This window comes from Duganella sp. Dugasp78 (assembly GCF_059491455.1).
In genome coordinates this window covers 1,988,553-2,045,774 of record NZ_CP168506.1, presented here as the reverse complement: position 1 = coordinate 2,045,774, position 57,222 = coordinate 1,988,553, and the positions used below count along the sequence as shown (strand labels likewise).

General features: G+C 63.8%; 49 protein-coding genes (2 of these 49 running past the window's edge). 34 read left to right on the top strand and 15 right to left on the bottom strand.

The window, feature by feature from the left end; translation table 11 throughout:
• Both ACEN9O_RS09130 and ACEN9O_RS09125 read left to right on the top strand, forming a co-directional pair.
• Nucleotides 1–815, top strand: the 3' portion of a protein-coding gene (locus tag ACEN9O_RS09130) for a DUF808 domain-containing protein (RefSeq protein WP_495617250.1). Its footprint begins 118 nt before the window's first position; the window shows 815 of its 933 coding nt (coding positions 119–933); its start codon lies beyond the left edge, outside the window; its stop codon occupies nt 813–815.
• A gap of 63 nt (nt 816–878) precedes the next feature.
• Nucleotides 879–2,957, top strand: coding sequence for an EAL domain-containing protein (locus ACEN9O_RS09125; protein WP_495617249.1), 2,079 nt, complete (start codon nt 879–881; stop codon nt 2,955–2,957).
• Here the strand turns inward: ACEN9O_RS09125 and ACEN9O_RS09120 are convergent.
• Nucleotides 2,954–3,739: a glutamate racemase gene (locus ACEN9O_RS09120; protein WP_495617248.1), complete on the bottom strand. Its 786-nt coding sequence runs from the start codon at nt 3,737–3,739 to the stop codon at nt 2,954–2,956. The genes ACEN9O_RS09125 and ACEN9O_RS09120 overlap by 4 nt on opposite strands.
• Nucleotides 3,740–3,858: 119 nt before the next feature.
• Between ACEN9O_RS09120 and ACEN9O_RS09115 the strand changes: the two genes are divergently transcribed.
• The 11 genes from ACEN9O_RS09115 (at nt 3,859) to ACEN9O_RS09065 (ending at nt 15,532) form a co-directional block, all read left to right on the top strand.
• The gene (locus tag ACEN9O_RS09115) at nt 3,859–5,499 is read left to right on the top strand and encodes a methyl-accepting chemotaxis protein (RefSeq protein WP_495617247.1); all 1,641 of its coding nucleotides are present in this window, start codon (nt 3,859–3,861) and stop codon (nt 5,497–5,499) included.
• A 2-nt stretch (nt 5,500–5,501) separates the two neighbouring features.
• Nucleotides 5,502–6,935: an oxygen-independent coproporphyrinogen III oxidase gene (gene hemN, locus ACEN9O_RS09110; RefSeq protein ID WP_495618449.1), complete on the top strand. Its 1,434-nt coding sequence runs from the start codon at nt 5,502–5,504 to the stop codon at nt 6,933–6,935.
• The gene (locus tag ACEN9O_RS09105) at nt 6,932–7,693 is read left to right on the top strand and encodes a sulfite exporter TauE/SafE family protein (RefSeq protein ID WP_495617246.1); all 762 of its coding nucleotides are present in this window, start codon (nt 6,932–6,934) and stop codon (nt 7,691–7,693) included. The genes hemN and ACEN9O_RS09105 overlap by 4 nt, the downstream gene beginning before the upstream one ends.
• Nucleotides 7,672–10,182 carry a heavy metal translocating P-type ATPase gene (locus ACEN9O_RS09100; protein ID WP_495617245.1) on the top strand — a complete coding sequence of 837 codons (2,511 nt, stop codon included), beginning with the start codon at nt 7,672–7,674 and terminating at the stop codon, nt 10,180–10,182. Before ACEN9O_RS09105 ends, ACEN9O_RS09100 begins: the two co-directional genes overlap by 22 nt.
• Complete coding sequence (gene ccoS, locus ACEN9O_RS09095; RefSeq protein WP_495618448.1) at nt 10,182–10,337, top strand: cbb3-type cytochrome oxidase assembly protein CcoS; 156 nt, start codon at nt 10,182–10,184, stop codon at nt 10,335–10,337. Before ACEN9O_RS09100 ends, ccoS begins: the two co-directional genes overlap by 1 nt.
• Before the next feature lie 97 nt (nt 10,338–10,434).
• Entirely contained in the window at nt 10,435–11,862 is a 1,428-nt protein-coding gene (gene ccoN / locus ACEN9O_RS09090) for a cytochrome-c oxidase, cbb3-type subunit I (RefSeq protein WP_495617244.1), read from the top strand.
• Between the two features lie 14 nt (nt 11,863–11,876).
• Nucleotides 11,877–12,491 (top strand): cytochrome-c oxidase, cbb3-type subunit II, encoded by a 615-nt coding sequence (ccoO, locus tag ACEN9O_RS09085; RefSeq protein ID WP_495617243.1) that lies wholly within the window; start codon nt 11,877–11,879, stop codon nt 12,489–12,491.
• Between the two features lies 1 nt (nt 12,492).
• Complete coding sequence (locus tag ACEN9O_RS09080; protein WP_495617242.1) at nt 12,493–12,657, top strand: cbb3-type cytochrome oxidase subunit 3; 165 nt, start codon at nt 12,493–12,495, stop codon at nt 12,655–12,657.
• Nucleotides 12,650–13,603 carry a cytochrome-c oxidase, cbb3-type subunit III gene (gene ccoP, locus ACEN9O_RS09075; protein ID WP_495617241.1) on the top strand — a complete coding sequence of 318 codons (954 nt, stop codon included), beginning with the start codon at nt 12,650–12,652 and terminating at the stop codon, nt 13,601–13,603. The genes ACEN9O_RS09080 and ccoP overlap by 8 nt, the downstream gene beginning before the upstream one ends.
• Nucleotides 13,600–14,985 carry a cytochrome c oxidase accessory protein CcoG gene (gene ccoG, locus ACEN9O_RS09070; protein WP_495617240.1) on the top strand — a complete coding sequence of 462 codons (1,386 nt, stop codon included), beginning with the start codon at nt 13,600–13,602 and terminating at the stop codon, nt 14,983–14,985. The genes ccoP and ccoG overlap by 4 nt, the downstream gene beginning before the upstream one ends.
• A 10-nt stretch (nt 14,986–14,995) precedes the next feature.
• The gene (locus ACEN9O_RS09065; RefSeq protein WP_495617239.1) at nt 14,996–15,532 is read left to right on the top strand and encodes a FixH family protein; all 537 of its coding nucleotides are present in this window, start codon (nt 14,996–14,998) and stop codon (nt 15,530–15,532) included.
• Between the two features lie 86 nt (nt 15,533–15,618).
• Here the strand turns inward: ACEN9O_RS09065 and fnr are convergent, their stop codons facing one another.
• The 3 genes from fnr to ACEN9O_RS09050 are packed head-to-tail and all read right to left on the bottom strand — an operon-like array spanning nt 15,619 to nt 17,163.
• Nucleotides 15,619–16,377, bottom strand: a complete 759-nt coding sequence (gene fnr / locus ACEN9O_RS09060; RefSeq protein ID WP_495617238.1) for a fumarate/nitrate reduction transcriptional regulator Fnr — start codon at nt 16,375–16,377, stop codon at nt 15,619–15,621.
• A 46-nt stretch (nt 16,378–16,423) separates the two neighbouring features.
• The gene (locus tag ACEN9O_RS09055) at nt 16,424–16,942 is read right to left on the bottom strand and encodes an RNA polymerase sigma factor (protein ID WP_495617237.1); all 519 of its coding nucleotides are present in this window, start codon (nt 16,940–16,942) and stop codon (nt 16,424–16,426) included.
• Nucleotides 16,939–17,163 carry a YgaP family membrane protein gene (locus ACEN9O_RS09050; RefSeq protein WP_495617236.1) on the bottom strand — a complete coding sequence of 75 codons (225 nt, stop codon included), beginning with the start codon at nt 17,161–17,163 and terminating at the stop codon, nt 16,939–16,941. The genes ACEN9O_RS09055 and ACEN9O_RS09050 overlap by 4 nt, the downstream gene beginning before the upstream one ends.
• A 199-nt stretch (nt 17,164–17,362) precedes the next feature.
• Between ACEN9O_RS09050 and ACEN9O_RS09045 the strand changes: the two genes are divergently transcribed.
• From ACEN9O_RS09045 to ACEN9O_RS09030, 4 genes are all read left to right on the top strand, one after another.
• Nucleotides 17,363–18,109 carry an alpha/beta fold hydrolase gene (locus tag ACEN9O_RS09045; RefSeq protein WP_495617235.1) on the top strand — a complete coding sequence of 249 codons (747 nt, stop codon included), beginning with the start codon at nt 17,363–17,365 and terminating at the stop codon, nt 18,107–18,109.
• Nucleotides 18,110–18,143: 34 nt separating this feature from the next.
• On the top strand, nt 18,144–21,725 hold the full coding sequence (locus ACEN9O_RS09040; protein WP_495617234.1) for a response regulator: 3,582 nt from the start codon (nt 18,144–18,146) through the stop codon (nt 21,723–21,725).
• Between the two features lie 391 nt (nt 21,726–22,116).
• Entirely contained in the window at nt 22,117–24,429 is a 2,313-nt protein-coding gene (locus ACEN9O_RS09035) for a catecholate siderophore receptor Fiu (RefSeq protein ID WP_495617233.1), read from the top strand.
• A 68-nt stretch (nt 24,430–24,497) separates the two neighbouring features.
• Nucleotides 24,498–25,178 carry a Fe2+-dependent dioxygenase gene (locus ACEN9O_RS09030; protein ID WP_495617232.1) on the top strand — a complete coding sequence of 227 codons (681 nt, stop codon included), beginning with the start codon at nt 24,498–24,500 and terminating at the stop codon, nt 25,176–25,178.
• Between the two features lie 7 nt (nt 25,179–25,185).
• On the opposite strand, the gene ACEN9O_RS09025 is transcribed toward ACEN9O_RS09030, so the two are convergent.
• Together ACEN9O_RS09025 and ACEN9O_RS09020 are read right to left on the bottom strand one after the other, a co-directional pair.
• A complete protein-coding gene (locus ACEN9O_RS09025; protein WP_495617231.1) occupies nt 25,186–25,827 on the bottom strand; it encodes a TMEM175 family protein in 642 nt (213 codons plus the stop codon).
• A 63-nt stretch (nt 25,828–25,890) separates the two neighbouring features.
• Nucleotides 25,891–26,280 (bottom strand): nuclear transport factor 2 family protein, encoded by a 390-nt coding sequence (locus ACEN9O_RS09020; RefSeq protein WP_495617230.1) that lies wholly within the window; start codon nt 26,278–26,280, stop codon nt 25,891–25,893.
• Nucleotides 26,281–26,387: 107 nt separating this feature from the next.
• Between ACEN9O_RS09020 and ACEN9O_RS09015 the strand changes: the two genes are divergently transcribed.
• Nucleotides 26,388–26,888 carry a hypothetical protein gene (locus ACEN9O_RS09015; RefSeq protein WP_495617229.1) on the top strand — a complete coding sequence of 167 codons (501 nt, stop codon included), beginning with the start codon at nt 26,388–26,390 and terminating at the stop codon, nt 26,886–26,888.
• A 66-nt stretch (nt 26,889–26,954) separates the two neighbouring features.
• On the opposite strand, the gene ACEN9O_RS09010 is transcribed toward ACEN9O_RS09015, so the two are convergent.
• The 3 genes from ACEN9O_RS09010 to glmS form a co-directional block, all read right to left on the bottom strand.
• On the bottom strand, nt 26,955–28,007 hold the full coding sequence (locus ACEN9O_RS09010; protein ID WP_495617228.1) for a DUF5694 domain-containing protein: 1,053 nt from the start codon (nt 28,005–28,007) through the stop codon (nt 26,955–26,957).
• Nucleotides 28,008–28,157: 150 nt separating this feature from the next.
• Entirely contained in the window at nt 28,158–28,859 is a 702-nt protein-coding gene (locus tag ACEN9O_RS09005; protein WP_495617227.1) for a DUF6683 family protein, read from the bottom strand.
• 56 nt (nt 28,860–28,915) lie between these two features.
• Nucleotides 28,916–30,745 carry a glutamine--fructose-6-phosphate transaminase (isomerizing) gene (glmS, locus tag ACEN9O_RS09000; RefSeq protein WP_495617226.1) on the bottom strand — a complete coding sequence of 610 codons (1,830 nt, stop codon included), beginning with the start codon at nt 30,743–30,745 and terminating at the stop codon, nt 28,916–28,918.
• Nucleotides 30,746–30,884: 139 nt separating this feature from the next.
• Here glmS and ACEN9O_RS08995 point away from each other — a divergent pair, with 139 nt between their 5' ends.
• On the top strand, nt 30,885–31,337 hold the full coding sequence (locus tag ACEN9O_RS08995; RefSeq protein WP_495617225.1) for an Lrp/AsnC family transcriptional regulator: 453 nt from the start codon (nt 30,885–30,887) through the stop codon (nt 31,335–31,337).
• Between the two features lie 369 nt (nt 31,338–31,706).
• On the opposite strand, the gene glmU is transcribed toward ACEN9O_RS08995, so the two are convergent.
• A complete protein-coding gene (gene glmU, locus ACEN9O_RS08990; protein WP_495617224.1) occupies nt 31,707–33,071 on the bottom strand; it encodes a bifunctional UDP-N-acetylglucosamine diphosphorylase/glucosamine-1-phosphate N-acetyltransferase GlmU in 1,365 nt (454 codons plus the stop codon).
• Between the two features lie 41 nt (nt 33,072–33,112).
• Here glmU and ACEN9O_RS08985 point away from each other — a divergent pair, with 41 nt between their 5' ends.
• The 5 genes from ACEN9O_RS08985 to ACEN9O_RS08965 all read left to right on the top strand — a co-directional run bounded on the left by ACEN9O_RS08985 (nt 33,113) and on the right by ACEN9O_RS08965 (nt 36,306).
• Nucleotides 33,113–33,994: a DUF6279 family lipoprotein gene (locus ACEN9O_RS08985; RefSeq protein WP_495617223.1), complete on the top strand. Its 882-nt coding sequence runs from the start codon at nt 33,113–33,115 to the stop codon at nt 33,992–33,994.
• 53 nt (nt 33,995–34,047) lie between these two features.
• Nucleotides 34,048–34,704, top strand: a complete 657-nt coding sequence (rsmD, locus tag ACEN9O_RS08980) for a 16S rRNA (guanine(966)-N(2))-methyltransferase RsmD (RefSeq protein ID WP_495617222.1) — start codon at nt 34,048–34,050, stop codon at nt 34,702–34,704.
• 108 nt (nt 34,705–34,812) lie between these two features.
• Nucleotides 34,813–35,310 carry a pantetheine-phosphate adenylyltransferase gene (gene coaD, locus ACEN9O_RS08975; protein ID WP_026334762.1) on the top strand — a complete coding sequence of 166 codons (498 nt, stop codon included), beginning with the start codon at nt 34,813–34,815 and terminating at the stop codon, nt 35,308–35,310.
• Between the two features lie 12 nt (nt 35,311–35,322).
• Nucleotides 35,323–35,580 (top strand): YfhL family 4Fe-4S dicluster ferredoxin, encoded by a 258-nt coding sequence (locus ACEN9O_RS08970; protein WP_116991290.1) that lies wholly within the window; start codon nt 35,323–35,325, stop codon nt 35,578–35,580.
• 132 nt (nt 35,581–35,712) lie between these two features.
• The gene (locus ACEN9O_RS08965) at nt 35,713–36,306 is read left to right on the top strand and encodes a chalcone isomerase family protein (RefSeq protein WP_495617221.1); all 594 of its coding nucleotides are present in this window, start codon (nt 35,713–35,715) and stop codon (nt 36,304–36,306) included.
• A gap of 58 nt (nt 36,307–36,364) precedes the next feature.
• On the opposite strand, the gene ACEN9O_RS08960 is transcribed toward ACEN9O_RS08965, so the two are convergent.
• Nucleotides 36,365–36,646 (bottom strand): hypothetical protein, encoded by a 282-nt coding sequence (locus ACEN9O_RS08960; protein WP_495617220.1) that lies wholly within the window; start codon nt 36,644–36,646, stop codon nt 36,365–36,367.
• Nucleotides 36,647–36,816: 170 nt separating this feature from the next.
• Between ACEN9O_RS08960 and ACEN9O_RS08955 the strand changes: the two genes are divergently transcribed.
• Complete coding sequence (locus tag ACEN9O_RS08955; RefSeq protein WP_495617219.1) at nt 36,817–37,785, top strand: LysR family transcriptional regulator; 969 nt, start codon at nt 36,817–36,819, stop codon at nt 37,783–37,785.
• A gap of 85 nt (nt 37,786–37,870) precedes the next feature.
• On the opposite strand, the gene ACEN9O_RS08950 is transcribed toward ACEN9O_RS08955, so the two are convergent.
• Nucleotides 37,871–39,436 (bottom strand): methyl-accepting chemotaxis protein, encoded by a 1,566-nt coding sequence (locus ACEN9O_RS08950; protein WP_495617218.1) that lies wholly within the window; start codon nt 39,434–39,436, stop codon nt 37,871–37,873.
• Between the two features lie 55 nt (nt 39,437–39,491).
• Nucleotides 39,492–39,947: an Lrp/AsnC ligand binding domain-containing protein gene (locus ACEN9O_RS08945; protein WP_008443393.1), complete on the bottom strand. Its 456-nt coding sequence runs from the start codon at nt 39,945–39,947 to the stop codon at nt 39,492–39,494.
• Between the two features lie 212 nt (nt 39,948–40,159).
• Here ACEN9O_RS08945 and putA point away from each other — a divergent pair, with 212 nt between their 5' ends.
• A complete protein-coding gene (gene putA / locus ACEN9O_RS08940) occupies nt 40,160–43,816 on the top strand; it encodes a trifunctional transcriptional regulator/proline dehydrogenase/L-glutamate gamma-semialdehyde dehydrogenase (RefSeq protein WP_495617217.1) in 3,657 nt (1,218 codons plus the stop codon).
• A 54-nt stretch (nt 43,817–43,870) separates the two neighbouring features.
• On the opposite strand, the gene ACEN9O_RS08935 is transcribed toward putA, so the two are convergent.
• Nucleotides 43,871–44,557, bottom strand: a complete 687-nt coding sequence (locus ACEN9O_RS08935; RefSeq protein WP_495617216.1) for a 5'-methylthioadenosine/adenosylhomocysteine nucleosidase — start codon at nt 44,555–44,557, stop codon at nt 43,871–43,873.
• 332 nt (nt 44,558–44,889) lie between these two features.
• Entirely contained in the window at nt 44,890–47,682 is a 2,793-nt protein-coding gene (locus ACEN9O_RS08930; protein WP_495617215.1) for a bifunctional diguanylate cyclase/phosphodiesterase, read from the bottom strand.
• A 389-nt stretch (nt 47,683–48,071) separates the two neighbouring features.
• Between ACEN9O_RS08930 and ACEN9O_RS08925 the strand changes: the two genes are divergently transcribed.
• From ACEN9O_RS08925 to ACEN9O_RS08890, 8 genes are all read left to right on the top strand, one after another.
• On the top strand, nt 48,072–49,109 hold the full coding sequence (locus ACEN9O_RS08925; RefSeq protein WP_495617214.1) for an NAD(P)H-dependent flavin oxidoreductase: 1,038 nt from the start codon (nt 48,072–48,074) through the stop codon (nt 49,107–49,109).
• Between the two features lie 27 nt (nt 49,110–49,136).
• Nucleotides 49,137–50,765 carry a GMC family oxidoreductase gene (locus ACEN9O_RS08920; protein WP_495618447.1) on the top strand — a complete coding sequence of 543 codons (1,629 nt, stop codon included), beginning with the start codon at nt 49,137–49,139 and terminating at the stop codon, nt 50,763–50,765.
• A 123-nt stretch (nt 50,766–50,888) separates the two neighbouring features.
• Nucleotides 50,889–51,659, top strand: coding sequence for an ABC transporter ATP-binding protein (locus ACEN9O_RS08915; RefSeq protein WP_495617213.1), 771 nt, complete (start codon nt 50,889–50,891; stop codon nt 51,657–51,659).
• Complete coding sequence (locus ACEN9O_RS08910) at nt 51,659–52,366, top strand: ABC transporter ATP-binding protein (RefSeq protein WP_495617212.1); 708 nt, start codon at nt 51,659–51,661, stop codon at nt 52,364–52,366. Before ACEN9O_RS08915 ends, ACEN9O_RS08910 begins: the two co-directional genes overlap by 1 nt.
• Before the next feature lie 62 nt (nt 52,367–52,428).
• Nucleotides 52,429–53,637: an ABC transporter substrate-binding protein gene (locus ACEN9O_RS08905; RefSeq protein WP_495617211.1), complete on the top strand. Its 1,209-nt coding sequence runs from the start codon at nt 52,429–52,431 to the stop codon at nt 53,635–53,637.
• Nucleotides 53,638–53,729: 92 nt separating this feature from the next.
• Nucleotides 53,730–54,614: a branched-chain amino acid ABC transporter permease gene (locus ACEN9O_RS08900; RefSeq protein WP_495617210.1), complete on the top strand. Its 885-nt coding sequence runs from the start codon at nt 53,730–53,732 to the stop codon at nt 54,612–54,614.
• A 10-nt stretch (nt 54,615–54,624) separates the two neighbouring features.
• Entirely contained in the window at nt 54,625–55,608 is a 984-nt protein-coding gene (locus ACEN9O_RS08895; protein ID WP_495617209.1) for a branched-chain amino acid ABC transporter permease, read from the top strand.
• 122 nt (nt 55,609–55,730) lie between these two features.
• Nucleotides 55,731–57,222, top strand: the 5' portion of a protein-coding gene (locus tag ACEN9O_RS08890) for a 3-hydroxybutyrate oligomer hydrolase family protein (RefSeq protein ID WP_495617208.1). 566 nt of this gene lie beyond the right edge of the window; only the first 1,492 of its 2,058 coding nucleotides appear in the window; it begins with the start codon at nt 55,731–55,733; the stop codon falls past the right edge of the window.

Genomic DNA, 57,222 nt, shown 5'->3' with positions numbered 1-57,222 from the left:
CCCTGAACGCCCAGCAGGTGGCCGGCGTGCGCGCCGAGCGCGAGCTGCCGGTGGTGTGGGCGGTGGCGCTGGGCTCGCTGAAGAACAAGGCCATCCTGGTGCCGGCCGCGCTGGCGATCAGCGCCTTCGCTCCGTGGGGCATCACGCCGCTGCTGATGGTCGGCGGCCTGTACCTGTGCTTCGAGGGCTTCGAGAAAATCGCCCACGGCGTGCTGCACCGGGACGAGCAAGACCAGCACCTGGGCGAGCTGGCCGACGCCGTCAGCGACCCCGACGTCGACCTGGTGGCGCTGGAAAAGGACAAGATCGCCGGCGCGGTGCGCACCGACTTCATCCTCTCGGCCGAGATCATCGTCATCGCCCTGGGCACGGTGGCCGAGGCCAGCTTCCTGCAGCAGGTGACGGTGGTGGTCGGCATCGCGCTGGTGATGACGGTGGGCGTGTACGGCATCGTGGCCGCCATCGTCAAGCTGGACGACGCCGGGCTCTACCTGAGCCAGCGCGGCGGCCGCGCGGTGCGCGCGCTGGGCCGGGTGCTGCTGGCGGCCGCGCCCAGGCTGATGAAGCTGTTGTCGGTGGTGGGCACGGCGGCCATGTTCATGGTCGGCGGCGGCATCCTGACCCACGGCCTGCCCGGCGCGCACGACCTGATCCACCATGCCGCCGAGGCGGCCGCGACGGTACCGGCGGCCGGGCCGCTGCTGGCCTGGGCCACGCCGCTGGCGCTCGATGCGCTGGCCGGCGTGGTGGCCGGCGCACTGGCTCTGGCGCTGGTGACGCTGGGCGGAAAACTCTTGCGTATGGTCAAACAGTAAAAAAAATCCGCAAACCGCGGAACTCGTTGCGGCCTTTTCGCTCAAAACGCGATGGAGGCAAATATGGAACAAGCGCAGCGACATCTGCGTATGGCGCTCGATGCGGCACGCATGATGATTTGGGATTCCGAGCTGTCGGACGGCAAGGTCATCGACAGCACGGTCAAGTGGATGGGGAACAGCGCCAGCCTGCTGGGCTTGCCGGCCGGCGACCAGGCGCAGCCGTTCTCGGTTTTTTTGCAATCCGTCGATCCGGCGGACCGCGACCAGCTGCTCGACACCATGCAGGCCGCGGTCGACCGCTGCACCGGCTATGAGGTCGAGTACCGGGTGTTGTGGCCGGACGGCAGCCGCCACTGGCTGGCCGCCAAGGCCAATGTGTTCTGCGACGACCAGCAGCAGCCGGTCGGCACGCTGGGCATCGTCTGGGACATCACCGAGCGCAAGGAAGTCGAGCAGGCCACGGCGCGCCAGCGCGAACTGGCCGCGGTCACGCTGCGCTCGATCGGCGAGGGCGTGATCACCACCAACGCCGACGGCCGCACCGACTACCTGAACTACGTCGCCGAGCAGCTGACCGGCTGGACGCTGGAGCAGGCGCGCGGCCTGCACATCTCCACCACGCTCAACCTGATCGACGACGCCGGCGCGCCCATCCCGGAACACGCGGCGCTGCAATGCCTGCGGCTGCGGCAGGCGATCGGCATGTCGTCGCAAAACCAGCTGGTCACGCGCGAGGGGCGCCACATCGCGGTGGAGGAATCGGCCGCGCCGATCTGGACCGACAACGGCGAACTGCTGGGCGCCGTGGTGGTGTTCCGCGACGTCAGCCACGAGCGCAAGCTCAGCAAGCAGCTGTCGTGGAACGCCAGCCACGACACGCTCACCGGCCTGATCAACCGGCGCGAATTCGAGGTGCAGATCGCCGCCGCGCTGCACAGCGCCAAGCAGGACGACCACGTGCACGCCCTGCTGTACATGGACCTGGACCAGTTCAAGATCGTCAACGACACCTGCGGCCACAGCGCCGGCGACCTGCTGCTGCAGCTGCTGGCCAAGATGCTGCAGGCGCAGATGCGCGACAGCGACATCCTGGCCCGCCTCGGCGGCGACGAGCTGGGCGTGCTGCTGCCGCACTGCCCGCCCGACCAGGCGCTGCTGATCTCCGACGAGCTGCGGCAGTCGATCAAGAATTTCCGCTTCGTGTGGGACCACCACACCTTCGAGCTGGGTGTGAGCATCGGCCTGGTGGAAATCAACCGCCACAGCAAATCCATGACCGGGCTGCTGATCGCCGCCGACCAGGCCTGCTACTTGGCCAAGGAGGGCGGCCGCAACCGCGTGCACCTGTACCAGGATTCGGATGTGCGGCTGGCGCGCCGGCAGGGCGAGATGCAATGGGTGTCGCGCCTGAACGAAGCCTTCGACCGCCAGCTGTTCCGTCTGCACGCCCAGCCCATCGTCAGCCTCGACCCGCAAACCCAGATGCACTACGAAGTGCTGATCCGCATCCAGCCGGCCAAGGGCGAGCTGATACTGCCGGGCGCCTTCATCCCGGCCGCCGAGCGCTACGACCTGATGTCCGCGATCGACCGCTGGGTGATACGCGCCGTCTGCCGCCACGTGCACAGCCAGCGCAACAGCCATGGCGCGGCCCCGCAGGTCCCGGTCCAATATTCCGTCAACCTGTCCGGCAGCTCGCTGAGCGACGAGGGCCTGCACGACTACATCGTCCAGCAGTTCGCCGAGTACCACGTCGCCCCCGAGCAGATCTGCTTTGAAATCACCGAGACCGCCGTGATCTCCAACCTGATCAAGGCGCAGGACTTCATGGCCGGACTGAAAAAGCTGGGCTGCCGCTTCTCGCTGGACGACTTCGGCAGCGGCCTGTCGTCGTTTGCCTACCTGAGGGCGCTGCCGGTGGACTTCCTCAAGATCGACGGCGTGTTCATCCGCGATATCGCCAACAACGCCATCAACCGCGCCATGGTCAAGGCCATCAACGAGGTCGGCCACGTGATGGGCATCAGCACCGTGGCCGAGTATGTCGAGGACGAGCCGACGCTGGCCGTGGTGCGCGAGCTGGGCCTCGATTATGCCCAGGGCTACGCGGTCGGCTCGCTGCGGCCGCTGAGTATCTAGGCCGCCAGCTCGGCCTGCAAGGGCGTGCCCAGCGCGCGCAGCGCGGTGTTGAAGTCATCCAGGCTCAGTTCGGCGCTGGCGGTGGCCACGCAGCGCGTGAGCCCGCCGCCGGCGCTGGTGTGCGGCGCCAGTTCCGCCAGCACGCTGTCGGCCGGATCGAGGAAGTGCACATCCGGCGCGGCCGCCACGAAGAAGGGCTGGAGCCACGGCAGGTGGGTGGACGACATCGTCATCACATCGACCCGCGGATGGGCGGCGCGCAGCTCGCCGATGAAGCCGCTGATGGCGGCCTGGGTTTCCTGCGGCTTGTGGACAAAGGCGAAGTTTTCCACAAGCTCCACCAGCGCCGAGGCGTTCACCAGCAGCACCTCGCCATCGCCGCGGTGGGCGTCGGCATAGGCCCGCATGGCGGCGCTGTCCACCATCGAGCGCACGCCCAGCACCGCCACCTGGCCGCTGGCCGAGCGCCGCACCGCCTCCGCCACCGGCGGGAAGATGCCGATCACCGGCACCGGCACCGCCGCCCGCAGCGGCTCCAGCACCACCACGCTGGGCGCGTTGGAGGCCAGCACCACCGCCACGCAGCCCTGCGCCTGCAGATATTCGGTAGCACTTTGCACGACGTTCAGCAACTGCTGCGGCGTTTTGGCGCCGTAGGGGAAACTGGCGCGGTCGGCGAAATACACGATGTCCTGCGCCGGAAACGCCGCCCGCACCCGTTCGACGATGGCGTAGCTGCCGATGCCGGCATCAAAAATCCCTATGGGGCGATGAAGTTCCATGATTTCCTTAGCTATCCCAATCCGGGGAATTTTGATCCACATCAATAAAATTGCGCGTTGGACTACGTAAACTGATCGGGTCAAATTGCGATAGAGCAATAAATCGATCGGAGTCCCCCATGCGTAACAACCAGCCCGTCAGCAACCGTGAAGTGGAAGTCCTTGACGACCAGGCCATCGTCTCAAAAACTGACTTAAATGGCAATATTGTCTATGTAAATCCTTATTTTACGCACATCAGCGGTTTCAGCGAAGCCGAGCTGCTGGGGGCGCCGCAAAACATCGTGCGCCATCCCGACATGCCGCCCGAAGCCTTCGCCGACCTGTGGGACTCGATCAAGGGCGGCACGCCGTGGACCGGCATTGTCAAGAACCGCTGCAAGAACGGCGACCACTACTGGGTGCGCGCCAACGTCACGCCTATCCGCGAAAACGGCAAGACCACCGGCTTCATGTCGGTGCGGGTCAAGGCCACGCGCGAGCAGATCGACAGCGCCGAACAGGCCTACCGCGCCATCCGCGAAGGCGGCAAGCACGGCATCCGCATCAAGAACGGCCAGGTGATCCGCTCCGGCGCCGGCACGCTGCTGTCGCGCCTGAGCCATGTGTCGCTGGCGATGCGCATCTGGCTGGCCACCAGCGTGGTCAACGTGCTGCAGGTGATCGTCTGCGCGGCCGCGCTGATGGGCGGCGGCGGCCACAGCTACGCCATCTTCGGCACCACCTTTGCCGGCCTGCTGATCAACGTCTTCCTGTGGTACACCATGCGCTCGTCGGTGCTGCAGCCGCTGGAACGCGCCCTGCACGGCGCCCGCTCGATCGCGGCCGGCGACCTGTCCTGCACCTTCGACACCGAAGCCACCGACGAAGTGGGCCAGCTGCTGCGCGCCCTGCAGCAAATGAACAGCAACCTGATCGCCACCATCCGCGACGTCCGCACCAACGTCGAGACCATGGCCGTGGCCACCCGCCAGATCGCCGCCGGCAACGCCGACCTGTCCGGCCGCACCGAGGCCCAGGCCGCCAGTCTGGAGGAAACCGCGTCCAGCGTCGAGCAGTTCTCGGCCACCGTCAAGCAGAACGCCGACAGCTCGGCGCAGGCCAACCAGCTGGCGCAGAACGCCTCCAAGGTCGCGGTGCAGGGCGGCGAGATCGTCGCCGACGTCATCGCCACCATGGACGAGATCAACACCTCCTCGCGCAAGATCGTCGACATCATCGGCCTGATCGAGGGCATCGCCTTCCAGACCAACATCCTGGCGCTGAACGCCGCCGTCGAGGCAGCCCGCGCCGGCGAACAGGGCCGCGGTTTCGCGGTGGTGGCCGGCGAGGTGCGCAACCTGGCCCAGCGCAGCGCCACCGCCGCCAAGGACATCAAGAACCTGATCAGCGTGTCGGTCGGCAAGGTCAGCGACGGCATGGCGCAGGTCGACCGCGCCGGCGCCACCATGAAGGAAGTGGTGGCCTCGGTGCAGCAGGTGACGACCATCATGCACGACATCTCGGTGGCCTCGCACGAGCAGAGCATCGGCGTCGACCAGGTCAACGCCGCCATCGCCCACCTGGACCAGGTGACGCAGCAAAACGCCGCGCTGGTCGAGGAAGCGGCGGCCGCCACCGCCAGCATGGCGCTGGAGGCGGGCGGCCTGACGCAGGCGGTCAGCCTGTTCAAATTCGGCGGCGCCGGCAAGCCAAGCAACGTCACCGGCCTGCGCCCCCCCACCCGCCCATCCCAGCCCCTGAAACGACTTGCAGCATAATGATGAACACCACTGAACAAAGTGCCGGCGGCGCCTTCCCCGCCGTTGAATTCGACGCCGCCATCATCGGCAAGCTGAGCCAGTCCGGCCCGCGCTACACCTCGTACCCGACGGCCGACCGCTTCCAGCAGGACTTCGGCTACGGCCAGTTCCTGGAGGCGGTGGCCGGCCTGCGCATGCGCCGCAGCCAGCGGCCGCTGTCCCTGTACATCCACATTCCGTTCTGCGACACCATCTGCTACTACTGCGGCTGCAACAAGATCGTCACCAAGGACCACAGCAAGGCCGCCACCTACCTGGGCTACCTGAAGCAGGAAATCGACATGCAGGGCCGCCTGTTCGCCGGCATGGGCCAGATCGAGCAACTGCACTTCGGCGGCGGCACACCGACCTACCTGAGCGACCGCCAGATGGCCGACCTGATGGCCCACCTGCACGCCAACTTCCAGTTCGCGCCGGATGCGCAGGGCGAGTACTCGATCGAGATCGATCCGCGCACCGTCAGCGTCGCGCGCGTGCACGCGCTGCGCGCGCAGGGCTTCAACCGCATCAGCCTGGGCGTGCAGGATTTCGATCCCGAAGTGCAGAAGGCCGTCAACCGCATCCAGCCGGAGGCCGAAACCCGCGCCGTGATGGACGCCGCGCGCGACGCCGGCTTCCGCTCCATCAGCATCGACCTGATCTACGGCCTGCCGAAGCAGAGCATGGCCAGCATGGAGCAGACGCTGGACAAGGTGATCGCCGCCAACCCCGACCGCATCGCCCTGTACAACTATGCGCACATGCCGCACCTGTTCAAGCCGCAGCGCCGCATCGCCGACGACGACCTGCCGACGCCGGCCGTCAAGCTGGACTTGCTGGCGCTGTGCATCCGCCGCCTGTGCGCGGCCGGCTATGTCTACATCGGCATGGACCATTTCGCCAAGCCGGAGGACGAGCTGGCGGTGGCGCAACGCCAGGGCCGCCTGCAGCGCAACTTCCAGGGTTACTCGACGCGCGCCGAGGCCGAGCTGATCTCGTGCGGCGTGTCGGCCATCAGCGCGGTCGGCGCCACCTACAGCCAGAACGAGAAGACGCTGGAGGCGTACTACGAAAAACTCGACGAGGGCAAGCTGCCGGTCGCGCGCGGCATCAAGCTCGACACCGACGACCTGCTGCGCCGCATCGTGATCCAAAAGCTGATGTGCAATTTCGAGCTGTCGATCTCGTCGATCGAGCAAGCCTATCCCATCCGCTTCCAGCAATACTTCGCGGCCGAGCTGGAAAAGCTGCAAGCCTTCGCGGACGACGGCCTGCTGCAGACCGACGCCGAATGGATCACCGTGACACCCAAGGGCCGCCTGCTGATACGCAATATCTGCATGGTGTTCGACCGCTACCTGAACCTGCCGCGCAGCGAAGGCCCGCAGCCTCTGCGCTACTCGAAGACCATATGAACGCCTTGCAGCTATTGCCGGTGATGGTGGTGGGGCTGGCGGGCAGCGTCCACTGCATCGGCATGTGCGGCGGCATCGTCGGCGCGCTGTCGGTGAGCACCGCGCCGCCGCTGCGCAAGGTGATACCGATCAACGCCGCCACGCACAACAGCGCCTTACCGCGCGTGCTCTCGTACAACGCCGGCCGCATCGCCAGCTACATGGCCGCCGGTGCGCTGGCGGGCGGCCTGGCCGGCGGCGCGCGCAGCGTCGCCACGCTGGCCGGCCTGCAACTGGGCTTCTACTGGCTGGCCAACCTGATGCTGGTGGCGCTGGGCCTGTACCTGATGGACGCCTGGCGCGGCCTGGCCTTGCTGGAGCAGGGCGGGCGCGTGCTGTGGCAGCGCGCACAACCGGCGATCATGCCGATGACGAAATCGCTGATGCCGGCCAGCCGCCCGCACCAGGCCTTCGCGCTGGGCCTGCTGTGGGGCTGGCTGCCGTGCGGCATGGTCTACAGCGTGCTGCTGACCGCGATGCTGAGCGGCTCGGCCAGCGACGGCGCCGCCGTGATGCTGGCCTTCGGCCTGGGCACGCTGCCGATGCTCACCAGCCTGGGCCTGATCGGCGCCCGCCTGCAACGCGCGCTGCAACAGCGCCGCGTGCGCATCGCCTGCGGCCTGCTGGTGCTGGCCTTCGGCGTGCTGGGGCTGGCGCGCGCGGCAGGCGGCCTCACGCCAGAATGGATGGACACCTTATGCCTGACACCACATCAATAAACAGCCTCGCGCCCGATGCGATCACAAGCACGAGCGCAAGCGCGAACGCGAGCGCCAGCGTCTGCTACCACTGCGGCCTGCCGCTGCCGGCCGCCGTCAACCCGGCATGGACCGTGCGCATCGCCGGCACCGCGCACGCCATGTGCTGCCCGGGCTGCGCGGCGGTGGCACAGGCCATCGTCGACCTCGGCCAGGAATCCTATTACCGCGAACGCTCGGCCTTTGCCGCCAGCGCCGGGGGCGCGGAACTGCTGCCGCCGGAACTGCGCCTGTACGACAATGCCGACCCGCGCTTCGCCCTCGACGAGGACAGCCGCGAAACCACGCTGGCGGTCGAGGGCATCCGCTGCGCGGCCTGCGTGTGGCTGATCGAACAGCGGCTGGCCAAGCTGCCCGGGGTCGACAGCGCCCAGCTCAACGTCGCCACCGAGCGCCTGTACGTACGCTGGCGCCAGGACGCCTGCCAGCCCGGCGACATCCTGGCCGCGCTGCACGCGATCGGCTACGCCGCCTATCCCTACGACGCCGAGCGCCACGGCGCGCAGCAGCGCCAGGCCGCCAAGACGCTGGGCCGCCAGCTGTTCGTGGCCGGCCTGGCTATGATGCAGGTGATGATGTACGTGGCGCCGGCCTACCTGGCCGAGTCCGGCACGCTGGACGACAGCATGGCCGCGCTGATGCGCTGGGCCAGCCTGCTGCTGACCTTGCCCGCCATCTGCTACTCGGCGCTGCCGTTCTGGCGCGGCGCCTGGGCCAGCCTGCGGGCGCGCGCGCCCGGCATGGACGTGCCGGTGGCGCTGGGCATCGCCGCGGCCTTCGGCGGCAGCGTGGCGGCCACCGTGCGCGGCCATGGCGAAGTGTATTTCGACTCGGTGACGATGTTCATCTTCCTGCTGCTGTGCAGCCGCTACCTGGAGCTGCGCGCGCGCCGCAAGGCCAGCGCCGCGCTGGAGCGCCTGCAGCACGCGCTGCCGGCCTCGGCCACGCTGCTGGCGGACTATCCGGACAGCCACGCCGCCAGCCTGGTCAAGGCCGCCGCGCTGGCGGTGGACGACGTCATCATGATACGCCCCGGCGAGGCGGTGGCGGCCGACTGCGTCATCATCGACGGCCGCACCGTGCTCGACCTGTCGCTGCTGAGCGGCGAGAGCGCGCCGGTGGCCAGGGATGTCGGCGACGCGCTGCCGGGCGGCGCCATCAACGCCGGCGCCGTGATCCTGGCGCGCGTGACGCGGCTGGCGCTGGACAGCACCATGTCGCAGCTGGTCAAGCTGATCGACCGGGCCGGCCGCGACAAGCCGCGCATCGCGCAATGGGCCGACCAGGTGGCCGGCTGGTTCGTGCTGGCGCTGCTGTTGCTGGCGCTGGCCACCTTCGGATTCTGGTACTGGCTGGACGGCAACAGCGCCGCGCGCGCCTGGCCGATCGCGATCGCGGTGCTGGTGGTGTCCTGCCCGTGCGCGCTGTCGCTGGCCACGCCGACCGCGCTGGCCGCCGCCACCGACCGCCTGCTGCGCCTGGGCGTGCTGGTCACCGGCCCGCAAACGCTGGAGACGCTGCACCGCGCCACCCACGTGGTGTTCGACAAGACCGGCACGCTGACTTACGGCCGGCCGATGCTGCAGGCCGTTCAGCAGCTGGGCCGGATGCAGGCCGACTTCTGCCTGCAGGTGGCGGCCGCGCTGGACGCCGGCAGCGCCCATCCGCTGGCGCGCGCCCTGGTCGACGCGGCGGCGGCGGCCCAGGGCGGCACGCGCGCCGACTGGCAGCCGGTGGCGGCCGTCGAAGCGCCCGGACGCGGCATCGAAGGCGTGCTGCACAATCGCCTGTACCGGCTGGGCAGCGCCAGCTTCGTCGCCGAGCTCAGCGGCAAGGCGCCGCCGCACCACCCCGGGTGCGGCGTGACGCCGGTCTACCTCGGCGTCGACGGCCAGTGGCTGGCCTGCTTCCAGCTGCACGACGGCTTGCGGCCGGAGGCCCAGGCCACGGTCGATTATTTCCGCAAGGCCGGCAAGACCGTGGTGCTGCTCAGCGGCGACCACGACCCGCTGGCGCGCCAGGTCGGCGACCAGCTCGGCATCAGCACCACCATCGGCGGCTACCTGCCCGATGAAAAGCTGGCCTTCGTCCAGCGCCTGCAGGAAAAGGGCGCGGTGGTGGCGATGGTGGGCGACGGCATCAACGACGCCGCCGTGCTGAGCGCGGCCGACGTCTCGTTCGCGATGGGCGCCGGCGCCGCGCTGGCGCAGGCCCACGCGGACGCGGTGCTGCTGTGCGGCCGCCTGGACGCGGTGGCCGACAGCGCCCGCGTGGCGGACCGCACCATGCGCGTGATCCGCCAGAACCTGGCTTGGGCCAGCGTCTACAACGCGGTAGCGATCCCGGCCGCGGCGCTGGGCTGGCTCAACCCATGGCTGTCCGGCGTCGGCATGGCGCTCAGCTCGGTCGTGGTGGTGGCCAATGCGCTGCGGCTCAGAAGGGGGGCATGATGGAAGCGCTGTACCTGCTCATTCCGCTCAGCGTGCTGCTGGTATTCGCCGCGCTGTGGGTCTTCTTCAGCGCCTCCGACGGCGGCCAGTTCGACGACCTGGTCGGCCCGGCGCTGCGCGTGCTGCAGGACGACGACAAGCCGTCGGCAGATTGACCAGATCCGGAAAATTTTGATTCACATCAAGGTTTTTTAAGTCTCACCTAAGTAACCTTTGACTCACATCATCAAAGCGTTCTTGGGAGAACTTCAAGTGGACCTTGCACAGAACTACAACTACAAGATTGTGAAGCAATTCGCAGTCGCCACCGTGGTCTGGGGTATCGTCGGCATGCTGGTAGGCGTCATTATCGCCGCCCAGCTGGCATGGCCGGCGCTGAACCTGGACATTCCATGGTTGACCTACGGCCGCCTGCGGCCCTTGCACACCAATGCCGTCATCTTTGCGTTCGGCATCTGCGGACTTTTCGCTACGTCCTACTATGTCGTGCAGCGCACCTGCCAGGTGCGGCTGTTCTCGGACAAACTGGCCGCCTTCACCTTCTGGGGCTGGCAGGCAGTCATCCTCAGCGCGGTCGTCACGCTGCCGATGGGCCTGACGCGCGGCAAGGAATACGCCGAGCTGGAATGGCCCATCACGCTGCTGATCGCCGTGGTGTGGGTGTCCTACGCCATCGTGTTCTTCGGCACCCTTTTAACGCGTAAGGTCAGGCACATCTACGTCGCCAACTGGTTCTTCGCCGGCTACATCATCGCCGTGACGATCCTGCACGTGGTCAACGGCGCCAGCATGCCGGCCACGCTGTTCAAATCCTACTCCGCCTACTCGGGCGTGCAGGACGCGATGATCCAGTGGTGGTACGGCCACAACGCGGTGGGCTTCATCCTGACCGCCGGCTACCTGGGCATGGTGTACTACTTCATTCCGAAGCAGGCCGAGCGTCCGGTGTACTCGTATCGCCTGTCGATCGTGCACTTCTGGGCGCTGATCTTCACCTACATGTGGGCCGGCCCGCACCATCTGCACTACACCGCGCTGCCGGACTGGACGCAATCGATCGGCATGGTGTTCTCGCTGATCCTGCTGGCGCCCAGCTGGGGCGGCATGATCAACGGCATCATGACCCTGTCAGGCGCCTGGCACAAGCTGCGCACCGATCCTATCCTGAAATTCATGATCGTCTCGCTGTCGTTCTACGGCATGGCCACCTTCGAGGGCCCGATGATGTCGATCAAGACCGTCAACGCACTGTCGCACTACACCGACTGGGGCATCGCCCACGTCCACGGCGGCGCACTGGGCTGGGTGGGCTTCATCACCATGGGCTCGATCTACTACCTGCTGCCGCGCCTGGCCGGCCAGCAAAAAATGTATAGCACCAAGCTGATCGACCTGCACTTCTGGGTCGCCACCATCGGCATCGTGCTGTACATCGCCGCGATGTGGATCGCCGGCGTGATGCAGGGCCTGATGTGGCGCGCGGTCAATCCGGACGGCACGCTGACCTACACCTTCGTCGAAGGCGTCAAAGCCACCTATCCGTACTACGTGGTGCGCTTCACCGGCGGCCTGCTGTACCTGAGCGGCATGTGCGTGATGGGCTACAACACCTGGATGACCTTGCGTAACCGCGAGACCGCCGTGGCGCGCATTCCCGCGCTTGCCGCCGGCCACGCCTGATATCGGAGCGAAGCATGAAATTTTCACATGATTGGATCGAACGAAACCCCTGGCTGCTGATCGCGCTGGTGACGCTGGTGGTCAGCGTCGGCGGCGCCGTCGAGATCGTGCCGCTGTTCTTCCAGAAGTCCACCACCGAGCCGGTGGCGGGCCTGAAGCCCTACTCGCCGCTGCGCCTAGCCGGCCGCGACATCTATGTGCGCGAAGGCTGCTACAACTGCCACTCGCAGATGGTGCGGCCGTTCCGCGCCGAGACCGAGCGCTACGGCCACTACTCGGTGGCCGGCGAGTTCGTCTACGACCGGCCGTTCCAGTGGGGCTCCAAGCGCACCGGACCGGACCTGGCGCGCGTGGGCGGCCGCTACAGCGATGAATGGCACCGCACCCACCTGAACAATCCGCGCGACGTGGTGCCGGAATCGAATATGCCGAACTACCCGTGGCTGTCGCAGACCACGCTGGTGCCGGAAGCTATCGTGCCGAAGATGAAGGCGCTCAAGCGCCTGGGCGATCCCTACACCGACGCCGAGATCGCCGCCGCCCCGGCCGAGCTGAAAGACAAGACCGAAGAAGACGCCCTGATCGCCTACCTGCAAGGCCTGGGCACATTAATCAAGACGAGGAACTAGCATGGCTATCGAGACCCTGTTTGACCGCGCCAGCAGCGTGATGACGGTGATTTCCTTCATCACTTTCGCCGGCATCCTGTGGTGGGCCTTCGTCCACAACAAGGAAGCCGATTTCGCCGCCGCCGCCCACCTGCCGTTCGACGACGAGGAGAACTGCCATGGCTGATTTCACCAACGGCTTCTGGGACATGTACATCGTGGTGCTGACCCTGCTCGGCATCGCCGGCTGCGGCATCCTGCTGTTCTCCCAATCCAAGGTCAAGGGCAAGGCCGGCGAAACCACCGGCCACGTCTGGGACGAGGACTTGAGCGAACTGAACACGCCGATGCCGCGCTGGTGGATGTGGCTGTTCTACATCACCATCGTGTTCGGCCTGGCCTATCTGTTCCTGTATCCGGGGCTGGGCAGCTACGCCGGCAAGCTGGGCTGGAAATCGTCGGGCCAGTACCAGGCCGAGCTCAAGCAGGCCGAGGCCGAATACGGCCCGCTGTTCGCGCAATACCAGAAGCAGGACCTGAAAGCGGTGGCGGCCGATCCCAAGGCCCACGCCATCGGCGAGCGCCTGTTCCTGACCTACTGCGCGCAGTGCCACGGCTCCGATGCGCGCGGCAACAAGGGCTTCCCCAACCTGACCGACAAGGACTGGCTGTTCGGCGGCGCCCCCGAGACCATCAAGGAAACCATCCTGCACGGCCGCACCGGCGTGATGCCGCCGATGGGCGCCGCGCTGGGCTCGGACAAGGACGTGGAAAACGTCGCCCACTACGTGCTGAGCCTGTCCGGCTCGACCGCCGATCCGATCAAGGCGGTGTTCGGCAAGGACAAGTTCGGCGCCTGCATGGCCTGCCACAGCGCCGGCGGCACCGGCAACCAGGCCATCGGCGCACCCAACCTGACCGACAAGATCTGGCTGTTCGGCGGCAGCGCCGAGACCATCATGGAAACCATCCGCAAGGGCCGCAGCACCACCATGCCGGCGTTCGGCGACTTCCTCGGCGACGCCAAGGTGCATGTGCTGGCCGCCTACGTGTGGAGCTTGTCGAACGACGTCAACCATGTTGAACCCACACCGGTCGCGGCGGCGACAGAAACCGCCACGGCAGCAAAATGAACGATCCTGCACCACAAGTCATCAAGATGTACGCGGCGCGCGAGGAGATCTATCCGCGCGAGACTTCGGGCCGCTATGCCCGGCTGCGCTGGCTGTGTGTCTGGCTGACGCAGCTGGCCTTCTACTGCACCCCGTGGATGCAGTGGAACGGCCGCCAGGCCCTGCTGTTCGACCTGGTGGCGCGCAAGTTCTACATCTTCGGCCTGGTCTTGTGGCCGCAGGACTTCATCTACCTGGCGGCGTTGCTGATCATCTGCGCCTACCTGCTGTTCCTGGCCACTGCGGTGGCCGGGCGGGTGTGGTGCGGCTTCGCCTGCCCGCAAACGGTGTATACCGAAATCTTCCTGTGGATAGAACGCCAGATCGAAGGCAAGCGCAGCGCCCGCATCGCGCTGGACCGGCAGCCGATGTCGTTGACCAAGTTCTCCAGGAAGGGCGCCAAGCACCTGGCCTGGGGCGCGGTGGCGCTGTGGACCGGCTTCACCTTCGTGGGCTACTTCACGCCCATCAAGCTGCTCGGCAACGAGGTGCTGAGCCTGAGCTTCGGCCCGTGGGAATGGTTCTGGGTGCTGTTCTACAGCCTGGCCACCTACGGCAACGCCGGCTGGCTGCGCGAGCAGGTGTGCAAGTACATGTGCCCGTACGCCCGCTTCCAGAGCTCGATGTTCGACCGCGACACGCTGATCATCACCTACGACAACGAACGCGGCGAACCGCGCGCGCCGCTGTCGAAACGGAAAGAGCTCAACGGCGGCTCCTGCATCGATTGCAGCCTGTGCGTGCAGGTCTGCCCGACCGGCATCGACATCCGCCAGGGCTTGCAGTACGAGTGCATCGGCTGCGCCGCCTGCATCGACGCCTGCAACGGCGTGATGGACAAGATCGGCCAGCCGCCCGGCCTGATCCGCTACAGCACCGAGCGCGCGCTGCTGATGCATTACACCCCGACCGAGATCCGCCAGCGCACGCTGCGCCCGCGCGTGAAGATCTACGCCGCCATCCTGGCGCTGATCGTGGCGGCGGTCGGCGTTGCGCTGTGGCTGCGCACGCCGCTCAAGCTGGACGTGATCCGCGACCGCGGCGCCATGGGGCGCGAGGTGGAAGAGGGCATGATCGAAAACGTCTACCGCCTGCAGATCATGAACACCACCGAGCAGGCGCACAGCTACCGCATCCGCGTCAGCGGCATGGCCACGCTGGCGCAGGTGACGCCGGACCTGGTGCGGGTGGAGGGCACCGAGACCAAGGCCTATCCGATCCGCCTGCGCAGCGCGCACGGCGCCGGCACGCCGGGCTCGAACAAGATCGAGATTGAACTGACCGCAGTCGACCAGCCGTCGCTGCACGTGGAAGAACATGCGGTGTTTTTCGTGCCGCGCTAAGGGGATGCAGATGAATGCAACGACAATGATGACGCAGGCGCCGTGGTGGAAGCAGCGCTGGCCGTGGCTGCTGATGCTGGGCCCGGCCGTGGTGGTGGTGGCCGCGACCTACACCGGCTGGCTGGCCTGGTCGCGCCAGGATGCGCTGGTGGTGGGCGACTACTACAAGCAGGGCAAGGCCATCAACCAGGACTTGCGGCGCGACCGCCTGGCGTCGTCGCTGGGCTTGTCGGCCGAGATAGGCTACGACGTCACCCAGGGCACGCTGACCGGCCAGCTGCGCCGCACCGCCAGCGACCAGGGCCGGACCGAACGGCTGTTCGTGCACCTGTCGCACGCGACGCTGCCGGAAAAGGATATCCAGCTGGTGGTGCAGCCGGACGAGTTCGGCGCGTTTCAGATCAACCTGCCGATGCTGGAGCGCAGCCGCTGGGTGGTGCTGATCGAAGGCGAGAAACGCGAATGGCGGCTGGCCGGCACGTGGAGCTGGCCGGCGCAGCGCCAGGTGACGCTACGGGCGGATTTGCCACCACCAGCCGACGATTAGTCATTCCCGCGAAGGCGGGAATCCATACGCCATGTGCTCCGCTCACTCAGCATGGGTTCCCGCCTGCGCGGGAACGACGACGGATTTCAGGCGCAGGTCTGGGTGCCGGCGGTGATGGCCTTGAGCCTCGCCGGCTCCAGCAATTCGATCTCGCGGTTGCTCACGCGCAGCAGGCCTTCCTTCTTGAACCTGGACAGCAGGCGGCTGATGCTCTCGATCGTCAGGCCGAGATAGTTGCCGATCTCCTCGCGCGACATGCGCAGCTGGAAGGTGTGCGGCGAGTAGCCGCGCGTTTCATAGCGCGACGACAGGTTGACCAGGAAGGCCGCAAAACGCTGGGTCGCCTGCATATTCCCCAACAACAGCATCACGCTTTGCTCGCGCGTGATTTCCTGGCTCATCATGCGGTGGAAATGGCGCAGCAGGGTCGGCATATCGGCCAGCAGCTGCTGCAGGCTGTCGAAGGGAATCTCGCACACTTCGCTGTCTTCCAGCGCCTCCGCGGTGCAGTGGTGCCGGTCGGCGCTGATGGCGTCCATGCCCAGCAGTTCGCCGGCCATCTGGAAGCCGGTGATCTGCTCCACGCCCTCGCGGTTGACCTGGTAGGTCTTGAAGTGGCCCAGCCGTATCGCAAACAGGCTCTGGAAGGCGTCGCCGATGCGGAACAGCGGGGCGCCACGCGCCACCTTGCGGCGGCGGCCGATGATACGGTCCAGCCGGTCCATATCGTTGTTGTCCAGCCCCATCGGCAAGCACAGCTGGTGCATGCTGCAGCTCGCGCAGCTGGCCTTGAGGTTCTCGATGCTGGCGCCGGGCAGGACCAGCGGGGGAAGTTCTCGTATCATGGCCCCATTGTAGACCTTTGGTCGTCATTTCCAGCCGATGCCGCAGTTAGCCGATCAGGTATTCGCGCGCCATTTTGCGCGCGCGGTGCAGGCGGCTCTTGACGGCCGCGCTGCTCTGGCCCACGTCGGCGGCGATCTCGGCGATCGACATCTCGGCGAAATCGCGCAGCAGCACCACCTGCAGATAATCGGCCGGCAGCGACTCCAGCGCGTTGACCAGCTCCAGCCGCAAACCGGCCGTGTCCTGGCTGGCCAGCCATTGTTCGGCGCGCTCGTCGTCCCACGGGTCGTGGCCCAGCGCGGCGCGCCCCAGCCGGCGGCACTCGCGCTTGACGACCTGGAACAGCCAGCCGGAAAACGCCGCCAGCATGCGCACCGAGGACAGCCGCCGCGACAGCACCAGCAGGGCTTCCTGCACGGCGTCGTCGACGTCGCCGACCAGGCAGTTGCGCTGGGCGTAGCGGCGGATGTCGGGCTGGCACAGCCGCAGCAGCTGCGCCAACGCCGCCGGATCGCCGCGGTGGGCGGCGTCCAGCACCGGTAGATGTTGTGCTGCCAGGCTCATAGTCCCCCTGATTGTTTGGCCGCCTTGTCGAGGCGGCGGCCGACCAGCGCGCACATCGGGCAGAAGCCGAACAGGCCGGAGGCGACGATGCCCGCCGCCGACGCCGCCAGCACCAATCCCCACATGCCGCCCAGCACGGCGATGCCGGCCCAGGCCGCGATCACACCGGCCACCACGCGCAGCGCGCGTTCCCAGTTCGGTACGTTTTTGACATAAAACATAGTGCACTCCTATTGGTCGCAGAGGAAGTCCCTCGCCAGCTAAGAGGCGGGCGGCGGCCGTTTGGATTCGCGCGCCGGCCGGATTATCGCAAAATATTTTGAAAATTTATATTGCACACTACTTAATTGCACGCTATAGTTCACCTCATTGAGTAGCGCACTACTTGATCGCTAACTAACCAACCACAAGGACCACACCATGAAACGCACTCTGATCGCTACCGCACTGCTGGCCTCCGCACTGGCCGCCCACGCCGCCACCCCGGCCACCGACACCACCGTCGTGCTGGTCCATGGCGCCTTCGCCGACGGTTCCAGCTGGGACAAGATCATCCCGCTGCTGCAGGCCAAGGGCCTGAAGGTCGTGGCCGTGCAGAACCCGCTGAGCTCGCTGGCCGACGATGTCGCCGCGACCCGGCGCGTGGTCGACGCGCAGACCGGCAACGTGGTGCTGGTGGGCCACTCGTGGGGCGGCACCGTCATCACCCAGGCCGGCACCAGCGACAAGATCAAGGCCCTGGTGTATGTGGCTGCGTTCGCGCCGTCCGAGGGCGAAGCCACGGCCAACCTGGGCAAGGACTACGCCGTGCCGCCCGGCATCGCCACCCTGCAGGCCGACGCCGCCGGCTACCTGTGGCTGCCCACCGACTCGGTCGGCAAGAACTTCGCGCAGGACGTGCCGCCGGCCACCGCCGCGCTGATCGCCGCCACCCAGGGCCCGATCAACGCCAGGGCCTTCGGCGACGTCACCTCGGTGGCAGCGTGGAAAACCAAGCCCAACTACTACATCGCCGCCGCCAACGACCGCATGATCGCGCCGGCGCTGCAACAGGCGTTTGCCAAAAAGCTCAACGCCACCACCGTCACGCTGAACACCAGCCACGTGCCGATGGTGTCGCAGCCGGCCAGGGTGGCGGAAGTGATCATTGCCGCTGCCCAGCGTTAATCCTGTTGCCAAGGCGGGGCTTTGATAGGAGAATTTGCTGTCCATTCAGCATTTCTCCCATTCGCTGCCCGACCTCGCCCTCAAGGATGAAATGAAGCCACCCGGCATCAAGGCTAAAGTTGCGCTGGCCACCAGCATCACCTCGGTCCTGATGATCGCGCTGGTGACCGTGGTGCAGACCCACCGCATGCAGGAAGACTTCACCAGGGTGCTGTTCGCGCAGCAGACGGCGCTGATCAACCGCACCGCCGAAGAGCTGGACGACAAGCTGCTGATGCTGCTCGATATCATCGCCGTCTCGGCGCGCAACCAGCCGCCTGCCATTGCCCAGTCCGCCAGCCAGCTGCGCGCCTACTACCAGGACCGCGCGGTGCTGGCGCTGTTCGACGACCTGCTGGTGATGAACCCGCAGGGCAGGATCATCGCCGACCTGCCGGAAGTGCCGAACCGGGTCGGCATCGAAGCCGGCGACCGCGACTACTTCAAGACGGTGCTGCGCACCCGCAAGCCGATGATCACCGAACCGCTGCTTGGCCGCGCCGGCAGGCAGCCCATCGTGCAGATGGTGGCGCCGGTGCTGGACGCCCACGGCCAGGTAGTCTGCGTGCTGGTGGGCGTGCTGCGGCTGTACAAGGACAACCTGCTGGGCCACCTGCGCGACGCCAAGGTCGGCCGCAGCGGCTATTACTTCGCGCTGACCCGCACCACGCCGCCGGTGTACGTGCTGCATCCCGACCTGAGCCGCATACTCCAGCCGCGCCAGGCCCACGCCAACGCCGCCACCACGCGCGCGCTGGAGCAGGATTTCGAAGGCACGGTCGACAGCATCAACGGCGTCGGCAAGCGCACGCTCAACAGCTACAAGACGCTGAAGTCGGTGAACTGGGTGCTGGCGGCCTCGCTGCCGGCCGAGGAGGCGTTCGAGCCCTTCAACGGCGTGCTGTACCGCCTGCTGCTGTGGAGCGGCCTGGCCTCGCTGGCGGCGGCCGCGCTGATCGGCTGGGTCACCTTGCGGCTGCTGGCGCCGCTGATCAAGCTGCGCAACGCCATCGTCGCCCTGCGCGACAACCCCAGCCGCTTCACGCCGCTGCCCACCCATGCGCAGGACGAGGTCGGCCAGCTGACCAGCGCCTTCAACGACCTGATGCGCGAACGGCTGGCCTCCGACGCCCGTCTGCAAAGCCTGGTGGAGTTCGCGCCCAACGCCATCGTGGTGGTTGGCGTCGACGGCCGCATCGAGACCTTCAACCGCGAAGGCGAGCGCTGCTTCGGCTACGGGCGCGCGGCGGTGCTGGGCCAGCCGCTGGAGCTGCTGGTGCCGGAGCGCCTGCGCGGCCAGCACGCGGCCCACCGCATCAAGTTCTTTGCCGACCGCCTCAGCGCCGAGCCGGTGCGCATGGGCGACGGCACGGTGCTGTACGGCCTGCGCCGCGACGGCAGCGAGTTCCCGATCGAGGTCAACCTGAGCGCGGTGCGCACCGACCAGGGCACCAAGGTGCTGGCGGTGATTTCCGACATCACCGAGCGCCACCGGCTGCGGCTGGAGGTGGAGGCGCGCGCCGCCGAGCTGGAGCGCGAGCGCGACCGCGCCGAGGCCGCCAACCGCGCCAAGAGCGAGTTCGTGGCCAATATGAGCCACGAGATCCGCACGCCGATGAACGCGGTGCTGGGCATGGTCTACCTGCTCGGCAACACGCCGCTGACGCCGCAGCAGCGCAAATACCTGAGCATGGTGCGGGTGTCGGGCCAGTCGCTGCTGGGCATCCTCAACGACGTGCTGGACTTTTCCAAGATCGAGGCGCGCCACATGGAATTGTCGCCGGTGGAGTTCGCGCTGGACGAGACCATGAACTCGCTGGCCACCCTGATGACCATGAACGCCGGCGACAAGGAGCTGGAGCTGGCGATCAGCGTCGACCCGGCGGCGCCGCGCCACCTGCGCGGCGACGCCATGCGCCTGCAGCAGATCCTGGTCAACCTGGCCGGCAACGCGATCAAGTTCACCGAGCACGGCGAGGTGGTGGTCAGCATCGAGCTCAGCGCGCGCGACGACGACCACGCGCTGCTGCGCTTCGAGGTGCGCGACACCGGCATGGGCATGACCGAGTCCCAGCTGGCGCAGCTGTTCCAGGCCTTCTCGCAGGGCGACCAGAGCATCACGCGGCGCTTCGGCGGCACCGGCCTGGGGCTGGCCATCACCAAGCGCCTGATCGAGCTGATGGGCGGGCAGATCGCGGTCCACAGCGTGCAGGGACAGGGCACGACATTCTGGTTCAGCCTGCCGTTCGAGGTGCTGCCCGAGCAGGCCGACGGCCGCCGCAAACCGGCGCTGGGCAAGCTGCGCCTGCTGGTGGCCGACGACAACCGCACCAGCCGCGAGGTGATCGCCAAGCTGATCCGCGCCTGGGGCTGGCATGCCGACGAGGTCGATTCCGGCGCGGCCGCGCTGCACCGCTACCGCCAGAGCCAGCAGGCCAAGCAGGTCTACGACGTGGTGCTGGCCGACTGGCACATGCCCGGCATGGACGGCCTGACCACGGCCAAGGGCATCCGCGAGGCGGCCGGCAGCGGCGCGCAGCCGATCGTGGTGATGGTCAACGCCTTCGCCCGCGACCATGCGGAGGAAATCTCCAACGCGCCCGAGGCCGACGTGGTGCTGGTCAAGCCGATCACCAGCTCCAACCTGTTCGACGCGCTGCACCAGGCGCTGGCGGCCAAGAGCGATGGCCTGCCGCAGCCGATGGCCGATCCGGGCATCGCCGGCAGCCTGGCCGGCCGCCATTTCCTGCTGGTGGAAGATAACGCGCTCAACCAGCTTGTGGCGCGCGGCATCCTCGAGCACGCGGGCGCGACGCTGGACGTGGTGGGCGATGGCCGCCAGGCGGTCGACCTGCTGCGCACCAGCGCCAGCCGCTACGACCTGGTGCTGATGGACATGCAGATGCCGGTGATGGACGGCTTTACCGCCACCCGCATCCTGCGCCAGCAGCTGGGCCTGACCTTGCCCATCATCGCCATGACGGCCGGCGTGCTCGGCTCCGAGCGCCACCGCAGCCAGGAGGCCGGCATCACTGACTTCATCCCCAAGCCGATCGAGGTCGACGAGATGCTGGCGGTGCTGCTGCGCCACCTGCCGGAGCGGAGGCCGCCGGCCGTCGACGATCTGCTGGCCGCCATGGCGGCCGCCGCGCCGGCGCCGGCACCGGCCCCCGAACCAACGCCTGCCCCGGCTCCGGCCGGCGCCATGCCGGCCGGCGAGGCGGCCATCTTCAATATGGACAGCCTGATGCGGGTGATGGGCAAGGACGCCAAGGGCCGCGCCGCGATGGTGAAGATGGTGCGCGGCGCCGTCGACACCGGCATGGAGCCGGCCGACCAGGCCGGCCAGGCGCTGCAGGAAGGGCGGCTGCGCGACGCCGCCCGCCTGTTCCACGGCCTGCGCGGCGCGGTCGGCGTGCTGGGCGCCAAACGCCTGATCCAGGCCACCGTCGATGCGGAACACGCCATCAACGAGCAGCGCGACCACGAGCTTGAACAGCGCTACCAGACCGTCCGCGCCGAGCTGGAACAAACGCTGGCGCGCGCCCGCGCCTGGCTCGACGCCGAACAGTCCTAAGCTCCCGCCGCTTCACATCTGTAATATTTTGCGTCCCGGCCTGGCCCGGGGCGCCGCGGCTTTTCGCCCGTTTGAATACTATTGATAATAATTCGCATTTACATAATCCCGCTTCATTGTTACAATCCTCCGCATGAAATCGCCATGATCCGGCAGCCAGACGCAAGAACGCAGCAGCCCCGCGCAGCCCGCCGCCTACATTCTCGGAAGAAAGATGCAAATGATTAAGAGTCGCAAACACGCGCAATCGCGCTTCAATCAACAGGGAACCTCGAAATACCTGTCATTCCCGCGCACGCGGGAATCCATGCACGGCCTCTGGCCATGCGGCCTATGGATTCCCGCCTGCGCGGGAATGACAAAATTTGCGATTATTCGAGGCTCCCAACAGATGAGCGCGGCATTGGCCGTGATGCTGCTGCCGGTCGCCGCCCACGCGGCCGAGGCCGGTATCGACCCTGCCACCAACCAGACCCTGCAAGAAATCCAGGTTCGCGCCGACGCCATCAACGACTTCAAGGCCGACAAGGCCTCGTCCGCCAAGTACACCGAGAAACTGGTCGACACCGCCCAGTCGCTGACCGTCATCAAGAAAGAGCTGATCGAGCAGCAGGGCGCCGTCACGCTGACCGAGGCGCTGCGCAACACGCCGGGCGTGGGCGCCTTCTTCCTGGGCGAGAATGGCAGCACCACCACCGGCGACGGCATCTATATGCGCGGCTTCGACGCCTCCGGCAGCATCTACGTGGACGGCGTGCGCGACGTCGGCTCGATCTCGCGCGACACCTTCAACATCGAACAGATCGACGTGCTCAAGGGCCCGGCCGGCACCGACAACGGCCGCAGCTCGCCGACCGGCTCCATCAACCTGGTCAGCAAGAAGCCCTTGCTGGAAGACGCCTACATGGGTTCGGTCACGGTGGGCAGCGGCCGGCAGAAGCGCGCCACCGCCGACCTGAACAAGGTGATCAACGCCGACACCGGCACCGCCTTCCGCCTCAACCTGCTCGACCAGGACAGCGGCAACCCGGCGCGCGACGTGGTCAAGAACAAGCGCTGGGCGATCGCGCCGTCGCTGGCCTTCGGCCTGAACGGCCCGACCCGCGTCTACCTGAACTACCTGCACGTCGACCAGGACAACATCCCCGACGGCGGCGTGCTGACCATCGGCCTGCCGGGCTGGACCCCGCCGGCGCCGGTCGTCATCACGGCCGCCACCGCCACCAGGCCGGCCGTGCTGGGCCCGGGCTTCGACTTCATGGCCGGCGCCAGGGCGGTCGATCCGAACAACTTCTACGGCTCGGTGCTGGACTTCGACCAGGTCAAGGCCGACATGCTCACCGCCCGCATCGAGCACGACTTCGCCGGCGGCGCCAGGCTGCAAAGCACCACCCGCTACGGCCGCACCAAGCAGGACTACCTGCTGACTTCGTTCATGTCGACCGGCGCCAACCTGCGCAACGTCGTGGCCGGCTCCAGTCCGGACAGCTGGATGATCGCGCGCACCAACCTGAACTACAAAGACCAGCTGAACGAAATCATCACCAACCAGACCACCGTCACGGCCGACTTCGACGGCGGCGCGCTTAAGCACACCGTGGTGGCCGGGCTGGAACTGGTCAACGAGAAGCAGACCAACTACACCAACGTCAACGCGCCGGGCGCGACCGGCCTGCCGCTGGTCAGCATCTACCACCCGGATGCCAGCCTGCCGGTGACGCCGGCCCAGGTTAGCCTGGTGCGCAACGGCGCGCGCGGCGACGGCAGCACCAGCACCGAGAGCGTGTACCTGTTCGACACCGCCAAGCTGGGCGACCAGTGGATCTTCAACGCCGGCGTGCGCCTGGATCACTACAACACCACCTACAATGGCGTGACGGTGCAGGCCGCGGCCACGCCGCAGACCATCCCGGTCGGCACGCTGCTGGCCAACTCGCTGACGGCCTCGGACAACCTGCTCAACGGCAAACTGTCGGCGCTGTACAAGCCGACTGCCGACAGCAGCGTCTACGCCCTGGTGGCGACCTCGAAAGCGCCGCCGGGCGGCACCAACTTCACGCTGAGCTCGGCGGCCAACAGCTCGGCCAACCCGAACTACGATCCGCAGATCACCACCAACTACGAGCTCGGCACCAAGTGGGACTTGCTGAAGCAGAAGCTGTCGCTGTCGGCCGCAGCCTACCGCACCGACGTGCGCAACGAGATCGAGGTCGACCCGAACAACGCAGCCGTCTTCTACCAGAACGGCAAGAAGCGCGTGCAGGGCGTCGAGCTGGGCGTGACCGGTGAAATCCTGCGCAACTGGCTGGTCAGCGCGGGCTACACCCGCATGTCGACCCAGGTGGTGTCCGGCAAGGTCGCGACCGCCGCAGGCGAGAACCAGCTGAGCTACACGCCCAAGCAGGCGTTCACGCTGTGGACCTCGTACACGCTGCCGATGGGCCTGCAAATCGGCGGCGGCGCCCGCTTCAGCGACAAGCTGCTGCGCGGCACCGACGGCGCGGTCGGCACCCCGGCCTATGCCGATTCGTACTGGGTCTACGACGCCATGGCCTCGTACCCGGTCAACAAGCATGTCGACCTGCGCCTGAACGTCTACAACCTGGCCGACAAGCAGTACGTGCAGGCGATCAACAAGTCGGGCTACCGCTACACGCCGGGCGCGCCGCGCTCGGCCAGCCTGACCGCCAACTTCAAGTTCTAAGCGGCAGCCGCGCTGCATGCCGGCCCCGTCCTCACCGGCGGGGTTTTTTTTATTCAAGGAGAGTGTTGATGATGCTGCATATCCCCGGCGTGCTGAGCCGCGAACAAGTGGCCGCCATGCGCCGCCGCCTGGACCAGAGCGACTGGGTCGACGGCCGCACCACGGTCGGCGCCCAGGGCGCGCAGGTCAAGCACAACCGCCAGCTGGCCGAGGGTTCGGCGCTGGCGCAGGAGCTGGGCGCGGAAGTGCTGGCGGCGCTGGCGGCCAGTCCGCTATTCTTTGCCGCCGCGCTGCCGCTGCGCACCTGTCCGCCGCTGTTCAACAGCTACGCCGGCGGCGAGCACTACGGCTCGCATGTCGACGGCGCGCTGCGGCGCGTGGCGGCCAGCGGGCAATGGCTGCGCACCGACGTGTCGTCGACCTTGTTCCTCAGCGATCCCGAGGACTACGACGGCGGCGAGCTGATCGTCACCGACGCGTATGGCGAGCATGAGGTCAAGCTGCCGGCCGGGGACTTGATCGTCTATCCGTCGACCAGCATCCACCGGGTCGAGCCGGTCACGCGCGGGGCGCGGCTCTGTTCCTTTTTCTGGACCCAGAGCATGGTGCGCGACGATATGCGCCGCACCCTGCTGCTGGAGCTGGACCAGAACATCCAGAGCCTGCGCGCGCGCCTGGGCGACTGTCCGGAACTGGTCGGCCTGACCGGCCACTACCACAACCTGCTGCGGCAGTGGAGCGAGGTCTAGGCCGGTCTCAGGCGGCGACGCCGGGGTAGCGGCGCTCGATGCGCGTACCCAGCGGACGCAGCACGGACATCAGCACGAACACGACGTTGGACTTGCCCGGCGCGACATAGCTGATGGCCACGGCCAGCGCCGCGATCAGCATCACGCCGCAGCTGCGCGCCATGGTCGCGCGGTAGGCGCCGGTCGACATGGCATGCGCGCACAAGGCGGGGTGGCGGTGGATATGGCGCGCCACCAGCAACGTGGTCACGCTCAGCCAGATCATCACGCCGGAATACACCATCTGCCCCGTCATCGAAGCGATCTGGCCGTTGACCGCCGAGGCGAACGGCAGCAGCGAGGCGCCCGACAGGCTGAGCACGGTCAGCCACAGCAGCCTCTGGTCGGCATGCCGCACATAGCTGTACAGGCGGTGATTGGCGATCCAGAAGATCGCCAGCACGAAAAAGCTGATCAGCCAGGAGATCAGATTGGGAATCAGGCCGGTCAGCGCGTCGCGCAGCGCCGCTTCGCTGGCCAGATGGGCATGTTCGGGCAGGCGCAAATCGATCACCAGCAAGGTCATCGCGACGGCGAAGATGCCGTCCACCAAGGCTTCGATACGGTGTTTGCTCAGCTGCGGCTGGCCGTCCTGGCTCAACTCTGTCATCGGTGATCCTGTTGTTAATTAAACAGCAGGCATTCTTACCGCGAAATACGGAAATTGCAACTTTCAGCGCGCAGCCAGGCGGGTGGCGTGATAGCGGTCGATGCGCCAGGCGCCGCCGTCGCGTTTCAAGACCGCCGTTTCCAGAAAGCCGTAGGCGGTTTCCGCGCCGTCGTTGGCGATCCAGACGGCGTCGTTGCGCACCGTGGTCCAGGCGACATCGCCCTGCGCCTGGGTGCGAAAGCCTTGCAGGCTAGCCCGCTGCCGGCCCAGCGCGCCACTGCCCGTCAGCAGCGCCACGACGGCGGCCTTGTCCAGGATACGGTCCTGCTCGATCATGACGAACGCCGGCGTCAGCCCGGCCTCGACCGCGTTCCAGTCGTGCAGCTCCAGCGCGCGATGCCAGTCGGTCAGGGCCGCCTCGGCGGCGCGGATGTCAGACTCCAGGGTGGGCATGGTCACTCCTCTCTATCGAATTGGACGGCGCGCTGCAAAGGTTAGCATGGACGCCAGCCTCGTGTTCGGTTATCGTAGTAAAAGATCAACACACCCTGAGGACAACAATGCGCATTTCGCAAACAGTACGCTCCACCTTGACCCTGATTGCCACCGTGCTGTGCGCCGGCTGCGTGGCCATCGTGCCGCAGTCCGGCTCGGCCGCGTCCACCGGCGGCGCCGACGGCCCGGCGTTCTGCCAGGCCTCGCCCGACGGCAAGACGGTGGCTTGCGGCAGCGCCGCCAGCTTCTGCCAGAAATCGTCCGACGGCAGCGCGGTCGCCTGCGGCGGCAAGGCCAGCTTCTGCGAGACCTCGTCCGACGGCAAGCTGGTCGCCTGCGGCGGCGCGGCGGCGTTCTGCGCCAAATCGCCGGATGGTCACACGGTGGCCTGCGGCGGCGCCGCGCCGTTTTGCGAGAAATCGGCCGACGGCCAGAACGTCGCTTGCGGCGGCAGGGCGCCATTCTGCGAGCACTCGGCCAACGGCAACAATGTCGCCTGCGGCGGCAAGGCGCCGTTCTGCCAGGCCTCGCCGAACGGCTCGTCGGTTGCCTGTGGCGGACAGTAAGCGCGCCGGCGCCGCCTCATCGAGCCCGCCGCGCGCGGGCTTTTTTGCGCCCGCATGCCTCCATGCTTACTTCAGCACCACCGCCGCGTCGACGATATCCACACCCTGCAACTGGCCGAGCCAGCCGTCGAACCACGGCTTGTGCGCGGCGCCGACGATGCTCAGGACACGGGCGCCGGGGCGCTCGCGAAAGGTCTCGCGGACGTTGGCGACCATGCGCAGGTTACGGGTTTCCCAGCCGCCCACCCAGATCTGCGAATACCCTTCCGGCGACTTGCCGCGCATCGAAGCCTGAACGTTGGCCTCGGCCAGCGCCCGCAGGCTGGCCGGATCGTTGACGGCGCGGTAGAGCGGCAGCAGGTCGGACGCCTGCTGCAACACATCCTCCCGTTTCTCGAACTCCTTGTGCGCCGCGCTGCCGGCGGCCCAGGCCGCTTCGATCGCGCGCACGAAGGCCTTGATGTCCGGCACGTCGATATGGTCGCCGGTGTGGTTGTCGACGGCGTGCACGCGCTGCAAACCCAGCCTTGCGGCCACGCGCGCGGCTATCTGATAGTTCTCGTTATTGCGCTTGCTGATCTTTCCGAGCTGCTCGACCAACGCCGCGTTCAGGCTGTCACCCGCGTGGCGCTCGGCGTCGGGCAGTTGCAGCCACTGCACGTAGGCCGAGGCGCGGTCGCTGGCAGCCAGGAACAGGGCGGCCAGATGGCGCCGCTGCGCCGGCGTGGCTTGCGCCGGCCAGGCCTTGAGTGTCTTGTCCACTTCGGCAATGGCGGCGGGCACATCCAGCCCGGTGGCCGCCTGCGCCGCCTCGTTCGGAGTGCAATAGTCGGGGCCGTACTTGGCGACATGGCGCGCGGCGAGATCGCATTCCTCGCCGGACTCGGTCTCGATGGTGACGATGTCGGGCTTGAATCCCGCCAGCCGGTCCAGCAGGCCGTCCAGCGACGCCGGATTGAAGCTGGGCGGCATATTGCCTAGGTGCACAGTGCCCAGCACCAGGATCTGCGCCCGCGGCCCGCTCATGCCGCGGTCCAGTTCGCTCAGATAACCCTGCGCCTGCGCCGCCAGCGGCAAGGTCGCGATGCAGCCCCAGATCCAATGTCTCCATTTGCTCATGCTGTATTTCTCCTCGTGGTGGGAAACCTCAGTGCGCACCTGAATTGGTGTTGTAGTTTAGTATAACTCTAGGTATCTAAATGTCAACGATGTCGACTTGCACTGAGAATTGACCCGCCCTCCCCACGTCGGTTTGCGGCGTTGAGCTCACTATGGCTGTACAGGATCGGTCACGCTCAAACCCTTATCGCCAATCGAGAGGCGCGCCGGGGCCATACGCAGTACCGCTTCCAGATTGGCCCGCGCGGCGTTGCGGACGCGTGCTGCAGCCTCGTGGGGCTGAGGGTTCTGTTGCTCCGACTTGTGCGCCAGCGCCATGAAGGTTCCCATCATCGCGGTCTGCTCGTACAGCTTGCGCAGTTGCGCGGCATCGAAGCGCCGCAGTGCGGCTTGCATCGATGCCTGGTCGCGCAACTGTCGTGCCACGGCCCGAAAAGCGTCGTCAGACACGTCGACGTCGTTCAGCGCCATATAGTTCCCGACGAGGAAGGCGGCGAGACTGCCGGCCATGTCGCGCTCCGGCAGCCCCAGTTTCTTCTCAAGCTGGGTGTAGACGTCCATGGAGCGCCGGAAGGCTTGCTCCATTTGCGGACGCTGCGCGATCGGAAAGCGTGCCGCGAGTTCGTGCGCATTTGTTCCCACGGCCGAACGCTCCGGCGCCCTTAGCGGCGCGTCCGCTGGCACATGCGGCGTAGCGTTAGCCGGTTTGGCCTGCCCGTGCTGGTTGGGTATCGGCACGCGCAGGTCTGGCTGCGGCCAGACCTGGAAGCAGCAGCCGTATCCGGCCACCTGCGCGTGGGCGAGTGGTGCAATGTCCATTAACAAGACTAGACTCAACAGCAATGTTCTCATGGGCACTCCTCCTATGATGGTGCTGCTCATTCTAGCGGCTTGTCGAAATACCAGGCTTACTCGACAGTCACCGACTTCGCCAGATTACGCGGCTTGTCGACGTCGGTACCGCGTGCCAGCGCCGAGTGGTAGGCCAGCAGCTGCAGCGACACCACGTGCAGGATCGGCGACAGCAGACCGTAGTGTTCCGGCAGACGGATCACATGCACGCCTTCGCCCGAGGTGATGCGCGAGTCGACGTCGGCAAACACATATAGCTGGCCGCCGCGCGCGCGCACTTCCTGCATATTGGACTTCAGCTTCTCGATCAGCGCATCGTTCGGGGCGATGGTCACGACCGGCATTTCCTCCGTCACCAGCGCCAGCGGGCCGTGCTTCAGTTCGCCCGCCGGGTACGCTTCGGCGTGGATGTAGGAAATCTCTTTGAGCTTCAGCGCGCCTTCCAACGCGATCGGGTAGTGCATGCCCCGGCCCAGGAACAGCGCGTTTTCCTTGCGGGCGAAATCTTCCGACCAGGCGATGATCTGCGGCTCCAGCGCCAGCACGGCCGAGATCGCTACCGGCAGGTGGCGCATGGCTTTCAGGTGCTGCTCTTCTTCCGCGTCGCTCAGGCGGCCGTTGACTTGCGCCAGCGACAAGGTCAGCAGGAACAGCGCGGCCAGCTGCGTGGTGAAGGCCTTGGTCGAAGCCACGCCCACTTCCACGCCGGCGCGGGTGATGTAGGCCAGTTTGCATTCGCGCACCATGGCGCTGGTCGAAACGTTGCAGATCGTCAGCGTGTGCTCCATGCCCAGGCTGCGCGCGTGCTTCAGCGCGGCCAGGGTGTCGGCGGTTTCGCCGCTCTGCGAGATCGTCACCACCAGCGTGTTCGGGTGCGGCACGCTGTCGCGGTAGCGATATTCGCTGGCGATCTCGACGTTGACCGGGATCTTGGCCACCGATTCGATCCAGTACTTGGCGGTCAGGCCGGAGTAGTAGCTGGTGCCGCAGGCCAGGATCAGCACGCGGTCGATCTGCTTGAAGACGTTGTAGGCGCCGTCGCCAAACAGTTCCGGCATGATGCCGGTGACGCCTTCGAGCGTGTCGCCGATGACGCGCGGCTGCTCGAAGATTTCCTTCTGCATGTAGTGGCGGTACGGGCCCAGCTCGGCAGCGCCGGTGTGCGCCTGCACGGTCTTGGCTTCGCGCGTGACCGGCTTGCCGTTGACGTCGACGATCCAGGTGCGGCCCAGTTGCAGGTCGACCACGTCGCCTTCTTCCAGGTAGATGATCTGGTCGGTGGTGCCGGCCAGCGCCATCGCGTCCGAGGCGACGAAGTTCTCGCCCTGGCCCAGGCCGACGATCAGCGGCGAGCCCTGGCGCGCGGCCACCACGCGGTGCGGCTCCTCGCGCGCGAACACGGCGATCGCGTACGCGCCGTGCAGGCGCTTGACGGCTTGCTGGACGGTATCGAACAGGTCGCCGTTGTACATGTGGTCGACCAGGTGGGCGATCACTTCGGTGTCGGTCTGGCTCTGGAAGACGTAGCCGAGCGCAGTCAGTTCGGCGCGCAGTTCGTCGTGGTTTTCAATGATGCCGTTGTGGACCAGCGCGATGCGCGCCTGTTCGGCGGTCGGCGAGAAGTGCGGGTGGGCGTTGTGCGAGGCCGGCGCGCCGTGCGTGGCCCAGCGGGTGTGGGCGATGCCGGTGTAACCCTGCATGCCGCCGTCGGCGATCTGCTTTTCCAGGTCGGCCACGCGCGAGGTGCTGCGCGAGCGTTGCAACTGGCCATCCACGTGCAGGGCGACGCCGCAGGAGTCGTAGCCGCGGTATTCCAGGCGCTTCAGGCCTTCGATCAGGATGGGAGTGATGTTGCGTTGCGCTACCGCGCCGACGATGCCGCACATAGAGAACCTCGCTAAAAATAAGTGTAGCCATGCTAGAGCAGTACTTCTGAAATAAGCTTTCTAATTCCTGTATATTTTGGAATATTCTTTCATCGCGCCGATGGCGTGAAATATTATTTCATTTTTCAGGACTATTTTTATGGATGAGATAGATCGTCGCATTTTGAACGCGCTGCAAGTTGATTCGTCGCAAACAAACAGCGAGCTGGCGCTGGCGGTCCATGTTTCCGCCCCGACTTGTTTGCGTCGGGTAAAGCAGCTGACCGAGAGCGGGGTGATCCAGCGCCAGGTGGCCATCGTGGCGCCGGAGAAGGTCGGTCCCAGCCTGACGGCGATTGTGGAAATCTCGCTGGATATCCAGGCCGCCGAGCGCATGACCGAGTTCGAGGCCCACGTGGCGGCCGACGAGGCCGTGTTGCAGTGCTACCGGGTGGCGCCGGGGCCGGACTTCGTGCTGATCGTCCAGGTGGCGGACATGCCGGCCTATCACGCGCTGGCGCATCGCCTGTTCGCGACGCAGACCAATGTGCGCAACGTCAAAGCCTACTTCTCCACCTTCCGCAGCAAATTCGAGACGCGGATCGCGGTTTAGCCGGTTATCCCTGTCTTGTTCCGGTGCTTTTGCACAGGCTTATCCACATCGAGCTCAAAGCGGGAAAGGTTTTCCCGCGTTCTCCACGGCTTTCCCAAAGGCTATGCACTGGCTTATACCCAAGCTTATCCACAATAAAAAGTTATCCTGATTTACTCACATGATTTCCCACAGACTTATCCACACGCTCGACGAAATCATGGCTGCATGCCATGTCAGGAGCTTACTTTTTACATGCAAGGAGAGTTGCCCCATACTTTTCCCAGGCTTATACGCGGCTTCTTCAGCGTTTATTCCCAGGCTTCTCCACATCGTTATCCACAATAAAAAAGCCGGGACGTATCCCGGCTTGGTGTGGAGGGCTGCGCTTTATTTGGGCTTTTTAACCGGACGGCTCCAGCCGTCAACGGTGACCTGGCGTGCGCGGGAAATCGTCAGCTTGCCGGCCGGCGCATCCTTGGTCAGCGTGGTGCCCGCGCCCAGCGTGGCGCCCTTGCCGACAGTCACCGGCGCGACCAGCTGGCTGTCGCTGCCGATGAAGGCGTCGTCTTCGATCACGGTGCGGGACTTGTTAACGCCGTCGTAGTTGCAGGTGATGGTGCCGGCGCCGATGTTGACGCGCGAGCCGATGGTCGCATCGCCGATGTAGGCCAGGTGGTTGGCCTTGCTGTGCGCGGCGACCTGGCCGTTCTTGATTTCGACGAAGTTACCCACATGCACATCCTCGGCCAGCACGGTGCCGGGGCGCAGGCGCGCATACGGGCCGATGATGGAAACCTCGCCCACCACGGCCTCTTCGATATGGCAGAAGGGCTTGATGTGGGCGCCGGCCAGGATGCGGGAGTTGATGATCACGCTGTGCGATCCGACGCGCACGCCGTCAGCCAGCTCGACCTTGCCTTCAAACACGCAGCCGACATCGATGGTGACGTCGCGGCCGCAGACCAGCTCGCCGCGCACGTCGATGCGGGCAGGGTCCATCAGCGTCACGCCCTGTTCCAGCAGTTTCAGCGCGATATTGGCTTGATGGATGCGTTCCAGTTCGGCCAGCTGCACCTTGCTGTTCACGCCGGCCACTTCCCATTGCGCCGACGGCTGGGCCGACACCACGGGCACGCCGTCCGCCACCGCCATGGCGACGATGTCGGTCAGGTAGTACTCGCCCTGGGCGTTGTTGTTCTTGAGCGCGCCCAGCCATTGCTTCAGGCGCGCGGTGGGCACCACCATGATGCCGCTGTTGATCTCTTTAATGGCGCGTTCGTCTTCGTTGGCGTCTTTTTGCTCGACGATGCGAACAATTTCACCGTTCTCCCGGACTATGCGGCCGAGCCCGAAGGGATCGTCCTGCACCACGGTCAGGATGCCCAGCTTGTCCGTGCCGGCCACGTCCACCAGCGCTTGCAGCGAGGCGGCGGTGGTCAGCGGCACGTCGCCATACAGGATCAGGGTGGCGGCGCTGTCGTCCAGCTCAGGCAAGGCCTGCATGACGGCGTGGCCGGTGCCCAGCTGCGGTTCCTGCAGCGCAGTGGCGACCTTTTCCGGCTGCGCGGCCAGCATCTCCAGCACCGCAGCGCCCCCATGGCCGTAAATCACGCATAATCGGCTGGCAGACAAGCTGCGCGCTGTGTCCAGCACGTGCGACAACAGCGGTTTGCCCGCCAGCGGATGCAACACTTTCGGCAACGCGGATTGCATGCGCTTGCCCATGCCGGCGGCGAGGATAACTACGTTCATAGGTGCCAGGTCGAGAGAGTTAATCAAAGCGAAAGTTTAACATGCCAGATATCCACAACCGCGCACTGCGCCGCGTTTTGCTGATCGTCATAATGGCTGTCCTGGCGGGATGCAGCTCGCTGCGCCTGGTCTACAACCACGGCGATACGCTGCTGTACTGGTGGCTGGACGCCTACGTCGACTTCAACGCCGATCAAAAGGCCTGGGTCAAGAAGGATATCGACGAGCTGTTCCACTGGCATCGAAAGACCCAGCTGCACGACTATGTGCAGATCCTGCAGACGGGACAACGCCAGCTGGCCGGCAATCCGACGTCGGCCGACCTGCTGAACGATTACGACGAGATCAAGAGCCGCACGCAGCTGCTATTGTTCAAGGCGCTGCCGGAGCTGGCCGACCTGGTGCGCTCGCTGCAACCCGAACAGATCGCCGCGCTGGATAAGAAGTTCGCCGCCAACAACGCCGAGTTCCGCAAGAAGAATATGAAAGGCGACAAGGAGGCGCAGCAGAAGTTCCGCTTTAAAAAATCAATGGAGCAGTTCGAGCTGTGGTTCGGCAACTTCAGCAACGAACAGGAAGCCCAGATCCGCAAGGCTTCCGACGCCCGCCCGCTGGACAACGAGATCTGGCTGGACGAGCGCATGCGCCGCCAGAAAAACATCCTGACGCTGGTGCAAAAGGTCCAACGCGAGAAGCTGGGCAAGGACGCGACGATGGCGCTGATCCACACGCTGATCAAGGACAGCTTCGATCGCCTCGAACGCTCCGAGCGCAAACCATTCTTCGACGCCTACGATGAATCCACGGCGCAGCTGATCTTAACCGTCATCAAGATCGCCACGCCGGCCCAGAAAGCCCACGCGCAGAAGCGCATGCAGGGCTGGATCGACGACTTCAACAGCCTGGCCGCGGAACCCCGCTAAGGCCCATATGGTATAGTGGCCCCTGTTGAATCAATGACTTAGAACACAGCCACATGCCAAAGAAGCCCGCCAGCAAAGCAGCGAAACCCGCCAAAGTCCCGGTCCACGGTCCCCAGCACAGCAACCAGGTGCGCATCATCGGCGGCGCCTGGAAGCGCACGCCGCTGCCGGTGCTGAGCGCCTCCGGCCTGCGTCCGACGCCGGACCGCGTGCGCGAGACCGTGTTCAACTGGATCAATCACCAGCGCGACGGCTATTGGGCGGACGCGCAGGTGCTGGACTTGTTCGCCGGCAGCGGCGCGCTGGGTTTCGAGGCGGCCAGCCGCGGCGCGCAGTCGGTGACGATGATCGACACCGTGGTGCCGGTGGTGCGCCAGCTGGAAGACATCAAGGCCAAGCTGAAGGCCGACAACGTGCAGATCATGCGCGCCGACGCGCTGGCCGTGGCCCAGTCGGCCGCCGCGCGCGGCCAGAAATACGACCTGATCTTCCTCGATCCGCCCTACCAGCAGGAGTTCCTCGAACGCTGCCTGCCGCTGTGCACGCGCATCTTGAAAGAGGGCGGTCTGATCTACGCCGAATCCGGCCTGGCGCTGGAGTTCGAAGAGGGCGCCACGCCGGAGTGGATGGCGCCGTGGGAAGTGATCCGGGCTGACAAGGCCGGAATGGTGTTCTATCATTTGTTAAAGCACAAGCAAACGGCTGCCTGAACGGTCCGCATTTGCCGCTAAAAGGACAGCAAGCAGCCCCAAATTAAGGCAAACAGGGATTTTCAGGCATAATGCGCGTTCTATATTGGTGCACTGCAAGGAGCCGCGATGGTAGTAGCCGTTTATCCAGGAACTTTTGATCCGCTGACCCGTGGTCACGAAGATCTGGTGCGTCGCGCATCGGGTCTGTTCGACACGCTGGTGGTGGGTGTTGCCGACAGCAAGAACAAGAAGCCGTTCTTCTCGCTGGAGGAGCGCCTGACCATCGCCAACGAAGTCCTGGGCCACTATCCCAACGTCAAGGTCCAGAGTTTCTCCGGCCTGCTGAAGGATTTCGTGCGCGAGCATGACGCCCGCGTCATCGTGCGCGGCCTGCGCGCCGTGTCCGACTTCGAATACGAGTTCCAGATGGCGGGCATGAACCGCTATCTGCTGCCGGATGTCGAAACCCTGTTCCTGACGCCGTCCGACCAATACCAGTTCATCTCCGGCACCATCGTGCGCGAGATCGCGGTGCTGGGCGGCGATGTATCGAAGTTTGTTTTCCCATCGGTCGACCGCTGGCTGCAAAAGAAAATTGCCGCCAACGCCGCCGCCGAGCAATAAGCGAGTTCCATCATGGCCTTGATGATCACCGACGACTGTATCAATTGCGACGTTTGCGAGCCGGAGTGCCCCAACGACGCGATCTACATGGGCGCCGAAATTTACGAAATCAATCCGGACAAGTGCACCGAGTGCGTCGGCCATTTCAATGAGCCGCAATGCCAGCAGGTGTGCCCGGTCAGCTGCATCCCCTTCAATCCCGCCTGGCGCGAGACCGAAGAACAATTACGCGACAAATTCGACCGCTTACAAGCCGCCAGCAAGGCCTGACGAGCCTAAAAAAGCATGACCGTGCGGCCAATTTGCGCCGCAGCGCGTTTTAGCGCGACTCCCGGTGGTATATTCCAGCAAGGCCTGCACCGCGGGCGAGATGCGGGCATCTATCATCCTCGGAGACAACTCATGAATCGCAGAAATATCATCAAGCGCCTGATGGCGGCCGCCTTCCTGGCCGGCAGCTTCAGCCTGCCCGCGTTTGCCGCCGTGGAAGTGGCCGGCGTTAAATTCGACGACACCATCAACGTCGCCGGCAAGGAGCTGAAGCTGAACGGCGCCGGCCTGCGCACCAAGGTCATCTTCAAGGTCTACGCCGCCGGCCTGTACCTGACCGAAAAGAAAACCTCCGTGCCGGACGTGCTGGCCACCCAGGGTCCGCGCCGCGTGGCGATCACGATGCTGCGCGAGGTGAGCTCGGAAGATTTCGGCAAGGCCTTCCTGGAAGGCCTGAACAACAATACCGACAAGAACGAACGCAGCAAGATCGCGCCGCAGACGATGAAGTTCGGCGAAGTGTTCGCGCAGATCCAGGCGCTGAAAAAGGGCGACCAGATGCTGCTGGACTGGACGCCGGGCGAGGGCACGCAGTGCTATCTGAACGGTAAGAAAATCGGGGAATTGATGCCGGACGTGGCGTTCTACAACGCCGTGCTGCGTATCTGGCTGGGCGACAAGCCGGTCGACAGCTCGCTGAAACCTGCCCTGCTGGGCGAGAAGTAATGCTGTGGCGCGGTGCCGGAGGTCGGGCGCCGCTGCTTAATGTTTAAGCACGTACGGTTTAAGCACGTGCGGCCATGGCGCGCAGTTCGGCGGCGTGGCTGGGATCGCGTTCCATCGCATTGAGCATGCGCTTGAGCATCATCGCATCGCGCATCTGACGGCGCTGCAATTGCTCTTCCTTGCTACGCTTGGGCTTGATGACCAGCATGGCGGCCCGCGCCAGGCCACGCAGCAGCGGTTTGAACAGGACGATCAGCGCGCAGGCGGCGCCGCTGACCAGCGCCAGCTCACCGGCCGCGACCAGGGAAAAATTTTGTACGACTGAGATGATGGTAGACATGTTATTGCACTGCATTTAGAATCAAGTGTAACTATAGTGCAACGCAACATAAGTATCCAATTTACTTCCCCGATAACAATTATTCGTCTGGTGAATGGGATGCTTGTTATTGACGTGAAATCCATATTTCTCGATACTGTACCGACCCCAACCCCACATCCCGAGCCGACATGAGCTTTTTGACGCTGGACTTGAATTTGTTACGCGTCTTCGACGCCGTGATGACAGAGCAGAACCTGACACGCGCCGCCGGCCACCTGGCCATGACCCAGCCCGCCGTCTCCAACGCCATCAAGCGCCTGCGCGAGAGCCTGGGCGACGAGTTGCTGATCCGCACCGCCTACGGCGTCAAGCCGACCCCGCGCGCCGAATCGCTGTGGCCGTCGGTGCGCAGCGCGCTGGCCAGCCTGGAAGCGGCGGTGGCGCCGGAAACCTTCGACGTCTCGGCCGCCCACGCCACCTTCCGCATGGCGATGGCCGACGCCACCGCCGCCTTCTGGCTGCCGTCGCTGATGCGCTCGATCGAGAGGGAGGCGCCGGGGGTCAACGTGCGCATGGTGCCGCTGACCACGCGCGAGCCGCGGCCGATGCTGCTGCGCGGCGATATCGACCTGGCGGTGGGGTTCTTCCCCGGCGTGGCGGCGCAGCTGTCGTACGAGACCGGTTCGCCGATCCGCCACGAGCGGCTGTATTCAGGACATTATGTGTGCGTGATGCGGCGCGACCATCCGCTGTCCAAGGTCGACCTGACCCTGGACAACTATTGCAAGGCCAACCATCTGCTGGTGAGCTTTTCCGGCCGCGCGCACGGCCTGGTCGATGAGGCGCTGGCGCAGATCCAGCGCGAACGCCGCATCTTGCTGACCGTGAACCAGTTCTTCACCGCCGGCCGCGTGGTGGCCAATTCGGACCTGATCACCGTGCTGCCGCGCCACCTGATCGCCTCGACCGGCATGACCGACGCGCTGATTTCCAAGGAATTGCCGTTCACGCTGCCGGCGGTGCACCTGGACATGCTGTGGCACGAGCGCGATGCCCGCAGCCCGGCCCACAAGTGGCTGCGCATGCATCTGGAAGGCATGAACACCGTGGCCCAGCGCACCGCGCCGGGCACGGCACCCAAGAACGATACCTACTAGCGTCATTCCCGCGCAGGCGGGAATCCATGCATCGTGTCCTTGCCCGCGTTCTATAGATTCCCGCTTTCGCGGGAATGACTGGCGGCTACTGGTGGCTGGAGCGGTAGCCGATGCGGAAACCGCCCCAGTGCTTGCCGTTCACATAAATCGGCGCCGACAGGTCGTGCATCACTTCGCCGGTATCGCGCTTGTAGGTTTGCAGCAGGAAGGGCTTGGTGTTCGCGCCGCAGCGCTTGCCGGTGCGGTCGCTGAAGATGCGCTTGGTGCGGTTGTTGATGATATCGACGTCGTAATTGCCCGTCAGCGGCTGCGAAAACTTCTTGTTGTGGGTGGGGAAATAACCGTTGTTATCCACAGCGCCGGCGTAGGCCAGCTGCGGCATGGCCGCCAGCAAACCTTCCTGCAACTGCGGCAAGGCGCGGTCGGTGAAATCGTCGAAACGGGTCTTGTGCTTGGGCGGGTCGGTGTTCGGGATCGGCGTGTAGCTGCGGTCGAACAGCGCTTCGCGCGTGATCTTGCCGGAGGAAATGGCCGCCTCGAAAATCCGTCCCACCTGTTCGGCCGCCTTCTGCGCGGCGAGGCGGATCGCATCGTGCGACGTTTCAATCGACGATTCCCCCAGCGCGCCGGTGATGACTTCGGCCCGCTCGGCCACGGCCATCGCCGAACTGGCGGCGCGCGGCAATTCCTTCTCCGTGGATAACAAGCTGTCGCGGATGCTGGCGATGGCGGTGGCGATTTCGTCGGTGGTGGCGACGTGTTCGCGCGAGGCCCTGGCGATCTCGCCGATTTCCTCCTCCGATACCCCGGACGAACGCTCGATATTGCCCAGCAAACCGTGCACGGTTTCCACGTTGCCGGCCGCCTCGCTGACCTTGAGCGCCAGCGAATTCATGCCGGTGGCAGCCAGTTCGGCCTGCTGATTAATCTCGCGCACCATGGTGCTGATTTCGTCGGTGGCTTCCTTGGTGCGCAGCGCCAGCTGGCGCACCTCGCTGGCGACCACGGCAAAACCGCGCCCCTGTTCGCCGGCGCGCGCCGCCTCGATGGCGGCATTCAGCGCCAGCAGGTTGGTGCGGGCCGAGATTTCGCTGATAGCCTCGGTAAATCCATAAATTTTGCGGGAATTGGTTTGCAGGCTGGCCATGACGGACGCTGCGGTCTGCGCATCCTGGCGCGCCGTCTTGATGCGCTGCAGGCCGTGGTCAGCCTCGGTGCGGCCGGCCACCGTTTCGCCGCGCACCTGGGCGGCGATCTTGGCGGCGCGCTCGGCGTTGACGGCGATGGCGGCGGTGGCCTGCGCATTGTGGGCGGAGCTGCGCACGATGCTGCCGGCCGTGCTCACGTCCAGCTCGATTTTCTTTTTGACCGAATCGACGAAATACGAGGTTTCCGCCGCGCCGATCATGACGGCGTCGATTTCGCCGCCGACCACCTGGGCGAAGTGGCGCACGCCGCCCTCGTCCTTATTCAGTCCGGCGGCCCACCAGGCCACCAAAGCACCGCTCAGCGCCGCCGGCGCCGCCGTATAAACCAGCGTGGCGCCGTCGCCGGCCACCAGCTTGAACAAATATGCGAGGCAGGTACCGCCAGCCGTCGCCCCCAATAACCATAATCCACGTTGTACCAGCTTGTGCTGCAAAAGCTTCATCTGTCCCCCGGTTTACAGGCGCCTCGGGCGTCTCGACTAAATTATTTCCCTGATGCTATTTTATAGGCAACTTGGTGGTATTCTTCACTTCTTCCATGACGGCGTAGGTATGCGTTTCACGCACGCCCTTCTGGAGCAGGGTTTTACCCAGGAATTCGCGGTAGGCCGCCATGTCCTTGACGCGGGCTTTGACCAGATAGTCGAAGCCGCCGGCAACCATGTGGCACTCCAGCACTTCGGGTATCACCTGAACGCTGTGTTTGAAGGCGTCGAACACTTCGGGTGTCGTGCGATCGAGCACCACTTCGATGAAGACGAGCAGGGACACATCCAGCAACTGCGGATTCAGTTGTGCAGTGTAGCCCATGATGTAGCCGGACTCGTGCAACTTGCGCACGCGTTCCAGGCAGGCGGCTGGTGACAGGTTCACCCGCGCCGCCAGTTCCACATTGCTGATGCGGCCATCGCTCTGCAATTCCATCAAGATTTTCTTGCTGATCTTGTCTAACATTTCCGCGGACTCCCAAATAAATATTATTTGGTTAAATTGTCGCACTAAAAACAATCTATTGCTAGTCCCCTGCATTACCAGAATTAATCCAGAAGAAATCCCACTACAATCGAATCATCAGCAGTTGACCCAGATTCACGCTCGCCAGCACCCGCAGGTTGAGCGTTTTTTTGTCATCAACCGCGCCCAAATTCCCATTCTGAGAGTATTCAATGCAAGCAGCAGCAGCCACCGGTTTTACCCCTTTCGCCGCCATGCAGGCCGAGATCCTGCGCGACCCGATTCCCCTGCGCGCAGCAGTGACGGCTGCCTATCGCCGCGACGAAGTCAGCGCCGTTCAGTGGCTGCTGGAACAGGTGCAAAACCACGACGCGGGCACCCTGCAACAGGCCCAGCAACTGGCGCATAAACTGGTCAGTTCGGTGCGCGAGCAGCGCACCCGCGCTTCCGGCGTCGATGCCCTGATGCACGAGTTTTCGCTGTCGTCGGAAGAAGGCGTGGCGCTGATGTGCCTGGCAGAAGCACTGTTGCGTATTCCCGACAACGCCACCGCCGACCGCTTGATCGCCGACAAAATCAGCAAAGGCGACTGGCGCAAGCACCTGGGCGAATCGCCTTCGCTGTTCGTCAATGCCGCCACCTGGGGCCTGCTGATCACCGGCAAGCTGGTGTCCACCAGCAGCGAAACCGGCCTGGGCTCGGCGCTGACCAAGCTCATTTCCAAGGGCGGCGAACCGCTGATCCGCAAAGGCGTGGACCTGGCGATGCGCATGCTGGGCAACCAGTTCGTCACCGGCCAGACCATCGACGAGGCCATCAAGAACGGCCAGTCCAACGAGGCGCGCGGCTACCGTTATTCCTACGACATGCTGGGCGAAGCGGCGCTGACCGAGGCCGACGCCAGGAATTACTACGCCTCCTACGAAACCGCGATCCACGCGATCGGCAAGGCCTCGAACGGCCGCGGCATCAAGAACGGTCCCGGCATTTCGGTGAAGCTGTCGGCGCTGCACCCGCGCTACAGCCGCGCCCAGCACAGCCGCGTGATGGCGGAACTGCTGCCGCGCGTGCGCGCGCTGATGCTGCTGGCCAAGCACTACGACATCGGCCTGAACATCGATGCGGAAGAGGCCGATCGTCTGGAACTGTCGCTGGACCTGGTCGAAGCGCTGGCGCACGACCCCGAGCTGGCCGGCTTCGACGGCATCGGCATCGTCGTCCAGGCTTACCAGAAACGCTGCCCCTTCGTCATCGACTACCTGATCGACCTGGCCAAGCGCAGCGGCCGCAAGTTCATGGTGCGCCTGGTCAAGGGCGCGTACTGGGATGCCGAGATCAAGCGCGCCCAGGTCGACGGCATGAGCGGCTATCCGGTCTACACGCGCAAGGTCTACACCGACGTCTCCTACCTGGTGTGCGCGCAAAAGCTGCTGGGCGCGACTGGCGTGATCTATCCGCAGTTCGCCACCCACAACGCGCAAACCTTGTCGACGATTTACACCTGGGCCAAGCGCGACGGCGTGACCGACTATGAATTCCAGTGCCTGCACGGCATGGGAGAATCGCTGTACGACCAGGTGGTCGGCAAAGACAACCTGGACAAGCCGTGCCGCATCTACGCCCCGGTCGGCACCCACGAAACGCTGCTGGCCTACCTGGTGCGCCGCCTGCTGGAAAACGGCGCCAATTCCTCGTTCGTCAACCAGATCGTCGACGAGGCGATCCCGGTCGACTCGCTGATCAAGGATCCGGTGGCCCAGGCGCGCGAACAGGGCGGCCTGCCGCACACCGGCATCGCCCTGCCGCAGGACATGTTCGGCGCCGAGCGCAAGAACTCGGCCGGTTTCGACCTGGCCAACGAAGATGTGCTGCGCAAGATTTCGGCAGAACTGGCCGTAGCGCGCAGCTGGCACGCCGCGCCTTTGCTGGCGGGCGGCCTGAGCGCCGGCCAGCCGGCGCAGGACGTGACCAACCCGGCGCAACGCAGCGACATCGTCGGCCAGCTGGTCGAAGCGAGCGCCGCCGACGTCGAAACCGCGCTGGCCAGCGCCAGCAATTTCGCCATGGACTGGCAGACCACCGAACCGTCGCTGCGCGCCGCCGCACTGAACCGCGCCGCCGACCTGTTCGAAACCAACGCCATGGAACTGATGACGCTGGCGATCCGCGAGGCCGGCAAATCGCTGCCGAACGCCATCGCCGAACTGCGCGAGGCGGTCGATTTCCTGCGCTACTACGCGGCTGAGGTGCAGGGCTCGGCCAACATCCTGGCGCTGGGTCCGGTCACCTGCATCAGCCCGTGGAACTTCCCGCTGGCGATCTTCACCGGCCAGGTGGCCGCCTCGCTGGCGGCCGGCAACGTGGTGCTGGCCAAGCCGGCCGAGCAGACCCCGCTGATCGCCCACCGCGCCGTCGAGCTGCTGCACCAGGCCGGCATTCCGCGCGCCGCGCTGCAATTCCTGCCGGGCCGCGGCGAAGTGGTCGGCGCCGCGCTGACCGCCGATGCGCGCGTTAAAGGCGTGATCTTCACCGGCTCGACCGAAGTGGCGCAGCTGATCAACCGCACCCTGGCCAAGCGCGCCGCCGCTGAAAATGCCGACATCCCGCTGATCGCCGAAACCGGCGGCCAGAACGCCATGATCGTCGACTCGTCGGCGCTGCCGGAGCAGGTGGTGCAGGATGCGATCTCATCGGCCTTCGACAGCGCCGGCCAGCGCTGCTCGGCGCTGCGGGTGCTGTTCCTGCAGGAAGATATCGCCGACAAGACCATCAAGATGCTCAAGGGCGCGATGCAGGAGCTGAAAGTCGGCTGCCCGGATCGCCTGGCGACCGACATCGGCCCGGTGATCGACGCCGAAGCCCAGCAGAACCTGCTGGCGCACATCAACAAGCTGAAAGCGACCGCGCTGAACTACTTCTCGCTGGATCTGCCGTCCAGCGTGACTGCAGCCGGCACCTTCGTGCCGCCAACCGTGCTGGAAATCCGCTCGCTGTCCGAGTTGACGCAGGAAGTATTCGGCCCGGTTCTGCACGTGATCCGCTACAAGCGCGCCGATCTGCCCAAGCTGATCGAGCAGATCAACGACAGCGGCTACGGCCTGACGCTGGGCGTCCATTCGCGCATCGACGAAACCATCGACTACATCAGCTCGCGCGCGCATGTGGGCAACATTTACATCAACCGCAACATCGTCGGCGCGGTGGTGGGCGTGCAACCGTTCGGCGGCGAAGGCAAATCCGGCACCGGCCCGAAAGCCGGCGGTCCGCTGTACCTGAAGCGTTTGCAACGCGGCGCCATCACCAGCGGCCAGCATGAGCGTCAGGCGACGCCGGGCCTGGATGCGCTGGCCGTCTGGTCGAAGATGCATGGCCACGAACGTGCCGCCACCCTGGCGGAGCAATACAGCCGCACCACGATGCTGGGCAGCCTGACCGTCTTGCCAGGCCCGACGGGTGAACGCAACACGCTGGCGCTGGTCGCGCGCGGCTCCGTGGTGTGTGTGGCCGGCACGCAAGCCGGCCTGCTGAACCAGATCGCCGCGACGCTGGCGACCGGCAATATCGCGCTGGTGACGGCTGAATCGTCCAGAGTGCTGCCTGCCGACTTGCCGCCAGCGGTCAAGGAGCGCATCCAGGTCATCGGCAGCCTGGACAGCTTCGAGGGCGATTTCCAGATCGCGCTGGTGGAGACGATGCTGGTGGGTGGCCTGCGTGCCTCGCTGGCGGCCCGTAGCGGGGCGCTGGTGGGCTTAATCGACACCAACGAGGATGGCACCATCCCCCTGTGGCGTTTGCTTGCTGAGCGCGCCCTGTGCGTGAATACGACCGCGGCCGGCGGCAACGCCAGCCTGATGACGCTGGACGCGTAACTGTAACGATCACCTGTTGTTGTTTTGGGGCCGGGATAAAACCCGGCCCTTTTTTTACGCCTTGCAGAAGTTTTCGATTACCTCAAACGCATAACGCGAAGCCACGGTTTTGATGAAATGCATAAAATCGACGGCAGCATCGTCGTTGGCGTTGTCCGATATCGTGCGGATGATGGCAAACGGGATGCCCAGCTCAAAACACACTTGCGCGACTGCCGCGCCTTCCATTTCCACAGCCAATAAATCAGAAAACGCGGCTTTCAAGGCCTGAATTTGGCCTAGCTTGCCTATAAATTGATCACCGCTGGCGATCAATCCCCGGTGTACCCGCGTGGTTTGTGCGGCGGCGGCTGCCAATCGTTGGGTCAAGGCCGTATCAGTCGCGAAACGCGACAGGCCTGTCAGAGGGATCTCAAACTGTGGAAAAAGAGGGCTGGCATCGAAATCATGCTGAACCAGCTCTTCAGCGACGACGATATCCCCGACTTGTACGTTCTTATCTCCGCTTCCAGCAACGCCGGTGAAGACGATGTGGGTAACTCCGAACTTTTCCACAAGGATGGAAGCTGTCATCGCGGCAGCAACCTTGCCTATACGCGACAGAACGCACACAGCGTCGATTTCCCAGAGCTTCCCTCCCGTGTACTCCCGCATGCCATGGACGAGCTTGTAGGGGCTCTCAAGGGCTTCTATCAGCCCGTGCTGTTCTTCAGCCAAAGCGCTGATGATGCCTAAACGCATAATTTTCCTTGTTTCTCAGAGGTGGAGGCTGTGGATTTCAAGCGGCTTTTCCACAGTGGTTTACAAAAAACGGTCGATTTTAAGGCGTTTTTTGTGGTCTGGAGTGTTTTCAAAGCACGAACAGGCCTTCAGATTTCGGGTTTTCCGGGTTTAGTAGTTTACAAAGGATTTATATAAAAATAATAGTAATAGTAAACGACCAAAAGCCTGTGGATAAGTCATGTATACGTTTACAAATCATTTGTTTACGAGAAAGATAAGCACTTGCATAAACGCTGTACCAGTTCAGGAGCAATTCTGTATAAAATGCCGTCCTTTGGACAACTTCGTCCTTACTCACAAGTCGTCCTGTGGATATCCAGCGAGTTATTCACAGGCGCTTGTTCGTTTTTAATCTGTTTTTCCAGTTCTTCGCCCGAAATCGGCTTGGAAATCAGGTATCCCTGCCCTAAATCGCATCCGGCAGCTGTCAATGCGGCCAATTGTTGAGGTGTTTCGATGCCTTCAGCGATGACTTTGATGTTCAGCTTGTGCGCCATGGCGATAATTGCCTCGCACAGCACGATGCCATCGGTGCCACTGGACAGATTAGAGACAAAAGTTGGATCAATTTTGATGTAATCGATATCGAATCGCTTCAAAAACGCTACCGAGCAGTAGCCGGTGCCGAAATCGTCCAGCGAAATCTGCATATGGGCGTGCTGGAACGCCAACATCCGCTCCGAAACCGAGTTGGTGGTGTCCAAAAGCAGGTTTTCCGTCACTTCGATGATGATGCTGTTGGCGTGCAGGTGCAGTTCCTGGAGAAAATCCAGCCATTGTTGATAATTGCTGCCGTCGTCACGGAACTGCCAGGCCGATTTGTTCACGCTGACCTGGAAATCCGGCAATCCCATCGCCTGAAGTTTCTGTACTTCCTGCGCTGCCTGCTTGAATACCCAGTCGCCGATACCGACGATCATGCCGCTGCTTTCCGCGATGCCTATAAATTCAGCAGGGTTCAGCAGTCCGCGCACCGGATGCTGCCAACGCACCAGCGCTTCCGCCTTGCAGATTTTGCCGCTGGCCAGGTCGATAATCGGCTGGAACAAAATCCGCAATTCATCATGATTGACCGCTTCGCGCAATTCATTGACCAGTGTCATGCGCACACGCGTCGCTTCCTGCATGAACGGCGCGAAATAATTGAAGCGGTTGCGGCCCTGCTGCTTGGCTGCGTACATCGCCTGGTCGGCGTTTTTGATTAAAGTTTCAGCGTCGGCGCCATCTTCGGGGTAGAGCGTGATACCGATGCTGCTTGAAATATGCGCGATGTGTTTATCCCCGTCATTACCGAGATTGAACGGGGTGCTCATTTGCTTAAGGATTTCCTGAGCGGTACGGACCACGTCGCCGGCGTTATGCAATTCGCTCAGGATGATGGTGAATTCGTCGCCGCCCAAGCGCGCCACCGTGTCGGTCCCGCGCACGGCGTTGGATAAGCGGATTGCCACTTCTTTAAGCAGCAAGTCGCCTTTATCGTGGCCCAGGGTGTCGTTAATTTCCTTGAAGTGGTCAAGATCGATGAAGACCAGCGCCATGGGCAAATGGGAGCGGTCGGTTTTTTTCATTTCCTGGCGCAGATGCTCGTGGAACATGCGCCGGTTCGGCAAGCCGGTCAGCGCATCGAAATTGGCCTGGCGCCAGATCAATTCTTCCGATGCTTTCTTTTTCGTGATGTCGCTCAACAACGCGACGTAGCGGAAGGGATTGCCTACCTCATCGTAGACGGTGTTGAAGCGCATCGCGACCAGGTATTCATCGCCGTCTTTATGCTGATGCCAGAGTTCGCCTTCCCACTGACCGGTTTGGGCGATCGATTCAAACATGCGGGTGAAGAAGTTGATGTCCTGTCGGCTGGTCGTCAGTTCATAGCCGCGGTGGCCGATGACTTCTTTTTCCGTGTAACCACTCAGCAGGGAGAAGGCCGGATTCACGGTCAAGATACGTCCGTCCGCGTCGGTGACCATCATGCCTTCACCGCTGTTTTGAAAAAGCAAGGCCGCCAGCTTCATGGATTCTTCGTTTTTCTTGCGTTCCTCCTCGTTGGCCAGCAGTTTTTGTTCCATTTCACGACTGGCCGCATACAGGGAGCGGAAGCGGAGTTCGCGTTCTTCCTGCCTGGTGTAAGTACGCAGCGAAAAATGACCGGCGCCAGCCATCAGCATCAGCAACATGACCAGGCCACCGCCTGCAATCAGGTAGTTTTGCTGGAGCAGCCTGGTCGATTCGGAATCATTGCTGCCAACGACGATGATCAAGGGAAGATTTTCAAATACGCGATAGCTGAAGACACGCATGATCTTGTCGATACTGCTGACGGTTTTGTACGTTCCCGAATTGGCGCGCCGAACATTGTCAAACAGATCGGTAGGTCCCAGGTCGCGGCCGAACGACTCCACGAAATTGGGCACGCGGGCGATCACCTTGCCGCCGCCATGTACCAGCGCGATCGAGATATCGGAACTGAAACGCGAATTTTCAAAAACGGTGACGTAGCGGTTGACATTGAGTGGCGCGACGATCACGCCTAGAAATTCACCCTTGGCGTTTTCCACACGGCGGCTGAGAAAAAACAAACGCTGGTTGCTGAGCCGGCCAAGCGAGGGTTCGCCGATGAACAATTTACCGCGCATGGCAGGATCCAGATGGACTTTGAAGTAATCGCGATCGCCGTATTTGGTGCCGGTGATGTTGCTGCCCGTGGAACTGGCAACTGCATTGCCTTTGCTATCGATAAAGCTGATCCAGTATTCGCTGTTGAAACTGGAACCGCGCGAAGACAGCAGCTCCGACATGGTTTCTGGCGATTGCCGTTGCTGGGTAGTCAGAACTTTGATGGCGTTGGCAAATCCAATCAACGACAGGTCGACCGACTGGATCGAGTACAGCACATGCGCTTCCATCGCATGGACGTAGTGCTCGGTCTGGTTTTTGACCGCGAGTTCGCGTTCGATGTAGGTGGTGCGGAATTGAGAAACGACCAAGGCAATGGCAAGCGCAGCCATGAGAAAAAGGCCGGTGATCAGACGTCGCCGAAAGCGCAGATAAGCCGGCGACCGCAGATGTTTGCGCTGTGAGGACAAAATGTCTCCGCCAGGGGCTGTTTGTTTGCGAATCCAGTATAGGGGAAAGCAGATGTTGGCGAAATCTTATTTCTGTTCCAGTAGGGTATCAGGCCGTTCAGGCGCCTGAGCCTGTGGTTTTTGGGTTTATGGTTTACTCTAAAGATGTATATATAAAAATAGTAGTAGTTGTTAACGTAGACACTTTTCTGTGGATAAGTGTTCATTTTGGATTAGAATCAGGCGTTTACGGACTGCATAAGCGGGCGAGAAAGCCGTGTATGAGCAAAGAACTGTTTTGGGATAAGAAAAAGCATCCCCAAAAATTTTTTGTTTACACACATTTCGTGCCTGTGGATATCCATAGACTTATCCACATGTCGTAAACGCCACTTTTTGCGAGAAATCCGATGAATTTGGCATCTATTTTTCCTCATCCCATCATCCAGGGACCGACCGCCGGCGGCGGCAACACGCCCGCGCAGGTGGCTGCGGTCTCCAATGCCGGCGGGCTGGGTACGCTGGCTTGTTCCTTACTTTCGCCGGACGTCATCCGCGCGCAGACTGCGCAGATCCGCGCGCTGACCGACAAACCGTTTTGCCTGAATATCTTTGTTCAGGAGACGCCCAAGCCGGACCCGGACGAGGTGGCCCGCGCCAAGGAATGGCTGAAGCCGATCGTGTCGTCGCTGGGCTGGACTGAAGTGCCGACGCCGGCCAAATGGTGCGAAGACTTTGCGGCTCAGTTTGAAACGCTGATCGAGTTGCGTCCTGCCGTGGTCAGCTTTACCTTTGGCATCCTCAGTGCGGAGCAGATCCGTCGCCTCCATGACGCCGGTATTTTCGTCATCGGCACCATCACCCACGCCGACGAAGCGCTGGCCTGGCAAAGCAGAGGCGCCGATGCGGTGATCGCTTCCGGCATCGAGTCCGGCGGCCACCGCGGTACCTTCATCGGCGCGCAGGAAGACGCCAAACTGACCACTTTCGAGCTACTGCCGATCATTGTCGAAGCGGTGCATATTCCCGTGATCGCCGCCGGCGGCATCATGGACGGCGCCGATATCAAGCGCGCGCTCGATGGCGGCGCCCAGGCGGTGCAGATGGGCACGGCGTTCCTGGTGTGCGACGAGTCGGCCATCAATCCGTTTTACAAGCAGCGCTTGCTGACGGCCGGCGACCATCCGACGCGGCAGACGCGGGCGTTTTCCGGCCGCTATGCGCGTGGCCTGGAGAACCGGTTCATGCTTGACATGGCTGCGGTGGAAAAACAAATCCCGGCTTATCCGATACAAAACGCACTGACCAGCGCCATCCGTGCGGAAGCGGCCAAGCGCGGCGAGACGGAACTGATGTCGCTGTGGTGCGGTACCGGCGTCGCGCGCGCCCGGCCGATGCCGGCCGCGAAACTGATTGAAACATTGCTGGCGGAGATAGCAGCCGCCTGATCGACAGCACTCTTGGAGGAGAAGTTTTTGGAATCAGCAGGCATTTACGATTACATCATTATTGGTGCAGGCTCGGCAGGCTGCGTATTGGCAAACCGCTTGAGCGCAAACAGAAACGCGAATGTCCTGCTGATCGAGGCGGGTGGTAAAGACGATTATGTGTGGATCCATATTCCTGTCGGATATCTGCATTGCATAGACAATCCGCGGACCGACTGGATGTTCCGCACCGAAGCCGATCCAGGCCTGGGCGGGCGCAGCTTGCTCTACCCGCGCGGCAAGGTGCTGGGCGGCAGTTCCTCCATCAACGGCATGATCTACATGCGCGGCCAGGGTAGCGACTACGACCGCTGGGCCCAGCTGACCGGCGACGACAGCTGGCGCTGGCAGTCGGTGCTGCCGCTGTTTAAAAAGAGCGAGGATTATCACGGCGGCGCTTCCGAAATGCATGGTGCGGGTGGCCCGTGGCGGGTGGAAAAGCAGCGTCTGTCATGGCAAATACTGGACGCGTTTCGCGATGCGGCGGAGCAGGTCGGCATCCAGAAAGTGGACGACTTCAATCGCGGCGACAACGCCGGCTGCGGCTATTTCGACGTCAATCAAAAACGCGGCATCCGCTGGAATACGGCGAAGGCGTTTTTAAAACCGGTGTCGATGCGGCCCAACCTGACCATCATGACCGGCTGCCACGTGGAACGTTTGCAGATCGAATTGAGCGATCGCGGACCGGTATGCAAAGGCGTGATTTTCACCGGCGGCGGCACGCAGTTCAGCGCGACGGCCGACAAAGAAACCCTGTTGGCTGCTGGTGCCGTTGGTTCTCCGCAGATTTTGCAATGCTCGGGGATAGGCGCGGCCGACAACTTGCGTCAGCACGGTATCGAGCCGTTGGCCGATTTGCCTGGCGTCGGCGAAAACCTGCAAGACCATCTGCAACTGCGCATGATCTACAAGCTCGGCGGCGGTGCGCGCACGCTGAACACGATGGCCGCCAGCTGGTACGGCAAGATGAAAATCGGCCTCGAATATGCGATGTTCCAAAGCGGGCCGATGTCGATGGCGCCTTCGCAGCTGGGCGCCTTCGCGCGTTCGGACGCCGCGCAGGCCACGCCGAATCTGCAGTACCACGTGCAGCCGCTGTCGCTGGAAAAATTCGGCGAACCGTTGCACGCCTTCCCCGCGTTCACGGCCAGCGTGTGCAATTTGCGGCCGACTTCGCGCGGCCATGTGCGCATCGCCAGCGCCGATTCGTATGCGCCGCCGAAGATTTCGCCGATGTATCTGAGCACGCCGGAAGACCGCAAAGTCGCCGCCGCCGCGTTGACATTGACGCGCCAGATTGTCGCCGCGCCGGCGTTGCAGCGCTACGCGCCGGAAGAATACAAGCCCGGCATTCAACACCGTACGGAGGAAGAACTGGCCGATGCGGCAGGCGCGATCGGCACCACGATTTTCCATCCGGTAGGCACCTGCAAGATGGGCCGCGCCGGCGATCCGACCGCCGTGGTGGACAGCGCGCTGCGTGTAATTGGCGTACACGGATTGCGCGTGGTGGACGCTTCCGTCATGCCGTTCATAACCTCGGGAAATACCAACTCTCCCACCATCATGATCGCTGAGAAAGCTTCAGAACTAATCCGTTCAGAGTGGAAATGAAACCCTGTGTCCGCTAGGTCTAGATCAAAAGTAGACCGTAGTTATACTGTATTGTTAGCTAATTTGTTACTGTGTATGATTTAAAAAAATTTAGTAGTTTGAAAAGAATAACAAGGAGACAGGATGTCCGGCGTTATCTTGGAAACAAAACATCTGATCAAGGAATTCAAGGGATTCACCGCGGTCAATGATGTGAACTTAAAAGTGCAGCGCGGCCACATCCACGCGCTGATCGGCCCGAATGGCGCCGGTAAAACCACATGCTTCAATCTGCTCACCAAATTCCTGGTGCCCACATCTGGCCACATCCTCTTCAACGACAAGGACATCACCGCCGCCAAGCCGGCGCAGATCGCCCGCATGGGCGTGATCCGGTCGTTCCAGATTTCCGCGGTGTTCCCGCACCTGACGGTGCTGCAAAATGTCCGCATCGGATTGCAGCGCCAGCTGGGTACCAGCTTCAATTTCTGGCAGAGCGAACGGTCGCTGAACAAGCTGAACGATCGCGCCATGCAGCTGCTGGCCGAGGTCGACCTGACCGAGTTCGCCGACACCATCACCGTCGATATGCCTTACGGCCGCAAGCGCGCCCTGGAAATCGCCACCACGCTGGCGATGGAACCGGAGCTGATGCTGCTGGACGAACCGACCCAGGGCATGGGCCACGAAGACGTGCACCGCGTGACGGAATTGATTAAAAAAGTTTCAGCCGGCCGCACGATTTTGATGGTCGAACACAATATGAAAGTGGTGTCCGGCATCTGCGACAAGATCTCGGTTTTACAGCGCGGCGCGATGCTGGCCGAAGGCACTTACGCCGAAGTTTCAAGTAATCCACAAGTGATGGAAGCCTATATGGGCACCGAAGCCTCAGTGCTGGAAGGAGCCCACTGATGGCGGCCGCTCTGGAAATCTCCAACCTGCAAACCTGGTATGGCGAATCGCATATTCTGCACGACGTGAATTTGACGGTGCAGCCCGGTGAAGTGGTTACGCTGCTGGGCCGCAACGGCGCCGGCCGCACCACCACGCTGCGCGCGGTCATGGGCCTGACCGGTGCCCGCAAGGGATCGATCAAGGTCAACGGCAAGGAAGCGATCGGCTTGCCGACGCATAAGATCGCTCACCTCGGCATCGGCTATTGCCCGGAAGAGCGCGGCATTTTCTCGTCGCTGTCGACCGAGGAAAACCTGATGCTGCCGCCGCAACTGGCGACCGGCGAGCAGGGCATGTCGATCGGGGAAATCTACGCGATGTTCCCGAACCTGGAAGAGCGTAAGCATAGCCAGGGCACCCGCCTGTCGGGTGGCGAGCAGCAGATGCTGGCGGTGGCGCGCATCCTGCGCACCGGCGCGCGCTTGCTGCTGCTCGATGAAATCTCCGAGGGCCTGGCGCCAGTCATCGTGCAGGGCCTGGCGCGGATGATCACCACGCTCAAGGCCAAGGGCTACACCATCGTCATGGTGGAACAGAATTTCCGGTTTGCCGCGCCGCTGGCGGACCGGTTTTATGTGATGGAACACGGTCAGATCGTCGAGACCTTTGTTGCATCGGAATTGAGCGCCAAGATGCCGGTCCTGACCGAGCTTCTGGGTGTCTGAAGGCTTGCAAATAAGTGTACAAAAAATAGACCAGCACTACTTCTTGAACGAACGGAGACAAAATGAAACTCAAAGCCATCACCATCGCAGCCACCGCCGTGTGCGCACTCGGCCTGTCCTTTGCTGCCCAAGCCCAGGTTTCCGGTGACACCATCAAGATCGGCTTTATCACCGACATGTCCGGCCTGTACACGGACATCGACGGCGCCGGCGGTGCCGAAGCAATCAAGATGGCGATTGCCGATGCCGGCGTGGTCATCGCCGGTAAAAAGGTCGAGTTCATCTCCGCCGACCACCAGAACAAGGCCGACATCGCCGCCTCCAAGGCGCGCGAATGGTTCGACCAGCAGGGCGTCGACATGCTGATCGGCGGCACCAACTCCGGCGCCAATCTGGCCATGGCCAAGGTCGCGGCGGAGAAGAAGAAAGTCTTCATCTCGATCGGCGCCGGTTCCGCCCGGCTGACCAACGAGGAATGCACGCCATACACGATTCACTACGCCTACGACACCATCGCGCTGGCGCGCGGCACCGGCGGCGCCATCGTCAAGCAGGGTGGCAAGAGCTGGTACTTCCTGACCGCCGACTACGCCTTCGGCCAGTCGCTGGAAAAAGACACGGCGGACGTGGTGAAAGCCAATGGCGGCAAGGTGCTGGGCTCGGTCAAGCATCCGCTGTCGGCGTCGGACTTCTCGTCCTTCCTGTTGCAGGCGCAATCGTCGGGTGCGCAGATCCTGGGCCTGGCCAACGCCGGCGGCGACGCGATCAACTCGATCAAGGCCGCCAACGAGTTCGGCATCACCAAGAAAATGAAGCTGGCTGGACTGCTGATCTTCATCAACGACGTGCACTCGCTGGGCCTGAACCTGACCCAGGGCATGTATCTGACCACCGGATGGTACTGGGACATGAATCCGGAAACGCGTACCTGGTCCAAGCGCTACTTCGACAAGATGAAGAAGGAACCGTCGATGCTGCAGGCGGCCGACTACTCCGCCGCCGCCAATTACCTGAAGGCGGTCAAGGCTGTCGGCAGCGACGACACCGACAAGGTGATGGCTTACCTGAAGGCGAACAAGGTCAACGATATGTTCACCAAGGGTGGCGTGATCCGTCCGGACGGCCGCATGGTCCATGACATGTACCTGATGGAAGTGAAGAAGCCGTCGGAATCGAAATACCCATGGGATTATTACAAGGTTGCCGCCACCATTCCAGGCGACCAGGCTTACGCCACCAAGGCGGAAACCAAATGCTCGCTGTGGAAATAATCTAAGTTGACCACAGGCCGCGCCACCATGCGCGGCCTTTTTCTGGTGTCGCGCCGCACCGTCCGGGACGGCGATCTTTATATTGTGATCTCATGGAAATATTCGGCTACCCCTTGCCCATGATTATGAGCCAGCTGATGCTGGGCCTGGTCAACGGCTCCTTCTATGCCATGCTGTCGCTCGGCCTGGCGGTGATCTTCGGCCTGCTGAACGTGATTAACTTCTCGCACGGCGCGCTGTACATGATGGGCGCGTTTGTCGCCTGGATGGGCATGGCCTACCTCGGCCTGAACTACTGGGTGATGCTGGTGCTGGCGCCGCTGGTCGTCGGCGTGTTCGGCATCGTCATCGAAAAGACCATGCTGCGCTGGCTCTACAAGCTGGACCATCTTTACGGCCTGCTGCTGACCTTCGGCATCACGCTGCTGGTGGAAGGCGTGTTCCGCTCGTTCTACGGCGTGTCCGGCCAGCCGTTCCAGGTGCCGGATGCACTGGCCGGGGCAACCGACCTTGGCTTTATGGTGCTGCCGAATTACCGCGCCTGGGTGGTGCTGGCGTCGGTGGCGGTCTGCCTGTCGACCTGGTTCGTCATCGAGAAGACCAAACTGGGCGCTTATTTGCGCGCCGGCACCGAGAATCCCAAGCTGGTCGAAGCCTTCGGCATCAACGTGCCGCTGATGGTCACGCTCACCTACGGCTTCGGCGTCGCTTTGGCGGGCTTTGCAGGGGTGCTGGCGGCCCCGGTGATCCAGGTGCAGCCCCTGATGGGTCAGAACCTGATTATCGTCGTATTCGCCGTTGTGGTGATCGGTGGCATGGGGTCGATCATGGGCTCCATCCTCACCGGCCTCGGCCTGGGTATCATCGAAGGCTTGACCAAGGTGTTCTACCCGGAGTTTTCGTCGACGGTGGTGTTCCTGGTGATGGTCATTGTGTTGCTGATCCGTCCAGCCGGCTTGTTCGGCAAAGAAAAATAAGAGGCCGCAGATGAATAAGAACATAGGTTATCTCGTCGCCTTCGCGATCGCGCTGGCGTCGCCGTTTGTCGGTTATCCGGTCTTCCTGGCCAAGTTGCTGTGCTTTGCGCTGTTCGCCAGCGCCTTCAACCTGCTGATCGGTTTTACCGGCTTGCTGTCGTTCGGCCACGCGGCCTTCTTCGGCGCGGCCGGCTACGTTGCCGGCAATGCGATGAAGGTGTGGGGCTGGCCGGTCGAGCTGGGCCTGCTGGCCGGTGTCGCGGCCGGTGCCTTCATCGGCCTGGTGATGGGCGCGCTGGCGATCCGCCGCCAGGGCATCTACTTTTCGATGATCACCCTGGCGCTGGCGCAGATGGTGTACTTCGGCGCGCTGCGCGCCGGCGAGTTCACCGGCGGCGAGGATGGTCTGCAAGGTGTTCCACGTGGAAAATTGCTGGGCCTGGTCGACTTGAGCAACGACACCGCGCTGTACTTCTTCGTGCTGGGCATCGCGGTGCTGGCCTTCATGCTGATCGTGCGCACCGTGCATTCGCCGTTCGGCCAGGTGCTCAAGGCGATCAAGGAAAACGAGCCGCGCGCGATTTCGCTGGGCTACGATGTGGACAAGTACAAGCTGCTTGCCTTCGTGCTGTCGGCCGCGCTGACCGGCCTGGCCGGCGCCTCCAACATGCTGGTGCAGGGTTTCGAGACGCTGACCGACGTCCACTGGAGCATGTCGGGCCTGGTGATCCTGATGACGCTGGTGGGCGGCATGGGCACGTTTGCCGGTCCGATGCTGGGCGCCATCCTGATCATCGCGCTGGAAAACAAGCTGGGCGATTTTGGCATCTTCATGGTCTCGCACACCGGCATCGAATGGTTCAACACCATCGGCGAGGCGGTCAACATGGTGATCGGCTTTATCTTCATCGTTTGCGTCTTATTGTTCCGGCGCGGCATCGTCGGTGAGATCGTCGCCAAGTTCGCCTTCAACAACGGCAAAAAAACAGCTTGATGTAGCGCACACGCCGGACGTTCTGTCCGGCGTTTTTTTTTTCATCGGTAGTAAATTTTTGTCTGGCCGTCGGCCGGAGTGGGAGTAGTCCGTCCGTAACTTTTATCGACATAGAGGATGACATGCATATCAAGAAACTTACGCTGGCGCTGGCCGGCATTGCGCTGACCGCTTGCGGCGCCAACGAACACGACTCGGCCGAGGATTTGAACCAGCTGCCGGCCTACCTGGGCACCATCAGCAGCAAGACCTACGACGGCACCACCGACGATCTGCTGACCGCCGGCCTGGGCGCGACCGGCCTGGCCGGTCCCACGCCTGCATATGCCGACCCGTCCAATCCCACCGCCGCCGAGCTGCGCCGCAACGCCATCCACGCCAACTACCGTGCCGTGCTCGACATCAACGTCAACAGCGGCTACGGCACACTGTACGGCCCGAATGTGGACGCCAAGGGCGTGCCAGGGGCGGGGCAGGGCATGATCGCCGGCACCGAATACATCGCCTACTCCGACGACGGCACCGGCAACCAGAACGTCACGCTGATGGTGCAGATACCGAACGGCTTCGACGTCAACAATCCCTGCATCGTCACCGGCACGTCGAGCGGATCGCGCGGCATCTACGGCGCCATCGGCAGCGCCGGCGAGTGGGGCCTGAAGAACAACTGCGCCGTGGCCTACGCGGACAAGGGCACCGGCACCGGCCTCTACACCTTCGACGACGATACCGTGAACCTGCAAAACGGCGTGCGCACCACCCGCAGCGCGGCCGGGAAAAACGCCATCTTCACGCCTGCGCTCAGCGATGCCGACCGTGCCGCGTTCGCCTCGTCGTCGCCGGCGCGCATCGCCTTCAAGCATGCGCACTCGCAGCAGAATCCGGAAAAGGACTGGGGCAAGTTCACCTTGCAGTCGGTGGAATTCGCCTTCTACGTGCTCAATGAAAAGTACGGCGTGCTGGCCAAGGACAACAAGAGCCACATCGTGCGCTTGACGCCGAAGAACACGGTCACCATCGCCTCCAGCATTTCCAACGGCGCCGGCTCGGCCCTGCTGGCTGCGGAACAGGACACCAAGGGCCTGATCAGCGGCGTGGCGGCCACCGAGCCGCAGGTGCAGCCCAAGACCGCCAGCGGCTACACGGTGCGCCAGGGCGGGGTCAGCGTAACGGGGCAGGGCAAGGCGCTGTTCGACTACTCGACCTACGCCGCGCTGTACCAGCCCTGCATCGCCGCCACCGCCGCCGCGCCCGGGCGCTGCACCGCGCTAGCCGCCAAAGGCTTGTTGACCGGCACCGACCTGCCGTCGCAACAGGCCGACGCCAAGGCCCGCCTGAAGGCCTACGGCTGGCTGGTGGACTCCGATATCCTGCAGGCCGCGCACGCCGGCACCAACATCCTGGTGGCGGTAACCTATGCCAACGCCTACGGCAAGTTCTCCGTGACGGACAAGGTGTGCGGATTCTCGTTCGCCTCGACCGACGCGACGGGCGCGCCGGTGGCCTTCACCTTGGCTCAAAGGGCCAGCAGCTTTGCCGCGCAAAACGGCATCGTCGGCAATGTGGTCTACGAGAATTCGGTGGGCGGCGCCAAAGCCTATGGCCTCGGCGTGT

Bases quoted from the DNA above. Each gene is read 5' to 3' on its own strand.
- ACEN9O_RS09125 (WP_495617249.1), top strand. From the start codon at position 879: ATGGAACAAGCGCAGCGACATCTGCGTATGGCGCTCGATGCGGCACGC.
- ACEN9O_RS09120 (WP_495617248.1), bottom strand. From the start codon at position 3,739: ATGGAACTTCATCGCCCCATAGGGATTTTTGATGCCGGCATCGGCAGC.
- ACEN9O_RS09115 (WP_495617247.1), top strand. From the start codon at position 3,859: ATGCGTAACAACCAGCCCGTCAGCAACCGTGAAGTGGAAGTCCTTGAC.
- hemN (WP_495618449.1), top strand. From the start codon at position 5,502: ATGAACACCACTGAACAAAGTGCCGGCGGCGCCTTCCCCGCCGTTGAA.
- ACEN9O_RS09105 (WP_495617246.1), top strand. From the start codon at position 6,932: ATGAACGCCTTGCAGCTATTGCCGGTGATGGTGGTGGGGCTGGCGGGC.
- ACEN9O_RS09100 (WP_495617245.1), top strand. From the start codon at position 7,672: ATGCCTGACACCACATCAATAAACAGCCTCGCGCCCGATGCGATCACA.
- ccoS (WP_495618448.1), top strand. From the start codon at position 10,182: ATGGAAGCGCTGTACCTGCTCATTCCGCTCAGCGTGCTGCTGGTATTC.
- ccoO (WP_495617243.1), top strand. From the start codon at position 11,877: ATGAAATTTTCACATGATTGGATCGAACGAAACCCCTGGCTGCTGATC.
- ACEN9O_RS09080 (WP_495617242.1), top strand. From the start codon at position 12,493: ATGGCTATCGAGACCCTGTTTGACCGCGCCAGCAGCGTGATGACGGTG.
- ccoP (WP_495617241.1), top strand. From the start codon at position 12,650: ATGGCTGATTTCACCAACGGCTTCTGGGACATGTACATCGTGGTGCTG.
- ccoG (WP_495617240.1), top strand. From the start codon at position 13,600: ATGAACGATCCTGCACCACAAGTCATCAAGATGTACGCGGCGCGCGAG.
- ACEN9O_RS09065 (WP_495617239.1), top strand. From the start codon at position 14,996: ATGAATGCAACGACAATGATGACGCAGGCGCCGTGGTGGAAGCAGCGC.
- fnr (WP_495617238.1), bottom strand. From the start codon at position 16,377: ATGATACGAGAACTTCCCCCGCTGGTCCTGCCCGGCGCCAGCATCGAG.
- ACEN9O_RS09055 (WP_495617237.1), bottom strand. From the start codon at position 16,942: ATGAGCCTGGCAGCACAACATCTACCGGTGCTGGACGCCGCCCACCGC.
- ACEN9O_RS09050 (WP_495617236.1), bottom strand. From the start codon at position 17,163: ATGTTTTATGTCAAAAACGTACCGAACTGGGAACGCGCGCTGCGCGTG.
- ACEN9O_RS09045 (WP_495617235.1), top strand. From the start codon at position 17,363: ATGAAACGCACTCTGATCGCTACCGCACTGCTGGCCTCCGCACTGGCC.
- ACEN9O_RS09035 (WP_495617233.1), top strand. From the start codon at position 22,117: ATGAGCGCGGCATTGGCCGTGATGCTGCTGCCGGTCGCCGCCCACGCG.
- ACEN9O_RS09030 (WP_495617232.1), top strand. From the start codon at position 24,498: ATGATGCTGCATATCCCCGGCGTGCTGAGCCGCGAACAAGTGGCCGCC.
- ACEN9O_RS09025 (WP_495617231.1), bottom strand. From the start codon at position 25,827: ATGACAGAGTTGAGCCAGGACGGCCAGCCGCAGCTGAGCAAACACCGT.
- ACEN9O_RS09020 (WP_495617230.1), bottom strand. From the start codon at position 26,280: ATGCCCACCCTGGAGTCTGACATCCGCGCCGCCGAGGCGGCCCTGACC.
- ACEN9O_RS09015 (WP_495617229.1), top strand. From the start codon at position 26,388: ATGCGCATTTCGCAAACAGTACGCTCCACCTTGACCCTGATTGCCACC.
- ACEN9O_RS09010 (WP_495617228.1), bottom strand. From the start codon at position 28,007: ATGAGCAAATGGAGACATTGGATCTGGGGCTGCATCGCGACCTTGCCG.
- ACEN9O_RS09005 (WP_495617227.1), bottom strand. From the start codon at position 28,859: ATGAGAACATTGCTGTTGAGTCTAGTCTTGTTAATGGACATTGCACCA.
- glmS (WP_495617226.1), bottom strand. From the start codon at position 30,745: ATGTGCGGCATCGTCGGCGCGGTAGCGCAACGCAACATCACTCCCATC.
- ACEN9O_RS08995 (WP_495617225.1), top strand. From the start codon at position 30,885: ATGGATGAGATAGATCGTCGCATTTTGAACGCGCTGCAAGTTGATTCG.
- glmU (WP_495617224.1), bottom strand. From the start codon at position 33,071: ATGAACGTAGTTATCCTCGCCGCCGGCATGGGCAAGCGCATGCAATCC.
- ACEN9O_RS08985 (WP_495617223.1), top strand. From the start codon at position 33,113: ATGCCAGATATCCACAACCGCGCACTGCGCCGCGTTTTGCTGATCGTC.
- rsmD (WP_495617222.1), top strand. From the start codon at position 34,048: ATGCCAAAGAAGCCCGCCAGCAAAGCAGCGAAACCCGCCAAAGTCCCG.
- coaD (WP_026334762.1), top strand. From the start codon at position 34,813: ATGGTAGTAGCCGTTTATCCAGGAACTTTTGATCCGCTGACCCGTGGT.
- ACEN9O_RS08970 (WP_116991290.1), top strand. From the start codon at position 35,323: ATGGCCTTGATGATCACCGACGACTGTATCAATTGCGACGTTTGCGAG.
- ACEN9O_RS08965 (WP_495617221.1), top strand. From the start codon at position 35,713: ATGAATCGCAGAAATATCATCAAGCGCCTGATGGCGGCCGCCTTCCTG.
- ACEN9O_RS08960 (WP_495617220.1), bottom strand. From the start codon at position 36,646: ATGTCTACCATCATCTCAGTCGTACAAAATTTTTCCCTGGTCGCGGCC.
- ACEN9O_RS08955 (WP_495617219.1), top strand. From the start codon at position 36,817: ATGAGCTTTTTGACGCTGGACTTGAATTTGTTACGCGTCTTCGACGCC.
- ACEN9O_RS08950 (WP_495617218.1), bottom strand. From the start codon at position 39,436: ATGAAGCTTTTGCAGCACAAGCTGGTACAACGTGGATTATGGTTATTG.
- ACEN9O_RS08945 (WP_008443393.1), bottom strand. From the start codon at position 39,947: ATGTTAGACAAGATCAGCAAGAAAATCTTGATGGAATTGCAGAGCGAT.
- putA (WP_495617217.1), top strand. From the start codon at position 40,160: ATGCAAGCAGCAGCAGCCACCGGTTTTACCCCTTTCGCCGCCATGCAG.
- ACEN9O_RS08935 (WP_495617216.1), bottom strand. From the start codon at position 44,557: ATGCGTTTAGGCATCATCAGCGCTTTGGCTGAAGAACAGCACGGGCTG.
- ACEN9O_RS08925 (WP_495617214.1), top strand. From the start codon at position 48,072: ATGAATTTGGCATCTATTTTTCCTCATCCCATCATCCAGGGACCGACC.
- ACEN9O_RS08915 (WP_495617213.1), top strand. From the start codon at position 50,889: ATGTCCGGCGTTATCTTGGAAACAAAACATCTGATCAAGGAATTCAAG.
- ACEN9O_RS08910 (WP_495617212.1), top strand. From the start codon at position 51,659: ATGGCGGCCGCTCTGGAAATCTCCAACCTGCAAACCTGGTATGGCGAA.
- ACEN9O_RS08905 (WP_495617211.1), top strand. From the start codon at position 52,429: ATGAAACTCAAAGCCATCACCATCGCAGCCACCGCCGTGTGCGCACTC.
- ACEN9O_RS08900 (WP_495617210.1), top strand. From the start codon at position 53,730: ATGGAAATATTCGGCTACCCCTTGCCCATGATTATGAGCCAGCTGATG.
- ACEN9O_RS08895 (WP_495617209.1), top strand. From the start codon at position 54,625: ATGAATAAGAACATAGGTTATCTCGTCGCCTTCGCGATCGCGCTGGCG.